59 protein-coding genes (1 of these 59 running past the window's edge) are annotated in these 57,671 nt (G+C 37.6%); 29 read left to right on the top strand and 30 right to left on the bottom strand.

Annotated features, from left to right (window positions below; all coding sequences use genetic code 11):
- From JK139_RS12730 to JK139_RS12685, 10 genes are all read left to right on the top strand, one after another.
- Nucleotides 1–200, top strand: the end of a protein-coding gene (locus JK139_RS12730; RefSeq protein WP_074420315.1) for a hypothetical protein. It extends 388 nt beyond the left edge of the window; the window shows 200 of its 588 coding nt (coding positions 389–588); its start codon lies beyond the left edge, outside the window; it ends in the stop codon at nt 198–200.
- A 16-nt stretch (nt 201–216) separates the two neighbouring features.
- Nucleotides 217–807: a helix-turn-helix domain-containing protein gene (locus JK139_RS12725; RefSeq protein ID WP_074420314.1), complete on the top strand. Its 591-nt coding sequence runs from the start codon at nt 217–219 to the stop codon at nt 805–807.
- A gap of 87 nt (nt 808–894) precedes the next feature.
- Nucleotides 895–1,857: a 4Fe-4S dicluster domain-containing protein gene (locus JK139_RS12720; protein ID WP_074420313.1), complete on the top strand. Its 963-nt coding sequence runs from the start codon at nt 895–897 to the stop codon at nt 1,855–1,857.
- A gap of 10 nt (nt 1,858–1,867) precedes the next feature.
- Entirely contained in the window at nt 1,868–3,271 is a 1,404-nt protein-coding gene (nrfD, locus tag JK139_RS12715; RefSeq protein WP_074417408.1) for an NrfD/PsrC family molybdoenzyme membrane anchor subunit, read from the top strand.
- A gap of 22 nt (nt 3,272–3,293) precedes the next feature.
- Nucleotides 3,294–4,190 carry a hypothetical protein gene (locus JK139_RS12710; RefSeq protein WP_074417407.1) on the top strand — a complete coding sequence of 299 codons (897 nt, stop codon included), beginning with the start codon at nt 3,294–3,296 and terminating at the stop codon, nt 4,188–4,190.
- 53 nt (nt 4,191–4,243) lie between these two features.
- Nucleotides 4,244–4,675: a c-type cytochrome gene (locus JK139_RS12705; RefSeq protein ID WP_074417406.1), complete on the top strand. Its 432-nt coding sequence runs from the start codon at nt 4,244–4,246 to the stop codon at nt 4,673–4,675.
- Between the two features lie 27 nt (nt 4,676–4,702).
- Nucleotides 4,703–5,872 carry a hypothetical protein gene (locus tag JK139_RS12700; RefSeq protein WP_074417405.1) on the top strand — a complete coding sequence of 390 codons (1,170 nt, stop codon included), beginning with the start codon at nt 4,703–4,705 and terminating at the stop codon, nt 5,870–5,872.
- A gap of 399 nt (nt 5,873–6,271) precedes the next feature.
- On the top strand, nt 6,272–7,147 hold the full coding sequence (locus JK139_RS12695; protein WP_074417403.1) for a hypothetical protein: 876 nt from the start codon (nt 6,272–6,274) through the stop codon (nt 7,145–7,147).
- Nucleotides 7,148–7,212: 65 nt separating this feature from the next.
- Complete coding sequence (locus JK139_RS12690) at nt 7,213–7,665, top strand: heavy metal-binding domain-containing protein (protein ID WP_143439548.1); 453 nt, start codon at nt 7,213–7,215, stop codon at nt 7,663–7,665.
- 76 nt (nt 7,666–7,741) lie between these two features.
- Nucleotides 7,742–8,173, top strand: a complete 432-nt coding sequence (locus tag JK139_RS12685) for a DUF6799 domain-containing protein (protein ID WP_074420310.1) — start codon at nt 7,742–7,744, stop codon at nt 8,171–8,173.
- A gap of 165 nt (nt 8,174–8,338) precedes the next feature.
- Here the strand turns inward: JK139_RS12685 and JK139_RS12680 are convergent, their stop codons facing one another.
- The 10 genes from JK139_RS12680 to JK139_RS12635 form a co-directional block, all read right to left on the bottom strand.
- A complete protein-coding gene (locus JK139_RS12680) occupies nt 8,339–8,821 on the bottom strand; it encodes a transposase (protein WP_074417400.1) in 483 nt (160 codons plus the stop codon).
- Nucleotides 8,822–9,343: 522 nt separating this feature from the next.
- Nucleotides 9,344–10,564, bottom strand: a complete 1,221-nt coding sequence (locus JK139_RS12675; protein WP_074420319.1) for an efflux RND transporter periplasmic adaptor subunit — start codon at nt 10,562–10,564, stop codon at nt 9,344–9,346.
- 21 nt (nt 10,565–10,585) lie between these two features.
- Entirely contained in the window at nt 10,586–11,917 is a 1,332-nt protein-coding gene (locus JK139_RS12670) for an efflux RND transporter periplasmic adaptor subunit (protein ID WP_218331433.1), read from the bottom strand.
- A 13-nt stretch (nt 11,918–11,930) separates the two neighbouring features.
- Nucleotides 11,931–13,187: a TolC family protein gene (locus JK139_RS12665; protein WP_218331432.1), complete on the bottom strand. Its 1,257-nt coding sequence runs from the start codon at nt 13,185–13,187 to the stop codon at nt 11,931–11,933.
- A gap of 50 nt (nt 13,188–13,237) precedes the next feature.
- Complete coding sequence (locus JK139_RS15675) at nt 13,238–15,190, bottom strand: efflux RND transporter permease subunit (RefSeq protein WP_218331431.1); 1,953 nt, start codon at nt 15,188–15,190, stop codon at nt 13,238–13,240.
- Nucleotides 15,191–15,194: 4 nt separating this feature from the next.
- Nucleotides 15,195–16,478: an efflux RND transporter permease subunit gene (locus JK139_RS15670; protein WP_218331430.1), complete on the bottom strand. Its 1,284-nt coding sequence runs from the start codon at nt 16,476–16,478 to the stop codon at nt 15,195–15,197.
- A 111-nt stretch (nt 16,479–16,589) separates the two neighbouring features.
- Nucleotides 16,590–16,994 carry an HYC_CC_PP family protein gene (locus JK139_RS12650; protein WP_143439550.1) on the bottom strand — a complete coding sequence of 135 codons (405 nt, stop codon included), beginning with the start codon at nt 16,992–16,994 and terminating at the stop codon, nt 16,590–16,592.
- Between the two features lie 209 nt (nt 16,995–17,203).
- The gene (locus tag JK139_RS12645; RefSeq protein WP_074417395.1) at nt 17,204–17,416 is read right to left on the bottom strand and encodes a heavy-metal-associated domain-containing protein; all 213 of its coding nucleotides are present in this window, start codon (nt 17,414–17,416) and stop codon (nt 17,204–17,206) included.
- Nucleotides 17,417–17,530: 114 nt separating this feature from the next.
- Nucleotides 17,531–19,750, bottom strand: a complete 2,220-nt coding sequence (locus JK139_RS12640) for a heavy metal translocating P-type ATPase (RefSeq protein WP_218331429.1) — start codon at nt 19,748–19,750, stop codon at nt 17,531–17,533.
- Between the two features lie 127 nt (nt 19,751–19,877).
- A complete protein-coding gene (locus JK139_RS12635; protein ID WP_218331428.1) occupies nt 19,878–20,441 on the bottom strand; it encodes a helix-turn-helix domain-containing protein in 564 nt (187 codons plus the stop codon).
- A gap of 477 nt (nt 20,442–20,918) precedes the next feature.
- On the opposite strand from JK139_RS12635, the gene mgtA reads away from it, so the two are divergent.
- The 4 genes from mgtA (at nt 20,919) to JK139_RS12615 (ending at nt 27,934) form a co-directional block, all read left to right on the top strand.
- Nucleotides 20,919–23,630 (top strand): magnesium-translocating P-type ATPase, encoded by a 2,712-nt coding sequence (gene mgtA, locus JK139_RS12630; protein ID WP_218331427.1) that lies wholly within the window; start codon nt 20,919–20,921, stop codon nt 23,628–23,630.
- 131 nt (nt 23,631–23,761) lie between these two features.
- The gene (locus JK139_RS12625; protein ID WP_218331426.1) at nt 23,762–25,102 is read left to right on the top strand and encodes a carbohydrate porin; all 1,341 of its coding nucleotides are present in this window, start codon (nt 23,762–23,764) and stop codon (nt 25,100–25,102) included.
- Between the two features lie 86 nt (nt 25,103–25,188).
- On the top strand, nt 25,189–25,695 hold the full coding sequence (locus JK139_RS12620; protein ID WP_218331425.1) for an SRPBCC family protein: 507 nt from the start codon (nt 25,189–25,191) through the stop codon (nt 25,693–25,695).
- 253 nt (nt 25,696–25,948) lie between these two features.
- Nucleotides 25,949–27,934, top strand: coding sequence for a KUP/HAK/KT family potassium transporter (locus tag JK139_RS12615; RefSeq protein WP_218331424.1), 1,986 nt, complete (start codon nt 25,949–25,951; stop codon nt 27,932–27,934).
- A gap of 23 nt (nt 27,935–27,957) precedes the next feature.
- Here the strand turns inward: JK139_RS12615 and JK139_RS12610 are convergent, their stop codons facing one another.
- The 3 genes from JK139_RS12610 to JK139_RS12600 form a co-directional block, all read right to left on the bottom strand.
- Nucleotides 27,958–29,448 (bottom strand): glycoside hydrolase family 10 protein, encoded by a 1,491-nt coding sequence (locus JK139_RS12610; protein WP_218331423.1) that lies wholly within the window; start codon nt 29,446–29,448, stop codon nt 27,958–27,960.
- A 186-nt stretch (nt 29,449–29,634) separates the two neighbouring features.
- Nucleotides 29,635–30,078, bottom strand: coding sequence for a MarR family winged helix-turn-helix transcriptional regulator (locus JK139_RS12605; RefSeq protein WP_074417388.1), 444 nt, complete (start codon nt 30,076–30,078; stop codon nt 29,635–29,637).
- A 25-nt stretch (nt 30,079–30,103) separates the two neighbouring features.
- On the bottom strand, nt 30,104–31,135 hold the full coding sequence (locus JK139_RS12600) for a radical SAM/SPASM domain-containing protein (RefSeq protein WP_218331422.1): 1,032 nt from the start codon (nt 31,133–31,135) through the stop codon (nt 30,104–30,106).
- A 130-nt stretch (nt 31,136–31,265) separates the two neighbouring features.
- Between JK139_RS12600 and JK139_RS12595 the strand changes: the two genes are divergently transcribed.
- The 10 genes from JK139_RS12595 (at nt 31,266) to JK139_RS12550 (ending at nt 41,698) form a co-directional block, all read left to right on the top strand.
- The gene (locus JK139_RS12595) at nt 31,266–32,045 is read left to right on the top strand and encodes a glycoside hydrolase family 25 protein (RefSeq protein WP_218331421.1); all 780 of its coding nucleotides are present in this window, start codon (nt 31,266–31,268) and stop codon (nt 32,043–32,045) included.
- Nucleotides 32,046–32,147: 102 nt separating this feature from the next.
- Entirely contained in the window at nt 32,148–32,696 is a 549-nt protein-coding gene (locus tag JK139_RS12590) for a hypothetical protein (RefSeq protein WP_141676712.1), read from the top strand.
- A complete protein-coding gene (locus tag JK139_RS12585; protein ID WP_218331420.1) occupies nt 32,689–35,088 on the top strand; it encodes a heavy metal translocating P-type ATPase in 2,400 nt (799 codons plus the stop codon). Before JK139_RS12590 ends, JK139_RS12585 begins: the two co-directional genes overlap by 8 nt.
- Nucleotides 35,089–35,294: 206 nt before the next feature.
- Complete coding sequence (ccoS, locus tag JK139_RS12580; protein ID WP_218331419.1) at nt 35,295–35,510, top strand: cbb3-type cytochrome oxidase assembly protein CcoS; 216 nt, start codon at nt 35,295–35,297, stop codon at nt 35,508–35,510.
- Nucleotides 35,511–35,543: 33 nt separating this feature from the next.
- On the top strand, nt 35,544–37,694 hold the full coding sequence (ccoN, locus tag JK139_RS12575; RefSeq protein ID WP_074417383.1) for a cytochrome-c oxidase, cbb3-type subunit I: 2,151 nt from the start codon (nt 35,544–35,546) through the stop codon (nt 37,692–37,694).
- A gap of 17 nt (nt 37,695–37,711) precedes the next feature.
- Nucleotides 37,712–37,885: a CcoQ/FixQ family Cbb3-type cytochrome c oxidase assembly chaperone gene (locus JK139_RS12570; RefSeq protein ID WP_074417382.1), complete on the top strand. Its 174-nt coding sequence runs from the start codon at nt 37,712–37,714 to the stop codon at nt 37,883–37,885.
- A gap of 38 nt (nt 37,886–37,923) precedes the next feature.
- Nucleotides 37,924–39,105 (top strand): cbb3-type cytochrome c oxidase N-terminal domain-containing protein, encoded by a 1,182-nt coding sequence (locus JK139_RS12565; protein ID WP_074417381.1) that lies wholly within the window; start codon nt 37,924–37,926, stop codon nt 39,103–39,105.
- 114 nt (nt 39,106–39,219) lie between these two features.
- Nucleotides 39,220–40,545, top strand: a complete 1,326-nt coding sequence (ccoG, locus tag JK139_RS12560; RefSeq protein ID WP_394369758.1) for a cytochrome c oxidase accessory protein CcoG — start codon at nt 39,220–39,222, stop codon at nt 40,543–40,545.
- Between the two features lie 11 nt (nt 40,546–40,556).
- Nucleotides 40,557–40,991, top strand: a complete 435-nt coding sequence (locus tag JK139_RS12555; protein WP_074417379.1) for a FixH family protein — start codon at nt 40,557–40,559, stop codon at nt 40,989–40,991.
- Nucleotides 40,991–41,698 (top strand): sulfite exporter TauE/SafE family protein, encoded by a 708-nt coding sequence (locus JK139_RS12550; protein WP_218331418.1) that lies wholly within the window; start codon nt 40,991–40,993, stop codon nt 41,696–41,698. Before JK139_RS12555 ends, JK139_RS12550 begins: the two co-directional genes overlap by 1 nt.
- A gap of 201 nt (nt 41,699–41,899) precedes the next feature.
- Here the strand turns inward: JK139_RS12550 and JK139_RS12545 are convergent, their stop codons facing one another.
- From JK139_RS12545 to JK139_RS12520, 6 genes are all read right to left on the bottom strand, one after another.
- Nucleotides 41,900–42,313 carry a VanZ family protein gene (locus tag JK139_RS12545; RefSeq protein ID WP_074419073.1) on the bottom strand — a complete coding sequence of 138 codons (414 nt, stop codon included), beginning with the start codon at nt 42,311–42,313 and terminating at the stop codon, nt 41,900–41,902.
- Nucleotides 42,314–42,484: 171 nt separating this feature from the next.
- On the bottom strand, nt 42,485–43,303 hold the full coding sequence (locus JK139_RS12540; RefSeq protein WP_074419072.1) for an anti-sigma factor: 819 nt from the start codon (nt 43,301–43,303) through the stop codon (nt 42,485–42,487).
- 2 nt (nt 43,304–43,305) lie between these two features.
- A complete protein-coding gene (locus tag JK139_RS12535) occupies nt 43,306–43,812 on the bottom strand; it encodes an RNA polymerase sigma factor (protein ID WP_074419087.1) in 507 nt (168 codons plus the stop codon).
- Between the two features lie 100 nt (nt 43,813–43,912).
- On the bottom strand, nt 43,913–44,287 hold the full coding sequence (gcvH, locus tag JK139_RS12530; RefSeq protein WP_074419071.1) for a glycine cleavage system protein GcvH: 375 nt from the start codon (nt 44,285–44,287) through the stop codon (nt 43,913–43,915).
- Between the two features lie 46 nt (nt 44,288–44,333).
- The gene (locus JK139_RS12525) at nt 44,334–45,014 is read right to left on the bottom strand and encodes a peptidylprolyl isomerase (RefSeq protein ID WP_074419070.1); all 681 of its coding nucleotides are present in this window, start codon (nt 45,012–45,014) and stop codon (nt 44,334–44,336) included.
- Between the two features lie 18 nt (nt 45,015–45,032).
- On the bottom strand, nt 45,033–45,386 hold the full coding sequence (locus tag JK139_RS12520) for a hypothetical protein (RefSeq protein ID WP_218331417.1): 354 nt from the start codon (nt 45,384–45,386) through the stop codon (nt 45,033–45,035).
- An 80-nt stretch (nt 45,387–45,466) separates the two neighbouring features.
- On the opposite strand from JK139_RS12520, the gene serS reads away from it, so the two are divergent.
- Entirely contained in the window at nt 45,467–46,738 is a 1,272-nt protein-coding gene (gene serS, locus JK139_RS12515) for a serine--tRNA ligase (protein WP_218331416.1), read from the top strand.
- A 40-nt stretch (nt 46,739–46,778) separates the two neighbouring features.
- Nucleotides 46,779–47,726 (top strand): alpha/beta hydrolase, encoded by a 948-nt coding sequence (locus tag JK139_RS12510; RefSeq protein ID WP_218331415.1) that lies wholly within the window; start codon nt 46,779–46,781, stop codon nt 47,724–47,726.
- Here the strand turns inward: JK139_RS12510 and JK139_RS12505 are convergent.
- The 7 genes from JK139_RS12505 to JK139_RS12475 form a co-directional block, all read right to left on the bottom strand.
- A complete protein-coding gene (locus JK139_RS12505) occupies nt 47,723–48,256 on the bottom strand; it encodes a L,D-transpeptidase family protein (RefSeq protein WP_074418060.1) in 534 nt (177 codons plus the stop codon). The genes JK139_RS12510 and JK139_RS12505 overlap by 4 nt on opposite strands.
- 140 nt (nt 48,257–48,396) lie before the next feature.
- Nucleotides 48,397–49,299: an outer membrane beta-barrel protein gene (locus JK139_RS12500; protein WP_218331414.1), complete on the bottom strand. Its 903-nt coding sequence runs from the start codon at nt 49,297–49,299 to the stop codon at nt 48,397–48,399.
- A 19-nt stretch (nt 49,300–49,318) separates the two neighbouring features.
- Nucleotides 49,319–50,401: an anti-sigma factor family protein gene (locus tag JK139_RS12495; protein WP_218331413.1), complete on the bottom strand. Its 1,083-nt coding sequence runs from the start codon at nt 50,399–50,401 to the stop codon at nt 49,319–49,321.
- 1 nt (nt 50,402) lies between these two features.
- The gene (locus tag JK139_RS12490) at nt 50,403–50,891 is read right to left on the bottom strand and encodes an RNA polymerase sigma factor (RefSeq protein ID WP_218331412.1); all 489 of its coding nucleotides are present in this window, start codon (nt 50,889–50,891) and stop codon (nt 50,403–50,405) included.
- A 100-nt stretch (nt 50,892–50,991) separates the two neighbouring features.
- Complete coding sequence (locus tag JK139_RS12485; RefSeq protein ID WP_074418064.1) at nt 50,992–51,186, bottom strand: hypothetical protein; 195 nt, start codon at nt 51,184–51,186, stop codon at nt 50,992–50,994.
- 611 nt (nt 51,187–51,797) lie between these two features.
- Complete coding sequence (locus JK139_RS12480; RefSeq protein ID WP_074419066.1) at nt 51,798–52,046, bottom strand: hypothetical protein; 249 nt, start codon at nt 52,044–52,046, stop codon at nt 51,798–51,800.
- 4 nt (nt 52,047–52,050) lie between these two features.
- Entirely contained in the window at nt 52,051–52,401 is a 351-nt protein-coding gene (locus JK139_RS12475; RefSeq protein WP_218331411.1) for a type II toxin-antitoxin system HicB family antitoxin, read from the bottom strand.
- Between the two features lie 395 nt (nt 52,402–52,796).
- Here JK139_RS12475 and JK139_RS12470 point away from each other — a divergent pair, with 395 nt between their 5' ends.
- On the top strand, nt 52,797–53,960 hold the full coding sequence (locus JK139_RS12470; protein WP_218331410.1) for an ATP-binding protein: 1,164 nt from the start codon (nt 52,797–52,799) through the stop codon (nt 53,958–53,960).
- A gap of 70 nt (nt 53,961–54,030) precedes the next feature.
- Here JK139_RS12470 and JK139_RS15905 read toward each other — a convergent pair whose 3' ends face one another.
- The 3 genes from JK139_RS15905 to JK139_RS12455 all read right to left on the bottom strand — a co-directional run bounded on the left by JK139_RS15905 (nt 54,031) and on the right by JK139_RS12455 (nt 54,705).
- Nucleotides 54,031–54,159 (bottom strand): DUF3368 domain-containing protein, encoded by a 129-nt coding sequence (locus tag JK139_RS15905; RefSeq protein ID WP_394369757.1) that lies wholly within the window; start codon nt 54,157–54,159, stop codon nt 54,031–54,033.
- 19 nt (nt 54,160–54,178) lie between these two features.
- On the bottom strand, nt 54,179–54,364 hold the full coding sequence (locus JK139_RS12460; protein WP_218331409.1) for a hypothetical protein: 186 nt from the start codon (nt 54,362–54,364) through the stop codon (nt 54,179–54,181).
- A gap of 113 nt (nt 54,365–54,477) precedes the next feature.
- The gene (locus JK139_RS12455) at nt 54,478–54,705 is read right to left on the bottom strand and encodes a UPF0175 family protein (RefSeq protein WP_074418067.1); all 228 of its coding nucleotides are present in this window, start codon (nt 54,703–54,705) and stop codon (nt 54,478–54,480) included.
- A 608-nt stretch (nt 54,706–55,313) separates the two neighbouring features.
- Here JK139_RS12455 and JK139_RS12450 point away from each other — a divergent pair.
- Entirely contained in the window at nt 55,314–56,117 is an 804-nt protein-coding gene (locus tag JK139_RS12450; RefSeq protein ID WP_218331408.1) for a type II toxin-antitoxin system antitoxin SocA domain-containing protein, read from the top strand.
- Nucleotides 56,114–56,458: a hypothetical protein gene (locus JK139_RS12445; protein ID WP_074418069.1), complete on the top strand. Its 345-nt coding sequence runs from the start codon at nt 56,114–56,116 to the stop codon at nt 56,456–56,458. The genes JK139_RS12450 and JK139_RS12445 overlap by 4 nt, the downstream gene beginning before the upstream one ends.
- A gap of 247 nt (nt 56,459–56,705) precedes the next feature.
- Here the strand turns inward: JK139_RS12445 and JK139_RS12440 are convergent, their stop codons facing one another.
- Nucleotides 56,706–57,416 (bottom strand): sugar transferase, encoded by a 711-nt coding sequence (locus tag JK139_RS12440; RefSeq protein ID WP_218331407.1) that lies wholly within the window; start codon nt 57,414–57,416, stop codon nt 56,706–56,708.
- Between the last annotated feature and the right edge of the window lie 255 nt (nt 57,417–57,671).

The raw sequence follows: 57,671 nt of genomic DNA, 5'->3' as shown, positions 1-57,671 counted from the left end.
CGACGTATTTTTTTAGTGTAGGGGCATTTTCTCTTCCGCAACCTTTAACTATTATAAATCTAAAAAAAACATTTCCAAACAATCATGCTTTTCACGATATGCTGGATGAAAACTTCAAATCAGATCCAGATCTCATACGCTATGATGATTTTCACAAAATGTACAAGCTAAACCGGATATATAAAAGTATCATGGAGTAATTAGTAGAAAGAGATTATGGAAACCATTCATTCTTATATTAAATATATGTGTTGTAACCGATGCATTGATACAGTTAGGAACCTTTTAAAAAAGGTGGGGTATAAAACGCTTTCAGTGACTTTAGGTGAGGCGGTAATTGCTAAGCATTTAAGTCAGGATGATTTATCTGCAATCAGGGTAGCGTTTAATCAATATGGATTTGATATTGCTGATAAAGAGGAAGATAAACTTGTAGTGAAAATACATTCGCATTTATGCAAATGTCTCAATATGGCTGTTGCAAAAGAAAGAAAGCACCCCAGGCTTCCTGCTTACCTGCCTGAATTGATGCACTGCAATTATAATTATTTAAGCAAAATTTTTTCTGATGTTACAGGGGTAACTATTGAAAAATATTATACCCGCTTAAAAACAGAGAAGGCCAAAGAACTCATTGTACAAAGAGAGCTATGCCTTGCAGATATTGCTTTGCATTTGGGTTACCGTGTTCGCAGCAAACATTCAGAACCCTGTTTAGAAAAGAAACAGGGATATCCCCGGATGAATATAAACTGCAACCCGTTTCGAAAAAAATACAGGGAAAAAAGCTGCTGCGCAATATTTTGAACAAACCGGATTTGATAACAAACAAAAGCGAAGAAGCGCTAAAACCAATTTTGATAATCTTACTATAAATTCTTAAATCATTGATTTATGCAAAAAAATACACCTGACAATGAGCGTAGAAAGTTTTTAAAGTCTTCAGTGGCAACTATAACAGCCGGTGTTATTGGGAGTTCGGTAATCAACTCTTTTGTTTCCTGTAATGACAAAGGAGAGACACAAGGAGAAAAAGTGAAAGTGCTTACGCCGGATGGAAAGTTAGTAGAGGTAAACAGCACACATTTACAACATGAACACAATGCCCCTCCTGTGAGCAATACTGAAGCGAGAAAAGGAATTCCCGGAAAGAAATTTGTGATGGTGATTGACCTGGCTAAATGCGATGGCTGTGGTGAATGTACCAAAGCCTGTCAGAAAATGCACTTTACCCCACCTGACCGGGAATGGATAAAAGTGTTCACGATGCAGGATAATGAAAAATTAGCGCCTTATTATTTCCCAAAACCATGCTTTCATTGTGATAATCCTCCCTGTACCAAGGTTTGTCCGGTTGATGCAACATTTAAGCGCCAGGATGGCATTGTGCTCATTGATAATGAAAGATGTATCGGGTGCCGGTTTTGCATGGTGGCCTGCCCTTATTCTACCCGCTTTTTTAATTGGGACAGACCCGAAGAATCGGCAGCTGAAAAAATGATACCATACTCTCCTGAACAAAGTTTTCCACGTAAAGTTGGTACTGTAGAGAAATGTGATTTTTGCCCTCATGTAATGAGAGAAGGCAAATTGCCCGCTTGTGTAACAGGCTGCCCTATGGGCGCTATTTACATGGGGGATGAAAACGAAAATGCTGTTACAAATAGTGTAGGTGTAACTGTACAGTTAAGCAAATTACTGGAAGATAATGCTGCATACAGGTATTTAGAAGAATTAGGAACAAAACCCAGGGTCTATTATCTGCCCCCAAAAAACAGGAAGTACCCGAAACCAGACATGAATAATGAAAAAGAAGGCGAAAAGAAAAATCACAATCATGAGTCAATGAACATGTAAAAAAAATTATATGGAAAAGAAAAATGAACATACTACTGTTACAAATAATAATAATGTAGAGAGTATTGAAAATGACTTTTTAAAACCAATAGGAAAGTACAGCCCACTCAATCGTTTGTGGATTGGATTTCTGCTTATCATCGTAGTATGGGGAGCAGCAATTTACATCCGGCAAATATATTTTGGTTTGGGAACCACTGCCATGCGAAATTATGTATCGTGGGGCCTCTACATTTCCACTTTTGTATTCTTCATTGGAATAAGCCACTCCGGTACATTAGTATCTGCTATACTCAGGATCACCAATAAAGAATGGAGAAGACCCATAACCCGTTCGGCAGAGCTGCTTACATGGGTGTCGTTACTTTTTGGCGGCATCATGCCTATTATTGATATGGGACGTCCTGACCGGATACCCAATTTAGTAATTTTTGGCAGATTGCAATCCCCTCTCTTATGGGATATTATTTGTATCGGAACTTACTTTGTTGGCAGCTCATTGTTTTTGTATTTACCTATGATACCGGATATTGCTCTTTGCCGCGACCGCTTGTCTGGTAATGCTACCCGCTTAAGAAAATGGATTTACAGAAAACTATCCTTAGGATGGCAAGACACACCCGGCAATTGGAAACGGCTGGAAAAAGGAATGCATGTAATGACCATCATTATTATTCCCATTGCTGTTTCCGTGCATACGGTAGTTGGATACATATTTGCCATGACGCTTCGCCCCGGATGGAACAGCACCGTTTTCGGACCTTACTTTGTAGCAGGAGCCCTTTATTCCGGTTCAGCAGCTGTAGTGCTTATTATGGCGGCCTTCCGCAGGATGTATCATTTGGAAAAATATATCACCAAAAAGCAGTTTAACTACATGGGGCAAATAGTGCTGGCCCTAACCCTTATCTATGCCTACTTTAATTTGAACGAGTATGCAGTACCCGCTTATAAGATGGCAAGCTCAGAAGGATTTTTATTGCACGACCTATTTAGTGGTAGTTATTCTTCCGTTTTCTGGATACTCCAATTGGGTACCGTATTAGTACCCGCCATAATCCTTGCCTTCCCTAAAGGGCGAACACCCGTTATGGCAAGCATTGTCTGTATCATTATCGTGATTGGAGCCTGGGTAAAAAGATACATCATCGTCATACCAACCCTTTTACATCCTTACTTACCCATCCAGAAAGTGCCGATAGAATGGTCACAATATTTTCCTAACTGGGTTGAATGGTCTATCACCTTTGGGGCATTAGCAGGTATATTCCTGGTGATAACACTGTTTGCTAAAATTTTCCCCATCGTTTCCATTTGGGAAGTGAAAGAAGGGAGAGAGATTGAAGAAAAGTATGAACAGGTTGATAACGCTATTAAAAATGAGAAAGAAAACGTACAGGTAGCTACATCATAACCGACTAAAAAAATAAAGAAAAATGAAACTTACTTTAAAAAATCAAATTGTATTTAAATCTGCCACGTTCATTTTAGCTGCTGTTTTGATTTGGAATACTTCATATACCAGAGACCAGCAGCAACTTGATAAAAAAAAGACAGCCACGGTTGAGCTATCTTTTTATAAAAATGCCGATGGAGACAGGACAATTGTTGCCAATGTATCTACGAAAAATGATAGTGGGAAGCTGGTTTTTGTGCGGGGTGTCAAAATCAATTTTTATACATCCGCATTAGCCGGAAAATCATTTTTAGGGGAAGCTTTAACCAGTGAAGGAGGTAAAGCAAGCATCAATTTTCCAAAAGAAATTTCCACAGATACTTCAGGTGTTACTATTATCGCACGCATTGAAAATGATAAAGGATATGAAGATGCCGAAGCGCAGGCTTCTGTGAAAGATGCCAGGCTGGTTCTTAGTTTATCTGAAGAGGATTCATCCAAATTGATATCCGTTCTTGCAACAGAGATACTGGCTAACGGGAAAGAAAAACCGATACCAAATGTAGAAGTAAACTTTGGCATTCAACGGTTGTTCGGCATAATGCCATTAAGTGATGAAGCAAACGTAACAACAGATGACAGGGGTATGGCAACTTTTAATTTTCCCAAAGAAATAAAAGGAGATGAAAAAGGAAATGTAGTTCTGGTGGCAAGAATAATAGACAATGAAGTATATGGAAATGTGGAAGCCACTTCTATTTCAAAATGGGGGGAACCATTGGTTGTTGAAAAAAATCCCTTTCCCCGTGCACTATGGGAACCAAGAGCTCCTATCATTTTAATTATCTCTTTCAGCATCATTTTCGGTGGCATTTGGTTTACCTACGGATTTGTAATTTATCAGATAACTAAAATTGAAAAGAAAGCATCAGCATAAGAGCAACCAAAGAATAGTACAACTTAATTATTTAACAAATTAAAACAAGAAACATGAAAAACATTTTAAAATACAAGCCACTAACAAAATCTGCTTTTATAAGTATAAGCGTCATCTTTTTTGCTGTCTGCCTAGTTTTAGCTTCTTTCATCCCACAACAAAGTGAATGGAAGGCGCCGGAATCTGCAAAAAATATAAAGAACCCCATTCCGGCAAATGACGCATCTATTGCTGCCGGAAAGGCTATTTACATAAAAGAATGCTTAGAATGCCATGGCAAAAAGGGATTGGGTAATGGACCGAACAGCGCTACACTTGATAAATCTCCCGAAAGTTTCAATACTCTGAAAGTAAAGAATCAGACAGATGGGGAGCTTTTCTGGAAAATTAAAGAAGGGAGAAAGCCAATGCCATCAACCAAAAAATCCCTTACGGATGAACAACGCTGGCAAGTATTGAATTATATCCGAACATTCAGTAAATAATCAGTTTAATAACAAAAAAATAGCGATATGAAACCTAAATTAATAATCATCCTGTTTGCAATTGGCGGATTGATAAACAGTCCCCAAATTTATGCACAACAGTATAACCAGGAGTTAATTGACAGCCTGATAAAAAATAGTACACAGACACAAGTTGCAAAAGCCAGTAAGTTTTTAATATCAGGATTTACAACTTTTACCGGTAAGTTTTCAAATAATCAGTCAACGTTTTCAGATGTTGGGTTTACCCCAATATTATTATGGAAACCGCATGAAAGGATTTTAGTGGAGGTTGAAATGGAAACAGCCATTATGGGTAATGCCACAAATATAGAGTTGGGCTATGCAGATGCTTCTTTCTTTGTGAATAAATATTTAACCATCAGGGCCGGAAAGTTTTTAGCGCCTTTTGGTATTTTTCAGGACAGGCTGCATCCTTCCTGGATTAATAAACTACCAACGGTACCATTAGCCAACGGTGAAGATGAACTGGCTTTTGGCCCTGTATCTGAAGTTGGTTTTGATTTTCGGGGAGGGGCTCAAATAGGAGCATCGAAAATTAATTATAGTTTTTTTGTAAGTAATAATGCTGCATTAATAACTGATCCCGCAATACCCTCTAAACAAGGCACACTTAGTTATGGCAATGTAGATGTACAAAGTAAAAAATTGTCGTATGGCGGTCGTGTGGGTCTATTGCCCATAGAAAATTCTTCCCTTGAAATCGGGTTTTCTTACCGATATGGAAATGTAGGGGATACCAGTTACAATTATAAGTCTGTTAAAGCTGCTATGTATGCGGCAGACTTTTCTTATATCAATCCGATAGACATCATTAAAGGTACACTCGATATTAAAGCGCAATGGAATAAGGCAAATATTGATAATGCCAGTTATGTAGATCCAGGCGACCCTACAGGATCAACCTGGTACACATTTGATAATAAGCGTACCTCTTTTTTTTCGCAGGCGGCTTACCGGCCTACTATGTCTCAAAGCAAATTTTTGAAAAAAACGGAGTTAGTATTCCGGTATGCCGGTTTCAATCCTCCTGCAGGTGCTAAAGACCTTCAGGAAATCAGGCAATATACCTATGGAATTAATTATTGGTTTAACTGGCGTACTGCATTCAAAGCAGCTTTCCAGTCGGAGAAAAATAACAATGCAATTTTCATCCAGATTGCAGTTGGATTTTAATTCATTTTATAAAAATAAAAATTATGAAACGTAATATATTAATAATTGTATTTGCAATTATCATCACTATGGGTTTAGTGTTTGCCAGCTGTATATCATCTAAAGTAACTGACAAAAGCGGCAGTCAGCTTTGGGCACAAAATTGCATGAGGTGCCACAACTCGCCACCCAGCTCGGCTTTTACCAATACTCAATGGAACATAATTAGCAGCCACATGCGGCAGCGGGCAATGCTAACTGAAACTGAATCAAAAAAAATCCTGGAATTTCTACAGACAGGCGATTAGGATATTTAATATATTTTTTCCGTTGAAAAAACAATGGAGGCAAAAAACAAAATAGATTTAAGCAGAATAAAGACATGATCGAAATATATCGGGATGTATGAATAAAAATAAAATGAAAAATATACTACTTTTTGCCTCCTTTTTATTGGTACTTTTTATTACACCAATAAAATCGATTGCGCAGGAAAAATTCAACGCAGATTCTACCGAAAAGGAAAGTTCAGATGAGAAAAAGTCTTATGGCTTGGTCAGTACCAATTATAACAATAATATTGTTTTTTTAGGGCGCAAGAGTTTTTTAGCGGCTCCTTACTTATCTGCATTTGCAGGGTATTATCATAAATCAGGTTTATTCATTAATGGCGGAGCTTCTTACCTGGCAGCTACCGGGGAAAACAGGTTTGATTTATTTACACTGACAACCGGCTATGATTTCTATTTAAAAAATTTCAATGCTGGTATCTCCGGAAGCAAATATTTTTTTAACAACAAAAGTTATACTGTAAAGTCGGAATTGTCTGGCTATGTGAGCGCTTATGCCGACTATGATTTTGATATAGTGGATGTATATATTGATGGCAGTGCCTATTTTAGTAACACTACTGATTTCATTTTGGGCGCTGCTGTAAGCCATACCTTTTACGCAGCCAACGATAACCTCGCAATTACTCCTACCGTTTACCTGAATGCCGGTACACAAAACTATTATAGTAATTATAACAATAACCTCCGCTTTGGGCGGCACATGATTGGCGGCGGAGGCTCTTCTCCAATGGGAGGAGGTATGGGCGAAGCAGTTTCTTTTTACATGCTAGATTATGAACTGAGTGTACTGATTAGTTATACACTTAATAAATTCCGTTTTTCCTTTTACCCTGTTTATGCTATACCAGTTAATGCTGCAACAATTGCCAATGGTCCAAATATTTATAAAGAGGATCTTTCCAATAATTTTTTCTGGTCTCTGGGGGTAAGTTATAAATTTTAATAAACCCCCAAATATATGTTCATCGTATTTAACAAATGGTATAATAACAATTAAACTTTATGGCAATGAAAACAAAAAAAATGATTTTAATGATGCTGGCATTAACGGTTTTTATATTTGCGGGCGTACCTGTAATAGGGCAAAATAAAAGTGTGGTCGATACCACCCAACCAGGTACTGTTATTTACACCTGCACCATGCATCCCGAAATACAATCCAAGCAACCCGGCACCTGCCCGAAATGCGGAATGGAATTAGTAAAAAAATCTGAAGCATCAGAAAAAAAACATAAAAAGCACAAGATGAAAATGATGTGCCCGATGATGAAGGGCATGAGTAATGTGAGTAATATGAGTCCCGACAAGTCGGGAGAAAATATGGAGAATAATAAAATAACCAATGATTCTGCCCAATTTTCTAAACTCACTTTAAAAGAAAAGAAGCACAAAATGTCTTCAATGGGAATAGGAATGGGAATAATGATGGCAGGGATGTTGGTTTTTTTGATAAGCCGTTAAACAATTATATATTTTGAAATAACAGTAAATAAAATAATAACAGGATAAATATTTTTTAACATTAAAACACACAATCATGAAAAAAATGCTTTTAGTATCAATGTCGCTAATAATACTAACAGGTACTATTGTTGCGCAAAGCCAACAAGTAGAACAAAAAAAACATCAAAATGCTGTAATGAAGAACGAACATTTAGTAATGAAGGATGGAAAAATATTGCATAACATGGATGGAAAGGAAATGCAGATGCAAAATGATATGACATTGAAAAACGGCACGATCATTAAGCCCGATGGCTCTTACCATTTAAAGAACGGCAAACAGTTACATCTGCGTGATGGGCAATGTATGGATATGAATGGAAGGAAATACAGATCCCAAGGAATGATGCAAAGACAAATGCAGGGGAATCATGGAATGAACATGCAGGGGCAAAAAATGCAGTCAGGCGGTCATCGTCAAAATATGAATGGAGGTAGCGGCAGCCATCATCAAAATATGAAGTGAACAGGTGTAGCTGTTAAACCAACGTATTGTGCTCGACTATCGGTAGCAAGAACTCCTCTGCAGGCTCTGTTCTATCAAAATTGGTAATGTACTGGAAAATAGTTGGTGATTTTTTAGATTAAAATCCTTTATTAATCGTTTAGTTATTTAAGTCTTATAAAATGGCTACGCCGCATACCTGACATGGCTTACATGAAAGTACTTTTGCACCTGCCTTTTGTCTTTTTTCCTGTTGTACATAAAATCTTCCACGTTGGTTCGCATTTGAGCCCTATTGATTGGCCTTTTCTTACCTATCATATTTGTTTTTACATCCTGATTGGCATACTCCTGCGGATTCAATTCCGGATTGTATGGTGGAAGAAAAAATACTTCAATCTTGTTTCTATTTGCCTGGAGCCATTCATTTAGTTTTTTTGTTTTGTACGCTGGGTGCCCTTCTGTTACAAAATATAGTTTCTGCCTGCTATACTTTATCATTTGCCGCAAAAATGTTTCAAACGCTCCGCTGTTAAACCTGCCGTCTATAATCATAAATTGTAAATGACCCTGGTTGCTTAAATCTTCTTTAATCTCTTCATATCGCTCTGCATCAGAGAAGCGAAATAACTGGGTATAACTCAATAAATCATCTTGATAACACACCACACAAAAGCGTTTAAAATAAGTAGCATTTACCCCTAAATATACATTGTCGTGGTGAATTATTGGGGTTAAAGGAGCTTAAGCTAAAAAGTGATAAAAGGTGCGTTGCAAAGTATCTTTTGATAAGCCGCTTTCCCTTTGCAATGTTTTGTATGTTTGCCTTTCTAATATCCATTTTTTGAACCATATAAAACGGTTTTCAACAGTTTGTAACTTGTCATTATTGCTAAATAGAGTGCCGCAGTTTTTGCACTTAAATCGTTGTTTATTCTGTTGTTTACCCCACCCTATCTATTACCGACAAAGATTGACAACTCCAGTAACGTTTTTTTTAGCTTTTTCATAAACAAAAAAAGTTTGGTGAAAGTGTTTTCACCAAACTTCCTCATAATTCAACTCTGTATTGAATTACAGACGATTTTACCAACTATTTTTCAGTATTATACCTCAAAATTATTAACTGATATAGTTTATTTTACACTCCCATTGAAACGAACGGACAAATCTATTTCCTTATTTACAGTTTTACATCTTCATCCCGGCCATGGGGTTAGCGCCTTTCTTAAAAATATACTCGCTGTTTAATAAATAAGCGCCGCTGATAACGATAACATCCCCCGGTTGAAGGCCCGATTTTATCTGAACCCTATCTCCATCTTCCATGCCAATTTCAACCATTCTGGTTTTGAATGAGCGATTGCCGGTTTGCACCCATACAGATGCACCGGTGCCGGTACGAAGTACTGCATCGGAGGGTAATGTTAAGGCATTTACCTGTTTCCCCTTTATAATTACATATGCCGGCATGCCGGGCTTAAGCAGATTATCACTATTAGCCACATTTACCCGCAGTAAAGTAATACGTGTTTGCGGATTAGCTTCCGGATTGGTGAATTCAATTTTTCCTGTCATTTCCCTGTCGGGTAAATCAGGAAATTGAACATGAGCAGTTGCATTAACATCAATCTGTGACAGTTGGGAAATATAAACCTGTGCTTCTGCCCAAAGTGATGATAGATTAGTAATCCTGACAATAGTACCGCCTTCATTTATATATTCCCCTTCGCGTATATCTAAGGTGGTAATATAACCGCTAACGGGACTATAAAAAGTTGTGACCGGGTTTATGACTTTTGTACTTGCTAAATCCTTTATTTGCGATTCAGATAACCCCCATAGCGCTAATTTGTTTTTGGCGCTTTGCACTAATCCGTTAAAATCTATTGTTGAATTATCAAGATTTTCTTTTTTTTCTAAAGAAAGTATGTATTCCTGTTTGGCATTATTCAGTTCTTCACTGTATAAATCATATAACTTATCTCCCTTATGAACATAATCGCCCAAATTTTTAAAGTATAACCGTTCAACTCTTCCCATCACTCTTGCACTAACGGCGTTAATTTTTTGCTGATCGGCATTTAGTGTTGCAGTCAAAACCATTTGGTCGCCAATCATCATTCTATTGTGTATGGTATCTGTTAAAATATTGCCCAATTGAATTTGCTGCTCATTCAATTTTACCTCGTTGTCATCCTGCGTTATACTTTTCTTTACTTCTATCAGTTTCATGCCGCATATAGGGCAGTTGCCGGGTTTATCCAGCATTACCTGCGGGTGCATAGAGCAGGTATAATACACGCCGGCTGTATCTTTTGTATGTTCTGAATGGACAGTATTTTTTGCATTTTTATTTTTACAGGCAAGAGATAAAAGTATTAATCCTGCCATTATCAATATTTTTTTCATTTTTTCATTTTTTTTCATTAGTTAATCCTTACCCTGAACTTTTATAAAACTTTCACTATCCATTAAAAACTGCGCATTGGCTGCTACTGAATCGACAGGAGTAATACCACCTGTTACCTGGATCAGATTTTTATAAGTTACGCCTGTTTCTATTTTTTGCGCCTTGTATCCGTTTCCACTTTTTACAAAAACCACTTTTTCAAGGCCAAGTGATAATACCGCTTCACGGGGTAACCATTCTGCATTTACCGGGTTACTAAAAATAGTTGCCCTTACCTGGCTGCCTATGGGCAATTGTAAAACATTATTATCAACATTTACTCTTGCTGTTACCGTTTTACTTCCCGGGCGGAAGAAGGGTTCAATGAAGTAAATGAAGCTGCGAAAATCTTTGTCGGGCCTTGCTTCCGGTACTATTCTTACTTTATTACCCACTTTAATAAAAGGCTGATCTAATGGGTAAATATTAAGCAACACCCATACTTTATCCATGTTATACACTTCAAAAATTGTTTGCCCTTTTTGCAGATACATCCCTTCTTTAAGGGCAAGCCCCTGCGTAGTTATTGAGGTAGCTTCATTCATAGCCGGGGCTTCCGGAACTGCATTATTATTCATCCCACTATTTAAAGCATCATGAATGTGACCGCTGTAATTGCTGTAAACAGAAACTGTAAACAGTGGTTGTTGTGTGGTTATTACCTGCTGTAATTGTTCACCTGGAAAACCCAGTAATAATAGTTTTTCTTTAGCGGCATTAATTAATAAAGTATTTGATGGATCGTTCTTTAGCAGGAATAAAAGATTCTGCTGTGCAGTCAGTAACTCAGGGCTATAAATGTCCATTATCTTTTGGCCTTTGCTGATTTTCTGATAGCGGTACCGAATATATAATTTTTCAATTCTGCCGCTTATCCTGGCTGATATAGCCCCTACTTCTTTAGTATTGTAGGCTGTATATCCGAGTGCATTTATTTCTATTGGTTCTTTACTCTTGAGTAAGGTAGTGGCAGGTATGCTAGAAACAGCGTAACTATTGGTTGGTAGTAACAAGGTATGCAAAGACATATCGTGTATCTTTTTACTTTCGTTTTCTTTTTTTACCAACCGCATGCCGCAAATAGGGCAATTGCCCGGCTGCTCACGAATAATTTGCGGGTGCATGGAACAAGTGTACAAAACCTTTTCTTCTTTTGCAGGCATATTCATGTTTCCCATATCAGCCATCCCGCTATGCTGGGTATGAATAGCATTTTTAGGATGCAGGAATTTAAAATAGAGTAAGGCAACAGCAGCTAATAGTGCTATTACAGCCATGATAATAATTAGTATTTTATTTTTCTTTCCACTCATAAATGTTTTTAATTTATCGTATTTGAAGAATTCTTTCCAGCTCAACCTGCATAGCCAGTAATTGTTGCAACTGCCCGAGGTATTCGAACTGTGTCATGTTTAATGTTTCCCAGGCATCAAATAATTCAAACAGTTCTTCTGTATTTTGTTCATATCCCAATTCATAGGTTTTAAAGTTTTTGTATAAGGCCGGCAAAATTTTTTCTTCGTACAATTTTATTTGTTTGTTTTTGTTGAGGATATCTGTCCTCATTCCATAAGCTGTGCCTACAGATTCATTTAAAATCATTTGCTTTTGCTGCTGCAACGATTCGTTTTTCCATTTCAGGCTTTCAATATTGGCTTTATTCATTTTAGAAGACCATCTTGCCATTGGCAACCTTACCATACCCATTGCCGAGAATTGCAATGGCTGCTGTGCCCATCCATAAGAGTTTTCGAACCGTACCCCAAATTCAGGCAACAACCTTGTCCTTTCGGTTTCCTGTTTTAACCGGTTAACATACATTTCCTTTTCAAGGGCTTTTACATCGCTCCTGTTGGTTACAAATAAGGTAGTATCAAATACTATGTTTTGATAATCTTTTAAAGTATAGGCAGTATCAATGTCAAAGTCAATTGTTTTATCGCGATACATTAATGTATTAAGGATGTATTTTTTTTGTTTTATTTGGTTCTCCAGCATAATCCTGCTATTCTGTACATTGGCCAATGCTGCTTTGGCTTTGTAATACGCATTAATTTTTCCCAGCCCGTTTTTATAACGTATTTCAGCGCTTTGAATCATGTAGTTCAGGCGCTTTTCATTATCATCCAAAATCAGCAGTTGCTTTTTAATCACTATCCATTCGTAATAATTTTTCTTTGCTTCTGCGTATAGCTGATTGAGTGTATACCCTTTTTTTTCTTTTTCAACAGAGGACATGGATGACATATAGTTAGCGTCTGCTTTTAACCGTTTGGGATTAGGAATGATTTGCTGGGCACCAATTACATATTGCCCCATACCTGGCACCCCGTTTGCCGCCTTCCAATATCTTGGCGCATAAGGCGTCATAAAAAAACCGGAAGTTAATTCAGGCGCCATCCAGCTTTTAGCACCTTTGGCGGCTTCATCCAATGAACGTATTTCTGCATCGTACATTTTCATGGATGGATTACTAGACTGAATAGAATCGAGGATTGAATTAATGTTTAATATTTTTTGAGACCGGGCTGAGAAAGTTATGAAAATCGATAACCCTGTTATAAAAAAAAATTTTCTTTTCATGAAAACATGTTTTAAATTAAATATGTCATTTTTCATTACCACTTTTACATTTAATGTTTTGTTTCCAATACTTCTATTTTCCCGTGCTTTTTTAGCTCATATTCCTTTTGCATTAAAAATATTAATGGTGTTACCAAAAGTATATGTGTTGATGAAGTAATTACTCCACCAATCATAGGTAGTACAATAGGAATCATTACATCACTTCCCACACCTGTACTCCAAAGAATGGGGACCAAACCAAATAGGGATACACTTACGGTCATCAGCTTTGGCCTTAATCTTTTAGCTGCACCGGCAATTACATATTCCCTTAAATCATCTCTGGTAATTGTTTTACTTGAGTTTCCTTTTTTTACTATTAATTGGTCCATAGCATCATTGAGATAAATAACCATTACAATCCCTGTTTCTACTGCTAAACCAAACAATGCAATAAAGCCAACAGCTACAGCAACAGATAAATTGACATGCCAGAAATAAATCATCAAGGCACCCCCAATCAATGCAAAAGGAATAGAAATCAGACTGAAGAAAGCTTCCCGTGCGGAATGAAAAGCAAAATACATACACATAAAAATGATAACCAGCACAACCGGCAAAATCATTTTTAATGTTTTTTCGCCGTGGATTAAATTTTCGTATTGTCCGCTCCAATCAAGAAAATATCCTTTGGGCATTTTAGCAATCATTGCGCTTACCCTTTTTTGTGCTTCATCAACAGTACTGCCTAAGTCTCTTTCCCTCACATTAAAAAGTACGGTTCCCCTGAGCATGGCATTTTCTGAGTTAATCATAGGGGGGCCTTCTGTAATTTTTACATCTGCTACTGCTTCCAGCGGAATGGGGCCATAACCGGGTGTTTGAATCTGCAGCCTTTTTAATGCCTGAATATTATTTCGGAAGTTTTGGCCAAAACGTGCATTGACAGAAAAACGTTGCCGCCCTTCAATGGTTGTGGTAAGCCTGACACCACCCAATGCACTTTCCACTACTGTGTTTACATCATCAATACTTAATCCATATCTTCCGATTTCATCACGTTTTACAGTTATGTCAATATATTTTCCCCCGGTAATTGGTTCTACATATAAATCTTTTACACCAGGGGTTCCGTCTAACACTTTTTTAATTTGTTGTGCAAAAGCATAAATCGTGTCTAAGTCCTGACCATATACTTTAATCCCCACATCTGTTCTGATGCCTGTGGAAAGCATATTGATGCGGTTGATGATAGGCTGTGTCCATCCGTTGGTTACACCGGGTATCTGAAGCTTTGCATTCAGTTCATTGATAATACTGTCTTTGGTAAACCCCTTTCTCCATTCGTTTCTTGGTTTCAGCATAATAATGGTTTCTACCATGCTGATAGGAGAATTATCTGTAGCTGTATTGGCCCTGCCGGCTTTGCCCAGTACATGGGCTACTTCCGGAACACTTTTAATAATTTTATCCTGTACCTGCAATAAACGTTTGGCCTCCGAGTTAGAAACATCCGGCATCATTACGGGCATAAATAAAAGTGAACCTTCATCTAAGGGGGGCATAAACTCCCGACCAAGGCCCATCACCAAAGGGATACTGATTACCAGCGCTACTATATTCGCACCAAGGGTTATCCACCTTCTTTTGATACAGGCCCTGATAATAGGTTCATAAATTCTTTCAAGTACCCGGTTTACAGGGTTAGCATTGTCCGGTAAAAACCTCCCCTTCATAAAAAAAGAAATGAGTACCGGCGCCAGTGCTATCGCCAATATCGCATCTACTGCAAGGATAAATGTTTTTGTATAAGCCAGGGGATGAAACAATTTACCTTCCTGCCCTGTTAAAAGAAATACCGGCAGAAAAGAAGTAATAATAATAATGGTAGAAAAAAATATCCCTCTCGATACCTGTTTGCAGGCACGCTCTATGATTGACATTCTTATATCTTCAGGAACTTTCCGGTAAGAAGATTTTTTTTTGTTGGAACGCTCTTTTAATTTTTTTAAAAAATTCATACTATTACTTATTTTCAGGGTGATTGCTGTTTTGCCATTCGGAAAGCTGGCGATAACTATTTTCAGACATTATGATTCCATTATCCACTATAACGCCAATGGCTAATGCAATGCCCGTTAAAGACATTAAATTGGATGACATACCAAATGCATTCAACAGGATAAAACTCGTGGCAATTGTTATGGGAATTTGAATAATGATACTAAGTGCACTGCGCCAGTGAAAAAGAAAAACCAGCACTACCAGGGAAACCACGATTATTTCTTCTATCAGTTTTCCTTTTACCGTTTCAATGGCGGCTTCTATCAATCCACTTCTGTCATAAGAAGTTTTAAATGTAACCCCTTCGGGTAAACCTTTTTCTACATCTTTTATTTTTGCTTTTATTGCCTTTATTACTTTATCTGCATTTTCACCATATCGCATCACTACTATACCACCCACCACTTCTCCCTCGCCATTCTCGTCAAAAATACCCAGACGCAAATCCCCACCCAACTGCACGCTTCCTATATCTTTAATGCGAACAGGGATACCATTGTACTGAGCTAAAGATATATTCTCAACATCTTCTTTATTTTTTATATAACCCAATCCCCGTATGATATACGCCATATCGCTCATCTCAAATTTCCGCCCCCCCACATCATTGTTATTAGCTTTTACTTTATTCATTACATCCATCATAGACACATTGTAGAATTGCATCTTTACAGGGTCCAATATAATTTGATATTGTTTTTCAAAGCCTCCGAAAGACGCTACTTCGGCAACGCCCGGTACGGTTTGCAAAGCAAATTTAATGTACCAATCCTGTAGTGCCCGCTGTTCACCCAAATCCATTTTTGGTGCATTAAGATGATACCAGAAAATATGGCCAACACCCGTTCCATCAGGGCCAAGTGAAGGGGTTACACCCTGGGGTAACAAACGTTGGGCATAGTTTAATCGTTCCAGTACACGGGTACGTGCCCAATAAATATCAACGTCATCATCAAATATTACATACACAAAACTCATCCCAAACATGGAAGTGCCCCTGATGTTTTTGATACGGGGGATGCCCTGCAGATTAGATACTAATGGATAAGTTATCTGGTCTTCTATCAATTGCGGGTTTCGGCCCATCCATTCCGTAAAAACAATTACCTGGTTTTCACTTAAATCAGGAATAGCATCCACCGGATTTTTTTGAATGTTGAGGATGCCCAAAATGACTAAGCCAATGGTAATCAATAATACCACAAACCGATTCCGCAGCGACCAACTGATGATCTTTGCAATCATGCTACAATATTTTTAAATATAAAAATGAGTGGAAAATACAATGCACTATACACAAAGGCATACAAAATAGCCCTAAGGCAAGGAGCCCGGGCTACAAGTAAGGAAATAATACTATATCAGAAAAATACGATTCCGTATGAAAAGCTGCACACTGCACAAATCAGGTGGTACATGTGTTGCTGGAATCTGAATGAATAGTGATGGAAAGTAAAGCGCTAAGTTTTCCATTGCCGATTTTGCTGGCAATACAAATACGGGTTGTGCAGCTTGAAAAACAAATGAATGGGCAGTAGACTGGTCTTGACTAACTTGTATTTTTTGTTGCACATCTTTACAGCAATTACCTTTTCTGCTCTTTTTGAGCAGCATGCCACAATTACTGCAGTTGGTATTATCGGAACTTTTCACCAGCTCAATTCCTGCCCATTTACCCATGCAATAATGTACTTGAATGGTGGCACCCTGAACACTCAGGCCATACAGTAACAATAGTAATATGGTGAAAAACTTTTTCAAATCAATGTTTATGTGTAACAAAAAATTTTTACAATCTTAAAAAACAAAAATAACACAATTTTAAATATACTGTTACTTACAACAATCCTTCTTATGAACAAAAAGAGTAGTGACAATTTTTATAAAAAAACGACCGATTTTATTTAAGAAGGTTTGATTCACGTTGAATGTCATAAGTAAAGATACTATAGAATTATAATTTGCCAAAGTTAAGATAGTGGCTCAGCTGTATATCCGGCATTCTTAACCAATTGAACAATCTCCTTTTCTTCCATCGAACCGGTTTGTACTGTAAGAACTTTATTTTTGTTCGTTGTATCTACTTCCCAATGTTCAATACTTTTTTCGTTATTCAGCACAGGAGATACTTTGGCAACACAACTGCTGCACTGGATATTTGTTTTAAACTTTAATGATTTCATAAAATTATTTTTATTTTTTAACAAAATTAGAGAACATAAATGTTCTAACTATTACAAAATTTTTAAACGACTTTACAATATTTTTAGAAACAACAGCAATGTGAATGGGGTACATTACAAGCGAATTGTTTTTAAACGTAAACTATTCAACACTACTGAAACAGAACTAAATGCCATAGCTGCACCGGCTATCATAGGATTTAACAAAAAACCATTAACCGGATATAAAATACCGGCAGCAATAGGAATGCCTATTATGTTGTAAATGAATGCCCAAAAAAGATTTTCACGGATTATACGTACCGTTTTTGCTGATAGTACTAAAGCTTTTGGCAACGCAGTTAGATCTTTCGTGATAAGGGTAATTTTGGCTACATCCATTGCAATATCGGTTCCGCTACCCATGGCTATACTAACATTGGCCAATGCTAAGGCCTGACTATCATTTATCCCATCACCCACCATTGCTACTATCTTCCCCTGTTGCTGAAGATCCTGAATGAATTTTGCTTTTTGTGCAGGCAATGCATCACTTGTATAATGTGTTATACCAACCGATTTTGCTACTGCTGCGGCAGTGGATTGATTATCGCCGGTAAGCATATACACTGCAATACCCATTTCATGAAGCGTATGTATAGCTGCTAATGCAGTTGGCTTAATTTCATCCGTTATTCCAATAATAGCCAGCACCTGTAAATGGTTTGCAAAATAAACCACAGTTTTAGCAGATTGTTGCCAGGAATCAGCCAATGAAAGTAGTTCATTATTGAGTGAAAGCTTATGTTCCTCTATCATTCGTTTGTTTCCAACCAGCCACAATTTATTTGCAAAAAGTGCTCTGATACCCCTGCCTGTAATACTTTGAAAATCGGTTAAATGAATATCATTATCAGTTTGTTCTTTTTTTATATAATTAAGCACAGCCTCTGCCAGCGGATGCTCGGATTTAGCTTCAAGTGCATATAAAATGTTAGCAGGCAAATGACGATCAGCAATGGTTTTATTCCAAACAATTTCTGTTACAGTTGGCTTTCCTTCTGTGAGTGTGCCTGTTTTATCTAAAACAACGGCATTTACTTTGTAGCCTGCTTCAAGGCTTTCAGCATCTTTAATCAGGATATTATTTTCAGCTCCTTTACCTATACCTGCCATCATTGCGGTTGGTGTTGCTAAACCCAATGCACATGGACAGGCAATAATTAATACCGTAACAAAAGCAAGTAAAGCATGTGAAAAGGCATCATTTCCGCCTAACAGCAACCAAACAGCAAAAGCAAGCAAAGCAATACCCATTACAACCGGAACGAAAATACCGGCTACTTTATCTGCCAATCGTTGCACAGGTGCTTTGCTGCCCTGTGCCTCCTGCACCAATTGTATAATATGCCCCAATACTGTGTCACCACCCACTTTTTCGGCCCTAAATATAAAATGGCCTTTTTGATTGATTGTTCCGGCATACACACTGCTACCTTCATATTTTTCAATCGGTGTATACTCTCCGCTAATCATACTCTCATCAACAAAAGAAGTTCCCTTTGTAACAATGCCATCTACAGGCACTTTTTCACCTGGTTTCATAACAACCATATTACCTATTGCAACTTCAGCTGTCAGTATTTGCTTTTCAGCACCATTTTCAAAAATAGTTACTGTATCAGGTTGCAATTGCATTAATTTTTTCAGTGCGGAAGAAGTATTTGACTTTGCTTTTTCTTCCAACAACTTCCCTAATAAAATAAACGTAATAATTACAACAGATGCCTCAAAATAAACATGTGCTGGTAATCCGCGGCTAATCCAAAAAGACGGAAAAACTGTTGTAAAAGTGCTAAATAAAAAAGCAGTGAAAGTACTAAGTGCAACTAACGTATCCATATTTGCTTTTCCATGCCTGGCCTGCTTCAATGCATTGATAAAAAACTGACGTCCAAAATAAAAAACAACAGGAATGGATAAAAACATCATCATCCAATTGCCATAAGGTACATGCATAAAAACCATACTGATTAATACCACAGGGATGGAAAAGAGAAAAGCAAAAAAGGTTTTTTGTTGTAGCATACGAAACTGTAAATCCTCGCGCTGTTTACTTTTATGTATATCCCCTTTCTCATCAATCATTAAATCATATCCAATTGATTGAACAACAGACTTTAATTTTTGTGGTGTTACAACCGATTCATCATACTCAACCATTACCTGTTGTGCTGCATAATTCACATTGGCATGTACCACACCATTAACAGGCTGCAACATTGATTCTACGCTAATTGCGCAAGATGCGCAACTCATACCAATTACCGGAAATATTTTCTTAACTGTTTGCATACATAAATGTTTGATACCACAAAGCTCCTTACAAAGCAAAGCCTGAGTATTACAACATTTATAGTTTAGTTTACAAAATAATTACATTAAGAAAGTATTGATTATTATGGTTGATGATAATTCCGAATCAAATAATATTATCGAGCGGCTTTCTTTGTCCTCCAATTTTTTTAAATTCAGTAGGCGTAAATCCGGTCATTTTTTTAAATTGAGCAGATAAATGTGCAACACTGCTATACCCCATTGCAAAAGCAATATCGCTTAAATTCATTTCATCATAGGTTAATAGCTCTTTCACTTTTTCTATTCGCTGTAAAATGGTATATCTTTCAATGGTTACGCCTTCTACAGAAGAAAATAATGTACTTAAAAAATGATAGTCATATCCTGTGGCATCTTCTAATATTGATGATAGTTTATGGGTAAAGAACTCTTCACTATTCTTCTGAATGAGTTGAATAATGATGTTTTTAAGAGATTCAACCAGTGCAGAGCGCTTGTCATCCAATATTTCAAAACCATTTTCGGAAAGTAATTTTTTAAAGGCTGACAATTGTGTTTCAGATGGTACATACATAGTTTCTACTTCACCCAACTTTATATTTTTATAGGAAATATCGGTATCATCCAATAATTGTCCTACAACTTTAATACATCTGTCGCAAACCATATTTTTGATCAATAATTTCATTTTACAATTTTTAAGATTCAACCAAGTTTACAAAATTTATTAAAAAGTACTGCATTCAAGTACTGTACTTAAATATTTATTACCACAAGCAATATAAAGCCTGTTTAAAGTAACTACTTTTTAATATTTATTTAATAAAATAAAAACAGCTTGAATTGACTTTTGAAATAAGATATACCCTTACTTTTGCACGCAATTTAATTATGAAGCAAATGGAAACCGGTTCGGACCATAGTAATTTAAGATTCTCTTCCTAAGCTGCACAAACGTTTTTAACTGTGGCTATGGAAGCAAATAGTCGTTAACAGTTAAAAACAATACTCATGCATATTGTATTTTCACTTTTTTGTCATACGCTACTTTTTAGCCGAAGTTGTGGTGCATTGCTATAACCTATTGTAAAGCTTTGCTATTACAGTGGGTTGTTTACTACCGGCATGAAACACAATTAATTTTAACGGGAAAAATCCGGGCGTTATGTTAAAAACAACAGCAGCTAAATTAGTGAAGCATATTTCCTTTTCAGGAGAAAATACAGCTCAGGCCGTTCAATCTGCCTCTGTAACCAAATTAAAACAGGTAGCTACTGCTTCAAAACCCGAAGTAATTACTTTATTAAAAACAAAAGAAACCGGCCTTTCAACAGAAGAGAAAGAAGAAAGAGAACAGGAATTTGGGCTCAATGAGGTTTCACACGAAAAAGCACCATCCTGGTACCTTCAACTACTCGAGGCATTTCTGAATCCATTTATTGGAGTATTAATTATAATAGCTGCCATCTCTATTATAACAGATATTATTACTGCTGCACCCGGTGAAAGAGATTATAAAACAGTAACTGTTGTGGGCGTAATGGTATTACTCAGCTCTTTTTTAAGATTTTGGCAGGAATTTAGAAGCAATAAAGCTGCAGAGCAGCTGAAAAGCATGGTTAAAACAACGGCAACGGTTTTGCGTAATGGTGAAGGAAAAAAAGAAGTGGATATTAAGGATTTAACTGTTGGAGATGTGGTATTACTTTCTGCAGGAGATATGATTCCTGCCGATTGCCGTGTTTGGGCATCTAAAGACTTATTTGTAAGTCAGGCTATGTTAACCGGCGAATCGCTACCTGTTGAAAAAAGAGACATCAGCATTACAGATGCCGAACAAAAATCGCCTTTGGAATTAGAGAACATTTGTTTTATGGGCACCAATGTGGTAAGTGGTGCTGCAACTGTTATTGTAGTGAACATAGGCAACCAAACTTATTTTGGCTCTATCAGTAAATCGCTAACCGGCAAAAGGGCAGAAACCAGTTTCGATAAAGGTGTAAACAGTGTAAGCTGGCTATTAATTCGGTTTATGCTGTTTATGGTTCCGCTCATTTTTATTTTAAATGGTGTAGTAAAGCATAACTGGCTCGAAGCCTTACTGTTTGCCATTGCTGTAGCGGTAGGTTTAACCCCCGAAATGCTACCCATGATTGTTACCGCCAATTTAGCAAAAGGTGCGTTAAACATGAGTAAGAGGAAAGTAATTGTAAAACGCCTGAATGCCATTCAAAACATTGGCGCCATGGATATTTTATGCACCGATAAAACGGGCACATTAACCATGGACAAAATTGTGTTGGAACGCCACTTGAACGTATTTGGAGATGATGATGATGAGGTATTAAAATGGGCCTACCTGAACAGCTTCCACCAAACCGGATTAAAAAACCTGTTAGATGTTGCTGTACTGGAACATGCCGAATTACATGATTATCTGAAAGCTGAAGAACAATATACAAAAGTGGATGAAATTCCATTTGATTTTCAACGCAGAAGAATGTCTGTTATTCTAAAACAGAAAAACGGCAAACACCTGCTCATCTGCAAAGGTGCAGTGGAAGAAATTTTAGACCTTTGCACACATGCTTTTGATCCCGGAGAAGACAAAGAATTACATATTGAAAACGATAAAGTAATTCCGATTGATGAAGTTATGCGTAAAACCATTTTAAACACTTCAAAAAAATTAAACAAAGAAGGGTTAAGGGTTTTATTGGTAGCCATCAAGGAATTTGATAACAGAGCACTTACCTATTCTGTTGCTGATGAAAAAGACATGACCATTACGGGTTTTATTGGTTTTCTGGATCCGGCAAAACCCTCTGCACAACCTTCCATTGAGGCATTACAGAAATTAGGTATTACTTTAAAAGTATTAACCGGCGACAACGAAACTGTTACTAAGAAAATTTGTAAAGATGTAGGCATTACTGTACAACATATTTTACTGGGTAATGAGTTAGAGAAAATTTCTGACGATGAACTGATGGCAAGAATTGACGACATTAACATTTTTGCCAAATTAAGTCCACTACAAAAAAGCAGGGTAGTAAAAGTATTGCAAGCCAAAGGGCATACCGTTGGCTTCATGGGCGATGGCATTAATGATGCCGGTGCACTTCGTGATGCCGATGTGGGTATTTCTGTTGATACGGCTACGGATATTGCCAAAGAAAGTGCAGATATTATTCTGTTGGAAAAAGATTTGATGGTACTTAGAAAAGGGGTGATTTATGGAAGAAGAACATTTGGCAATATCATTAAATACATTAAAATGACTGCCAGCAGCAATTTTGGTAATATGTTCAGTATGCTGGGCGCCAGTGCATTTCTGCCTTTTCTACCCATGTTACCCATTCAGTTATTGGTGCAAAATTTATTGTATGATATTTCGCAAATATCCATTCCATGGGATAAAATGGATGCTGAATATTTGGAAAAACCCAAAAAATGGGATGCAAGTGGAATAGCCAGGTTTATGTTCTTTATTGGACCTATCAGTTCAATTTTTGATTATGCAACATTTGCTTTATTGTTCTTTTTCTTTAAAGCAAATAGTCCAGCACATCAATCATTTTTCCAAAGTGGCTGGTTTATAGAAGGTTTATTATCACAAACATTGATTGTTCATATGATTAGAACAACCAAAATACCATTTATACAAAGTTGGGCAACGGTACCGGTTATTACATTAACATTGGCCATTATGATACTTGGAATTTATATTCCCTTCTCGCCATTGGCAGATGCACTAAAAATGCAACCCCTGCCCTGGATATATTTCCCATTTCTTATTGTAATATTAATCGCTTACTGTATATTAACCCAATTAATCAAGGTCTGGTTTATCAGGAAATTTGGCCAATGGCTTTAAATCAATTATTGTAGTTTAAAAAATATTTTTCCTATTAGTTTATGAATGGATTATTTTCCTGATAGGTTAACTATTTTACTAACACAAATAAACATGAATCGAATACAATCATTTTTCAATTTTTTTACCTCATGAAATGGATATTTACTTCTACCCTATTATTTGCCTGCGTTAAAATACATGCACAACCTGTATTTCAGATGGATAGCTCCGGCAATTGGAGCCATCATTTTCAGCTAACGGTAATTTCACAGAGCCATTCAGGTTTTTCAGCTGCATATAGTGGTAAAAACAGTTTAGACAATGCTGTAGAAACCGGTGCCACCAGTTTAACTACAACTTTATTTCTTGGAAGAAAATTATGGAAAGGAGCAGCAGCATATTTTAATCCTGAAATGTCGGGAGGTAATGGGCTGAGTTATTCACAAGGTGTTGCAGGCGCATTAAACGGTGAAACCTATCGGGTGGGTAATGTTGCACCACAATTATTTATAGCAAGAGCCTATTTGCAGCAAAATATTGCACTGGGTAATAGCAAATACACCAACGTTGCCGATGATGAAAATCAGGTGACCGATAAAGTACCTAATAATCGTATCACCATTACTGCCGGAAAATTTGCTATCAGCGATTTTTATGATGACAATACTTATAGTCACGACCCCAGAACACAATTTTTTAACTGGTCGTTAATGGGTAACGGTGCATGGGATTATCCTGCCAACGCACGTGGCTATACTTATGGCATTGTAGCAGAATGGTATCAAAACAACTGGTCATTTCGTTTATCCAGTGTAGCTGTTCCAACTATAGCCAATTCCCATAAAATGGAATACCACTTATCTAAAGCGCATTCTGAAACACTTGAAATTGAGAAAAAATATAACATCAATCGTCAACCCGGTGCCGTTCGTTTTATCATTACCAATTCCTATACCCGTGCACCTGCTTATCAACAAGGAATCAATGCATTGAATAACAACAATAATTATTTATTAAGTGTAATTAGTGGGGAAGCCGAAAATAATACTTATGGAGGTAAAAAATTTGGATTAGGCCTGAGTGCAGAACAGGCATTGAATGATGATATTGGTATTTTTTCCAGATTAGGTTGGAATGATGGCAAATATGCCACCTGGGCATTCACAGAAATTGATCAGTCGGCCAGTATTGGGCTGGCTGTGAAAGGAACCCGCTGGCATAGGCCGGCGGATGTGGCAGGTATTGCAGGTGTACTGAATGGCATTTCGAAAGAACATCGCGATTTTTTGGCTGCCGGAGGTTATGGTTTTATTATTGGTGATGGCGCATTGAATTATGGACACGAAGGTATTATTGAAGCTTATTACAATACTTACTTGTTCAACAACTTTTGGTTAACCTTCGATTATCAGTTTGTGAACAATCCGGGGTATAATAAAGACAGGGGTCCGGTGCATGTATTTGGCATTCGCGGACACTTTGCGCTGTAACTTAAGAAATACGCATAACAGTAAGGTTTTTCATCGTCACCGAGAACCTTACTGTTTTTATTTTGTTATAACGGTAAAATAAAAGGATGTCAAAAGTTTATTCTATCAAAACCATTCAATATATTCCTACAGATATTGCTACAGCATGGGATTTTTTTAGCAAACCCGATAATTTAAAAACCATTACACCCGCCAATTTAGGATTTGAAATCATCAGCAAACACCACGGTACTGAAATGTATGCCGGACAAATTATTGAATATACGTTAAAACCAATATTGGGTATTCCATTATACTGGATGACCGAAATTACACATGTAGTGCCGCAACAATATTTTGTGGATGAACAACGCTTTGGACCTTATACACTCTGGCATCACCAACACCATTTTAAATCAGTTAACGGTGGCGTTGAGATGACGGATATTGTTCACTACAAAATTCCATTTAGTTTTTTGGGAGATATTGCCAACAGCCTTATGGTAAAAAAACAATTGCAACAAATTTTCAATTACCGATTCAACGCAGTAGAAACCCTGTTTGGAAAATGGCATCAATCATCTACATCAGTGGCTAATGTTGTTTTGACATAAAAATATACCCCTAACGTATTAAATTTTGCTTAATACGGTTACCTGTTATCCATAGTGGGTATTAATGTGTTATAACTTTGCACATTCTTATCAATATGGCAACCCAACCTTTACACTTTCTATCCGTAATATTTTTACGTGGCTATTACCATCATTCACCTTTCTCCTGTTTTCTTAAAATATAACTGCCACATTTCGCATGCAACAGTAGCAATGCTGTTACACCTCCAAATGATAACAATTAAAGCAAATCATGAAAACTGAATCAAACAGTTCAAAGCATTTACACCAATTATCTGCTGCCGGATTATTGGTTACATTAGGTATTATATATGGAGATATTGGCACTTCGCCTCTATATGTTTTCAGATCAATTATTGGTGATAGGCCCATTTCAGAAGAATTAGTTTATGGGGGTATTTCCTGCATTATATGGACATTAACCCTGCAAACAACTTTCAAATATGTATTATTAACCCTTCAGGCCGATAACAAAGGTGAAGGTGGCATTTTTTCATTATTTGCTTTGGTAAGGCGTTATGCAAAATGGTTGTACATACCAGCTATAATTGGTGCAGCCACTTTATTGGCAGATGGCATTATTACCCCACCCATTTCTGTAGCTTCAGCTGTAGAGGGCTTAAATGGCATTCATTCTTTACAAAATACCATCATTCCCGGAAATGCAATTACCATTGGCATTGTAGTAGGTATTATTTCGCTTTTATTTTTCTTTCAACGCTTTGGAACCAAAGTGGTAGGATTTGCATTTGGCCCTATTATGCTGGTATGGTTTAGCATGATTTTTTTATTGGGTTTTTTACAAGTATGGCATCATCCCGGAATCATCAACGCCATCAACCCCTATTATGGTATTAAATTATTAATAAATTATCCGCATGGATTCTGGCTGTTGGGTGCGGTATTCTTATGTACAACAGGTGCTGAGGCATTGTATAGCGACTTAGGGCATTGCGGTAAAAAAAATATACAGGTGAGTTGGATATTTGTAAAAATTGCATTAATTTTTAATTATATGGGGCAGGGAGCCTGGTTATTAACTCAAAAAGAAACATATTTAGGTAACACCAATCCATTTTATGCATTAATGCCCCATTGGTTTTTGTTGGTAGGAATTATAGTGGCCACTTTTGCTACCATTATTGCCAGTCAGGCTTTAATTAGCGGCTCATTTACATTAATTAGTGAAGCCATAAGTATGAACTTTTGGCCAAGAGTTACCGTGAAATATCCTACCAACGTAAAAGGCCAAATTTATATACCCAGCCTTAACTGGATATTATGGATTGGTTGTGTAGGCATGATGTTGTATTTTAAAGATAGCTCTGCTATGGAAGCTGCCTATGGCTTTTCTATTGTGATAGCTATGTTAATGACCACCAGCCTCATGTTTGTGTTTATGTACCGTGTAAAAAAATGGAACCATTGGCTGATTGCCGTTATTATGACCATTTTTTTAATTGTAGAATTTTCTTTCTTTATTACCAATGTTGCCAAAATAAAACAACGCTGGATGTTTTTATTTTTTGAATTTGGCCTGATGTTTATCATGTTTGTTTGGTTTAAAGCCCGAAAAATTACCAACAGTTATTTGCAATTCTTAAAAGTAAAAGACTACACAACCCCTTTGCAATTGCTGAGTGCAGATAAAGAAGTACCCAAATATGCCACTCATTTGGTTTACTTAACCAAGGCCGATAGTGATGGAGATATAGAAAAAAGAATTATTGATTCCATTTTAAACCGAAAACCAAAACGTGCTGATGTGTATTGGTTTGTGCACATTGACAGGGCCGATAACCCTTATGAAATGGCATATAGTGTTACAGAGTTACTGCAGGATAAAGTAATTAAAATAAACTTCAAACTTGGTTTCCGTATTCAGCCCCGAATTAATTTACTGGTTAAAATGGTAATGCAGGAAATGAGAAAAAATAATGAGCTGTGTTGTATTAATAAATATGAGGACTTAGATGCAAGCAACTTTCATACAGATATTACTTATGTTATTCTGGAAACCTTCCTGTCGGTAGAGAATGAACTTTCGGTTAAAGAAGGTTTTATTATGGATGCTTACTTTGCCATTAAACACCTGGCTCAATCTGACCAAAAAGCATTTGGTTTAGACAATGCCACTACCGTTGTTGAAAGGGTGCCGCTGTTAATTACCCCCAAAACATATCTTCCTTTAAAACGAATTAGTTTTGCGCAACAGTAATAGCACTTCTTTATTGCATGTAATTATTTCAACTCAATCCAATTACTGAGCACATTATGTTCACTCACTACTGCAGCAAATAAACGGTTATTGGCAGGTATTAGTGAAGCTAACCTTTCATAAGTTACTGCTTTATCGGCAATCAATAATTTAATCAGTGTGGCATAGGCTATATTTTCAGTAACATTTTCGGGCAGGGCAAATATCGCAAATGCTTTAACGGGTTGTTTACCGGAATAATGTAACGTAAACAGATTGCCATTACTTTTTGCAAATATGGGTGTTGGTGGTTTTGTGCTGTCAATCCACGGCATGGGCGGCACTATAGCAGGCAATGCATAATAATTATAGCGAAGACTGTCAGACCAGCCATTGGGATTACTTTCAAAATTTTTACTGCTAAAAAAAATACTGCCTTGTGTGGTAGAATAGCTTCTAATAGCTTTTAACTGATTGGGTAATTCATTAGGGTTACGCCAGGCAGCATTGGTTCCGGCACGGTAAATAGCCTGGCCAATATATAAATCTCTGCCATAAGTATGTGCATTCCACCAGGCCAGCAGGGTATCAAAATCGGCTAACTTATGCTCTTGCTCCCAGTATAACTGTGGTGCTACATAATCAATCCAGCCTTTTTTCAACCATAATAAAATATCTGCATATAAATCATCATAATTAGTTTGTCCGGCTTTGGTATTACTTCCATCAGGATCCTGACTTTTATTTCGCCAAACACCAAACGGGCTGATTCCAAATTTCACAAAAGGATTCACGGCACGAATGGTTTGATACAATGCATGAATAATGCTGTCGCAGTTACTTCTTCGCCAATCATCCTTACTCAATCCATTCCCGTATTGTCGGTATGCTTTTTCATCAGGAAATTCCTTACCGGCAATTCTATATGGATAAAAATAATCATCCATGTGTATTCCATCTACTTTATAACGGGTAACAATATCTTTAACTACCCGGGTAACAAATTGCCGCACTTCCGGCAGGCCGGGGTTGAAATATTTTGTATTACCATACGTTACAAACCATTCAGGATGAATTTTAGTAATGTGAGATGGTGATACAGAGGATGTGTGAATGTTAAAAACAGCCCGATATGGATTTAACCAGGCATGAAATTCCATACCGCGTTGATGGGTTTCTTCAATCATAAACTCCAGCGGATCATAATACGGCGTAGGCGGCAAACCCTGCTTCCCATTTAAAAATTCGCTCCAAGGCTCGTATGAGGAAGGATAAAAAGCATCGGCAGCAGGCCGTATCTGTACAAAAACAGCATTCATTCCATTGCGTTGTTGCATATCTAACAAACGAATAAAATCGGCTTTTTGTGCTTCAACCGACATGCCTTTTTCTGCAGGCCAGTCAATATTTACCACTGTTGCTACCCAAACACCACGCATTTCAAATACCGGCGCTTTTTGCGACCAAAGTGAAAGTGCACTTCCTGTTAAACAAAACAAAAGCAAACAAAATGACTTTAACAGCTTTACATACATAAGGCGATTCATTTTTGGGAGATTACAAATTCACAAGCCATTCAAAACTGGCTTATTCTATTCATTGTAAAAACCGAAGATAATGTTAGTTGGTACATTTTGTTTTAAAGTAGATGAAATATAAATATGTACCGGTTAGATAATATTAATATAGAAAAAATTAATATCTGAAAAATGCAGGTAACCTTATCGGATAGCATTTAATAAACCATTGAGCAATTGAGCATCTTCCACCGATAAAGCAGCAACCATTGCATCCAACTCATGAATTCTTGCTTCAATTCTGTGCAAAACACCCACACCTTCAGCAGTTAAATAAATGGCTACTTTTCGTTTATCATTCGTTGCCATCCGTTTTTCTAATAATTTTTTAGCCGCCAGGCGGTCAACCATTCTGCTGGTGTCACTCATTTTATCCAACATCTGCGCTCTTATCTGCAAGGTAGAAAGGGGTACGGCACTGGCATGCACAATACGTAAAATATTGTATTGCTGAGCGGTAATATCTTCAGGCGTTAGAAACTGCCTGATTTTTTCCTGCAACCAATTTGCTGTAAAAATAATATTTACAATGGCTTTATGATGTTCGTTACGAAAATGTAACTGCGGTATTTCCTGCTCAATTTCCATAAATAAAATTTATTTTTAACCTTTATCAATCTTCCCAAACCTTTAATCCTTCACTGCAATTGGCACAAATATCAATATTTTTCCTGCTTTGCATAATAGCACTTCTAAATTGCTTATAATTTTCGTTTTGCCAGGTTTCCTTAAAGCTTTGCGTTGCCAAATTACCCAACTGGTGCTGCGCATCTTTATCAAAACAACAAGGCACCACCAATCCATCCCAAGTAATTACATTGGCATGCCATAATTTCCAGCAATGGTTACCTAATCCACTTTTCACCACACGTTTACCCGATTTATCTTTTTTATAACGGCTGTATTTATCAATAGATGGAATTAACTGATTAGGATCATTTTCAAAATCATACACCTGTGCGGTTTTAAACCGAACCTGATCTACCCCAACTTCTTTTCCCAATTGTTTAATGGCTTCTATCTGATGTTCATTCGGCTTCACCACTAAAAACTGAAAAAATACAAAAGGTGTTTTACTGTTCAGCGCTTTTTTCCATTTTACAATATTACGGGCTCCTTCAATTACTTTTTCTAATTTACCTCCTACCCTGTATTGCTGATACACATCCTGAGTAGTTCCATCAATAGAAATGATAAGCCTGTCTAATCCGCTTTCAACAGTTTTTCTGGCTTTTTCATCGGTTAAATAGTGGGCATTGGTAGAGGTAGCAGTATAAATACCCTTACCATGTGCATATTGCACCATCTCTAAAAAAGCAGGATTCAAATAAGGTTCTCCCTGAAAATAAAAAATCAGGTACAATAGTTCCTTGTGAATTTCATCAATTGTTTTTTTAAAGAAACTGCTTTCCAGCATGCCGGTAGGCCGGGTAAATTCCCGCATACCACTCGGACATTCAGGGCAACGCAGGTTACAGGAAGTAGTAGGTTCAAACGAAACAGAAATGGGTAAACCCCATTGAACAGGCTTTCCGAGCATTCGGCTAATCCGATAACTACTCCATACTTTGCCGGCATTCCACAGTCGGGCGAAGGTGAACTTACTGATTAAATTCAGACTATCATTTAAATTAAAATACGGCATAATGAATGTAAAAATAAGTTCATTCCTGGTAAAATGCCGTTTATCTTCAACATCTTCCTCTATTCGAAAAATGATTTTGATTTTTATTCCATGAATATGTCATTTTTGTAACTCAATTTCGCTGCGCAGGATGGCTAAGAAAAAAAAGAAAAAAACATCGCCGGTTATATGGATGCTTACAGGCTTTTTCCTGGTACTGCTGCTGCTGTTGGTATATTTGTTTCAACAGGAAAAAGACACCCCCACCCCCATTGAATTTACGTATGATGCTGATTTTGGCATACCACTGCCCGACAACTACAGTATACATGGCATTGATGTGAGTGTACATCAAAGCAATATTAGCTGGGGCATGGTCAAAAATACCAGATCAGACCATATTGCCATTGGTTTTGTGTTTATTAAGGCAACCGAAGGACTATCGGATGCCGATAAACAATTTAAAATAAACTGGCAGCACTTACTGCAATTTGGCTTTACACGTGGTGCCTATCATTTTTTTATTGCCACTAAAAACGGAGCACAACAGGCACAAAATTTTATTCGCACCGTACAACTAAAAACCGGCGATTTACCGCCGGCGGTTGATGTAGAAGAATTGTATGGTGTAAACCCTACCCAACTCAAAAAAAGATTGAAAGATTACCTACAAACCATAGAAAATTTTTATAAAGTAAAGCCTATCATTTACACCTATGCCAGTTTTTATGAAAGTTACTTAGGTAAAGAATTTGATGATTACCCACTATGGGTGGCTCATTATAAAGAACCCCAACAACCGCGTATTCAAAGACCCTGGCAGTTTTGGCAACACAGCAATGAAGGGCATATCAATGGCATTAAAACAAAAGTTGATTTTGATGTATTTAATGGCGACTCAGCCGCCTTTCAACAAATGGTGTTGCATTAATCTTCTACTATATCAGCAGGCAACGGAAATAAAAACTGATAACTATCATATTTCCGGTTGAGGAACGTCATATTCCCGCTCAGCATTGCACAATAATTTGCAATGAAAAGGGGGAAGAAGATGCGATTGAATTTTTTAAATAAATGGTTAGATGGGCCACTTACGCTCGAAGGGTCGTGCAATTTAATTATGGTAGAACATCATCCGGTTATATTGGAAATGCTGGAACAATCAAAACATCAACTGGAAATATTACTTCATTCCGGGAAATACCATTCTACCCTTTTACCGCAACTAAGCCGAAGATTGTTTCAAATTAACAAAGAAATTGGCCAATACATCAGGGCCGAACAGGAATATTTTTTTCCATATTTAAAAAAACAATCCAATCAGGAATCTGCATGCGATGAGTATATTTTAAATACACATTTATTAGAAACCATGCAGGAAAAGCATGATCTGTTCACCAAAGCATTACATCAGCAACGTAAAATAGTGAACAACTACATGATAAAAAAAGATTGGGATACCGATTTAAAAAACTACATCAATCATCTGTTTCTGTTAGAGAAAAAAATTCAATCATGGATGGAATTAGAGCGAAAGAAATTATATCCCTATCTCATTAAAACTACCAGAAAGCATGAGTAAATCATTTACCGGCGTTGCTACAGCCTGCTATCATTGTGGAGAAGATTGTGGCAATGAACCCATTCAGGCTTACGATAAAAACTTTTGTTGCGAAGGCTGCAAATCGGTTTATGAAATATTGAACAAAACCGGCATGTGCGATTATTATGCCATTAGCAACAATCCGGGCAGCAGTCAAAAAATTAAAGTTCGACACAACCAGTTTGCTTTTTTAGACGATGATTCCGTACAAGAAGCCCTTACCGTATTTAAAGATGATACCCATACACATGTAACATTTTATTTGCCGCACATGCACTGCAGCAGTTGCCTTTGGCTGATAGAAAACCTGCACCGGCTCAATGAACATATCATTAGCAGCAAAGTAAACTTCACCAGAAAAGAAGCCGATATTGTGTTCAACCACTCAAAAACTTCTATACGCAAAGTGGCTGAGTTACTTACCTCTATTGGTTATGAGCCTTATATTAGCCTGCAAAATTTACAGCAGGGAAAACCACGTATCAATCAATCAAAAATTTACAAATTAGGGGTGGCCGGTTTCTGCTTTGCCAACATTATGCTATTAAGCTTTCCCGAATATTTGGGAATTGATGATAAAGAAAAAAATTTAGCAGGCCTGTTTCATTACATAAGTGTTTTACTCAGTTTGCCGGTAATATTGTATGCAGCAACAGAATTTTACAACAGCGCTTTTAAAAGTTTGCGCCACAAATACCTGAATATTGATACGCCTATTGTGCTGGCTATTTGGGTAACTTTTATACGAAGCATGATAGAAATTTTTACACACACAGGCAGTGGGTATTTAGACAGCATGAGTGGCATTGTTTTTTTTATGCTGGTAGGCCGTATTTTACAGGATAAAACCTACGAACAGCTCAATTTTGATCGGGATTATACGGCGTATTTCCCCATTGCAGTATCACGCATCAAAAACAACAACGAAGAAATTGTTACCCTGCCCAATATTCAGTTAGATGATACGTTGCTCATTCATCACCAGGAACTAATACCGGCAGATGGCATTTTAACCAAGGGTAAAGCGTTGATTGATTACAGTTTTGTTACCGGTGAAAGCATACCCGTTGAAAAACAAATGGGCGAAATGATATATGCCGGCGGTAAACAATTGGGTAACAATATAGAACTGTTGGTTATAAAAGAAGTAGCACAAAGTTATTTAACAAAATTATGGAACCGTAGCACTTTTAAAGAAGCTGAACAAAAATCAAAACATTCTTTTGTTGATGCACTCAGTCGTTATTTCACCTGGATTGTATTTACCATTGCAGCCATTGCCGGTTTGTATTGGTACATGCACGATGTTTCAAAACTTTGGCAGGCAGTAACTGCTGTTTTAATTGTTGCATGCCCATGTGCGTTATTACTGAGCAATACCTTTACCAATGGTACCATATTACGCCGCTTGGGCCGCAATAATTTTTACCTGCGTAATGCAGCTACTATTGAAACCATTGCAAAAGTAGATTATATTGTATTTGACAAAACAGGAACACTTACTACCGGCCGTTATGAAAATATTACATACAACGGTATGCCACTTGCGGAATTCTTAAAAAGAAAAATTGCCACATTAGCGGCACAATCAACCCACCCGTTAAGCAAGGCAATTGTACAATGGTTAAAAGTAAGCGGTGGTGCTAAAATAACCGGCTACCGCGAAATACCCGGCAAAGGAATTGAAGGGATGATAGATGATGAATGGATAGCCATTGGTGCAAAATCGTTCGTTTCACAGCAGGAAGAAAATGCCGATGATGCCTCATCGGTATACATTGCCATAGAAGGAACGGTAATTGGAAAATTTATTTTCAAAAACAGCTACCGGCCCGGAATACAAGCTTTAAGTAAACAATTACAAAATAAATACGCACTGGCCATATTAAGTGGCGATAATGCCGGCGAAAAAAATTATCTGCAATCATTACTCGGCTTTAATGCCATTACGCTGTTTCACCAAAAACCGAATGATAAATTATTGTTTATTGAACAACTGCAAAGTCAGGGACATACCGTTATGATGGTGGGTGATGGACTTAATGATGCCGGCGCATTACAGCAAGCCAACGTAGGCATTGCTGTTTCAGAAAACAGCAACAATTTTACGCCTGCCAGCGATGTAATTTTGGATGCAGCTCAATTACACCGGTTACCGGCCTTTATTCAATTAGCCAAAGCCAATCAGTGGATTATCATTACCGCATTTGCAGTTTCAATTATATACAATATTATTGGAATATATTTTGCAGTGCAGGGCATACTATCGCCCATGATAGCAGCCATTTTAATGCCTGCAAGTACCATCAGCATTGTATTCATTACCTATGGTTTAAGTAACCTGTATGCAAAAAAATTAAGATTAAAATGAGGAGAGGAATAAATGATACCGGCTTCTGTATTTCATGGCATCGTCTGTTGCGTCGCAATCACTTCATCTGTAATGCATAAGGCAGCAAAAACCGTAAAAATGAACATTCCAACTAAAACATGACAAAAATCATCTGGCCACTTGATGAAAGTCATATTCTCTTGAACCGGCACAAAATACTTTTGAAACAAATTAAAATAAGCCTTGTGAGTGTAATAGTTGTGTTATTAGTCGCGAGTATTTCTGTTGCAGCCCTTTTTCTTGCAGCCTTCTTATGGAGCGTAAAAAGTGGGCAGTATAACGATGAGGCCAGTCCGCCCATTCGCATCCTTTTTAATGATGCCCCAATTACCGAAACCACCTCAACAAATAAGGACGAAACAAAAATCAACAACGAACAAAAAATTGAAACCATCCCATAAAACCATTTACTCAAACACAAACACCAGCCGTTTATGCAATTAGAGAAGTTTTACTACGATAACAAAATTGTAAAAATGTTTGCCTATGCCACCATATTCTGGGGCATTATTGGCATGCTTGCAGGATTATGGGCCGCCATCGACCTGTATTTTCCTGCCGCCAACTTAGGCTTACCCTACACCACATTCGGAAGAGTGCGCCCCGTACACACCAATGCAGTAATATTTGCATTTGTGGGCAACGGAATTTTTATGGGGGTATATTATTCATTGCAGCGTTTATGTAAAGCCAGAATGTTTAGTGATGCACTCAGTAAATTTCACTTCTGGGGATGGCAACTTATTATTGCATTTGGCGCTTTAACATTGTTAATGGGTTATACTTCCGGTAAAGAGTATGCCGAATTAGAGTGGCCATTAGATATTGCCATAACCATAGTGTGGGTAATTTTTGGCATCAACATGTTCGGCACCATTATTAAACGCCGCGAAAGCCATTTGTACGTAGCCATCTGGTTTTTTATTGCTACCTGGGTTACCGTTGCCATGCTGCATATTGTAAATTCATTTGAATTACCATTTTCATTCATGAAAAGTTACAGTTGGTATGCCGGTGTGCAAGATGCTTTGGTACAATGGTGGTATGGGCACAATGCGGTTGCCTTCTTTTTAACCACCCCATATTTGGGTATAATGTATTATTTTCTGCCAAAAGCAGCCAACCGGCCAATTTATAGCTACCGCCTTTCTATCATTCACTTTTGGGCTTTAATATTTTTGTATATCTGGGCTGGCCCGCACCATTTATTGTACACCGCACTTCCTGATTGGGCACAAAGTCTCGGCACTGTATTTAGTATCATGCTGCTATTACCCAGTTGGGGTGGTATGCTGAATGGTTTGTTCACCCTGCGTGGCGCCTGGGATAAAGTTCGGGAAGATCCTGTTTTAAAATTCATGGTGGTGGCTGTTACCTGCTATGGTATGGCAACTTTTGAAGGCCCGATGCTGAGTTTAAAAAGTGTAAATGCAATTTCACATTTTACCGACTGGACCATTGCACACGTGCATATTGGTGCATTAGGTTGGAACGGATTTTTAACTTTTGGTGTACTGTATTGGTTAATTCCCCGCATTTTCAATACACCATTGTATTCTAAAAAATTAGCCACTACACATTTTTGGATTGGCACCATTGGTATTGTATTATATGCGGTACCGTTGTATTGGGCCGGCTTTACCCAGGCTTTAATGTGGAAACAATTTACGCCCGATGGTCATTTAAAATATCAGTTCTTAGAAACCGTAACACATATACTACCGATGTATATTACTCGTAGTATTGGTGGTACATTGTACTTAACCGGTGCCTTCATAATGGTGTATAATTTATGGAAAACCATTGCGGCCGGCAAATTAGTAGCCAATGAAGCGGCTGAAGCACCTGCTTTACCAAAAATAATTGAACCACATGGCAAACAATACTGGCACAGATGGATTGAAGCCCGTCCCATTCAAATGTTGATTTTCAGTTTAATAGCAGTTGCCATTGGTGGTATTATTGAAATGGTTCCAACTTTTTTAATCAAAAGCAATATTCCAACCATTGCTTCAGTAAAACCTTATACACCACTTGAATTGCAGGGAAGAGATATTTATGTTCGGGAAGGTTGTTATCTCTGCCACTCACAAATGATTAGGCCTTTTAGAGATGAAGTAGCCCGCTATGGCGAATATAGTAAAGCCGGTGAATTTGTGTACGACCATCCTTTTCAGTGGGGCAGTAAACGCACCGGACCCGATTTAGCACGTATTGGTGGCAAATACCCCGATAGCTGGCATTTTAACCACATGTTAGATCCCCGTTCTATGAGCCCCGGTTCAATTATGCCTTCTTATGGATGGTTGTTCGATAATAAAATTGATACAGCTATTACACCTGCTAAAATAAGAGCCATGCAAACATTAGGTGTTCCCTATCCGGCCGGCTATGATAAAATTGCCAATAAAGATTTGGAAGCACAGGCAAAAAGCATCAAAGAAATTTTGAAGAAAGATAAAATTGACATCAGCAGCAATGCTGAAATTATAGCGCTGATTGCTTATTTGCAAAGAATGGGTACTGATATTAAAGCACAATCTGCTACCAATAACAGCGAATCTACCAATATGAATGCGCAATAACCTTAAAAAACTGTAAGATGAAATTTATCAATTATCTGGAAAAAATTATCGGCGTAGATGTTTACGCATTATCCTCGTTTATCATCTTCTTCCTGTTTTTTATTGGAGTGGTATTGTGGGTATGGAAAGCAGACAAAAAAACCATGCAGCAAATTAGCAATATTCCGCTGGAGGAAGATCACAACTATTAATAACGCCAAAATTGTTCATAACAACAAAACAAACAACAATGAACGCATATTTCAACAAAATCAGAAGCAATAAATGGCTGTTAAGCATATTGGCTTTATTGCCGGTTGGTGCATTTGCAGCCGGCCCTCCACAGCCTTCTTCACTTTCATTCCCTGTTACACAACTGATGGTAGTGATTATTATCTTTCTTTTAATTGCAATTGTACTATTGGCTAATGTACTGGTAGGAGCTGCTAAAATAAAATTACAGGAAGAAAAAGAAGCCATAGAAAAAAAGAAAAATAATAATACCTCCGTTTTAATGATGATTGGGGTAATGAGCCTGCTAAGTCTGCATGCTTTTGGAGCTGATAACCCAACAACAACAACCGTTGCACCCGCTAATTACGGCGGACTAACACCGATTGGATATTTTACCCTGGTGGGTGTGGTATTATTAGAATTGCTGATTTTATTATTGCTGATTTACAATATAAAATTTCTGTTACGCAAACAACGCACAGCCATTGCCGAAAGTGAAGTTGCCACACAGTTGGTTCATAAACCCAATGCCTTTAAAACCTGGTGGGCTAATATTAACCGCTTTAAACCCATAAAAGAAGAAGCAGAAATTGATTTAGGACACGATTACGATGGTATTCGGGAATTAGATAACAGACTTCCACCCTGGTGGTTGTATGGATTTTATGCCAGTATTATTTTTGCCGGTATTTATTTAGTTCGGTACCATGTGTTACACAGTGCCCCGTTAAGTAAAGAAGAATTACAAATTTCGTTGGCAAAAGCCGAAGCTGAGAAACAAGCTTATTTAAAAGCATCAAAAGCAAATGTAGATGAAAATACGGTTAAATATTTAACCGATGCCAGCGATTTAGAAGCAGGTAAACAAATTTTTACCACCACCTGTGCAGCTTGCCATTTAGCCGATGGCGGCGGCTTAGTAGGCCCTAATCTTACAGATGATTATTGGTTACACGGATGCAGTATTAAAGATATTTTTAAAAGCATTACCTATGGTTGGCCCGAAAAAGGTATGAAGAGTTGGAAAGATGATTACTCACCCTTACAAATTGAACAAATTGCCAGTTATGTAAAAAGTTTACACGGCACTAAACCAAAAACACCGAAAGAACCACAAGGTACCCTCTGCACCGATCAGGGTGCTGCGCCTGCATCGGGTACCGATTCAACCCAAAAATCGGCAGCAGCCATTCAATAAGCATTCAAAACACCCATTTGTATGAGTAAAGATGTAGAACATATCAATGAACCCCTTTCAGAAAGTTTTCGCGACAGAATTGCAACAGTAGATGAGGAAGGGAAACGCAAATGGGTGTATGCTTATAAACCCAAAGGAAAATTTTATTCCATCAGAACCTGGTTAAGTGTTTTTTATTTTATTGTATTCTTTGGTACGCCTTTTATTCAGATAGATGGCAGGCCGCTATTCATGTTCAATATACCCGAAGGAAAATTTATTCTGTTTACCAAAATTTTCTGGCCTCAGGATTTTTTCATCTTCGGGTTAACCATGATTACTTTCGTATTTTTTGTGGTATTATTTACGGCTGCATTCGGCCGCCTTTTCTGCGGTTGGGCATGCCCACAAACCAATTTTATGGAAATGATGTTCCGTAAAATTGAATTCCTGATACTGGGTGATGCGCCTGCACAAAGGCAACTCAGTAATGCACCATGGACCGGTAAAAAAATATTTAAAGTTGGTTTAAAGCATGTTGTATTTTATTTGCTTTCATTTATCATTGCCAATTTTTTTCTGGCTTATATTATTGGTATGCCGGCACTCATTAAAATTATTACAGAACCGGTATCTGAACATCTGGTAGGCTTTGCCTCCATTCTGGTTTTTAGTGCTGTATTTTATGGCGTATATGCGTTTTTCAGAGAACAGGCCTGCACAGTGGTTTGTCCTTATGGCCGCCTGCAAAGCGTATTGCTCGATAAAAATTCTATGATTGTGGCATACGATTATAAAAGAGGTGAACCCAGGGGTAATGCTAAAAAATTACATACTGATCAGTTAGGCGATTGTATCGATTGCTTTCAATGTGTAAAAGTTTGTCCTACAGGTATTGATATCCGCAACGGCGTTCAAATGGAATGTGTAGGTTGCACCGCCTGTATAGATGCCTGCGACAATGTAATGGATAAAATTGGCAAGCCAAAAGGATTGATAAGATATGCTTCAGAAAACTCTATTGCTAACGGTATACCCTTAACGTATACCTCGAGAATGAAGTTTTATACGGCACTTTGCGCTATTGTATTACTCATATTAGGTAGTATTTTGGCAACCAGAAAGGATGTAGATGCCACCATCATTCGCACACCCGGCATTTTATACCAGGAAAGAGGAACGGATAGTATCTCTAATTTATACAACATTAAAGTAGTGAATAAAACAACCAAAAACGTACAATTACAATTGCAACTGCATCAGGGTAATGGCAAAATTGACATCATTGGGAAACCCTATGTAATGGTACACAAAGAAGGTCAGGGCTCCGGTGAATTTTTTATTACGTTACCTAAAAATGCCATCAAAGAAAGATCATCACATATCACAATTGATTTAATGGCTGATCACAAAAAAATTGCAACATTGAAAACAAACTTTTTAGGACCCGTAAACAATTAAAATAATTATTTATGAATTGGGGATTTAAAATTACCGCAGTATTTGTAAGCTTTACGCTTTTAATTGGTTTTTTGGTGTACAAATCAGTGCACACCAAAATTGATTTGGTAAGCACAGATTATTACAAAGAAGAATTGCGCTTTCAACAACAAATTGATGGAACCCACAATGCCAATTTACTTTCAGCAGTAAAAGTGATACAAACAGACAGTACCATTGTGATTGTTTTTCCGGCAGAATTAAAAGGTGCAGCCATTGAGGGAGAAGCCTGGTTTTATTGTAAAACCAATGCAGATTTTGATAAAAAATTCCCAATTAAGATAGATGAAAATGATATAATGACACTTTCCAAAAAACCATTATTGAAAACAAATTATGCTTTGAAATTAAAATGGATTTCAAATAACAAAGATTATTATTCTGAACAGCCGGTAAATATTCAATAATGCAATGGGCGTTTATCATATCCGGATTAACTTTAGGTTTACTTAGCAGTTTTCATTGTGTAGGCATGTGCGGGCCTATTGCTTTTGCTTTACCACTTCCGCAGCAAAACCTGTATAAAAAAATAGCCGGTATTTTGCTGTACAATACTGGCCGCATTATTACCTATAGCAGTATGGGTATTGTTTTTGGTTTTATAGGCAGAATAATTTCCATTGCAGGATTTCAACAATATTTTTCTATCAGTATGGGGGTAATCATACTATTATATGTAAGCATTCCCTACTTCAGCAAACATATTTTTCACTTGGCATGGATGGATGGTTTTACCTATTGGATACAACAATATTTGGGCAAATTGTTACAAAAAAGAAAACTAAAAAATTTATTATTCATAGGCATTTTAAATGGCCTGTTACCTTGTGGTATGGTGTATTTTGCCATTGCGGGTTCATTGGCAGCGGGATCTGTAATAAACGGTTGGGGCTTTATGATTGCTTTTGGCTTGGGCACCCTTCCTTTCATGGCTTTACTTTCTTTTTTTGGGTTTATCATCAATATCCATACGCGTAATTATCTCAAAAAAATCATCCCGTATGCATTAGGGGTAATGGCTATCTTATTGATTATCAGAGGAATGAATCTGGGAATTCCATACCTAAGCCCTTATTTTAGCAGCACTTCAGGTAATGCGATATCGTGTCACTAAAATCATTAACATTTTATTGTTAAACCATTGACATTTCTTTCAGTCTTTATTACTGACATTTGTGTTGTGAATGTGATGAATAAATATTAATTTAGTGCAATAGAAGAAAAAACGATTTTAACGATGCAATGAAAACTTTTTTAACTCGTTAAACGTAAATAAGATAACAATTAGGCAAGTAGTCAATTTTCTCATAAGCAGTTAGTTTTGGTTGCGGCCTCGATTTCCATCGGGGCCAATCTTTTTAACCCCATACCATTTTTTTCTTTGCCACAACCATGCCAGCAAACAACCTGCTGCATCTGCTATCATATCATCCACATCAAATGAACGATGCGGTATAAAATATTTCTGTACAAACTCCATGGCAATTCCATACACCACACCCGCAATAACAATCCACACAATCCATACACGCCTTTTCCTGTAATCAGCAATTGTATTTGCAAATAAAAATACCATTCCAAAAAATAAAGTAATGTGGATCAGTTTATCTACATGCCATTGTTCTATCCAGCTAATATCGGGTAAATCATTGCCGGGCAAACATAAAAGAAATGTGGTAGTAAGCAACCAAATAATGGCAGCAATGATGTAGTAAGAAGTTCGTTTCAAACTATTTTTTTACAAAAATAAGGGAGCCATAAAAATAGCTCCCCTTCCATCTGAAAAACCCCTGCTAAGCAATCAGCAGGAATCATTATCCTCATGCATTTACATACGAAAAAAGCGCACCAACGGATGCGCTTTTATACATGAATCTTGTAAAAAATATAAGTAATCTATTTAACCTGAGATTTTTCCAAAAACATAGAGCTGATCTAAATGCGGTGTAGGACTACCACCCTTATTTTCCAGCGTAATGGCAAATGCCTGGGCATTTTGCACATTTTTTAATTTACACAACCCATTGCAATCGGCACCGAGTAATCCGGCATCAACAGGTTTACCATTTACCAAAGCCCACAACTGATATTGTTTATTTTCGGGTGCCTGTGGCAAACGATTGGGTAAGAGATATACTTCTTTAGATTGTTTATCCCAAAACACAGTTGCCAAATTGTTTTCTTTCCCTTTAATACCGGGCATAGATACTTTCAACATATTCGGATCGCTCATTAACTGCATGCTGTTGTAAATATCTAAAGCTTTTGTTTTATAAATATTCAACCCGGCTTCCAATGAATTTCTTTCATTAACCAATGCCAGATATTTGTTTTGTAGTTGTTCTACTTTGTTGAAGAAATAAATATTTAAACCGGCACTGGCCACTATGAGTATTACAGTTGCTGCCGCCGCATATTTATTCCAAAACAATGAAACAACTTTACCTGATGTTGTTGCCTGCTGATGGGTTGCAGTAATAGCCACATCATCAAATTCCTCATGCAATGTTTTAAACAACTGTTGTTTAATATGTGCAGGAGGCTGCTTGGCATTGGCCAGTGCCTGGGCTTCCAGCGAAGCCTCAAATGCAGCCAGTGCCTGATTAATTTCGGGATATTGTTTACGCAACTGCTCCAGTTCGGCAACTTCCTGTTCGGTGGCCAAACCTAATACGTAACTTTCAATTACCCCACTTTCTATGTAAGCCTGTATATCCAATTTCAATGGTGTTTTAACATTTGCCTTAACTGTATTAATGCAGTTCTCAATCTGGTTTTAACAGTACCCAAAGGTATATTCAGCATTTTCGATATTTCATCCTGTGTATAGCCTTCAAAATAAGCCAGTTCTACCAACTGCTTTTGTTCGGGTTTAAGCTGATGTACCACTTTTCGTAAACCAATTTGCTCTACTGCAATACTGGTGATACCCGCTTGTTCATATACGCTTTCCTGCAGTTCCCGGTTTTGCTGACTGTTTTGAAACCCTTTGCTTCTAATCATATCAATAGAAGCATTCCGGGCTATATTCAGCATCCAGGTAAACAGGCGCCCTTTCACCTCATCATACAGTGCTATTTGTTTCCAAATTTTTACAAACACTTCCTGTAACACATCGTTTGCCAGCTCACTGTCGGTAACAATATTTTGAATAATGCTATACAATGCACCTGAATAGTTATCATACAAATAACTAAAAGCAGCTTCTTGTCGTTGTTTCAACAACATAACCAGTTCAGGTTCACTGTATTTTTTTTCTTCTTGCAATGCTATTTTGGGTGTTTAATGCAGATGGTAACTGATATACGGCAAAATAACCGGTTTGGTTTTAGTGTACCAATTGTTGGTAGGCAGCAGCATCTAATAATTCGGCCACATCTGCAGGATTGTTTACTTTCATTTTAATCATCCATCCCGCTCCATAGGGGTCAGTATTCACTAATTCAGGTTGTTTTTCCAAAGCAGCGTTCACTTCTATAATGGTTCCTGCAACGGGTAAAAACAAATCGCTCACTGTTTTAACCGCTTCAACAGTACCAAAAACTGCCTCAGCATCCAAAGTTTGGTTATTGGCTATATCCACATAAACAATATCACCTAATTCACTTTGTGCAAAATCAGTAATACCTACGGTGGCCACATCACCTTCTAATTGTATCCATTCATGGTCTTTTGTGTAACGAAGATTAGCAGGAAAATTCATAGTGTATTTTTTTACAAATATTGTTAGAAAAATTGGTTTTATTGCATTAATTCAACAAAGTAATGGTTATTCTGATGTTCTTTAATGGTCTGTTTGCCTTATTGGTTGACTGAGCAGCAATTTTATCAATTACTTCTAAGCCACTAATTACCTGCCCAAAAACCGTGTATTGCTGGTCTAAGTATGGTGTGCCACCTATTCGTGCATAGCGTTCGGCCTGTTCTTTTGTATAGTGAAAATTAGGATTGGCAGGCTTCACCCGCTGCTGGTAATGCGTTTCCAAAGCTGTACTATCAAAAGTTTTACCCTGAACAATATAAAACTGGTAAGCGTGACTGGCTTTTCGGGGGTTTCCATCCCTTGCAGCAGCCAAAGCTCCACGTTCATGTATGATATCATTCCGAAACTCCGGTAATATTTGCTGATCGGGTGGCGTAGATGTGTATTGCATCGCCGATGTATCGGCTAATGTTTTGGTAGCCGGGTCACCTCCCTGTATCATGAATCCGGCAATTACCCTGTGAAAAATGGTACTATCGTATGCCCCTGCTGCTACATTTTTAATAAAATTATCACGATGATTGGGTGTATTGTTGTACAATTTAGCCACCATATTGCCGTATGGTGTGGTAAACAATACATATTGTTCTTTTACTTTTACCGGTTTTTGAGCATAGGTCATGGATACAAAACGCATCAAAACTATCATCATCAATACATACTTCATGTAATTTGTTTTTTGAAGCTATTCCTTATCCCAGTATGGTTGTTCAAAATACAAGAGGATATAATCTTTTAAAAAATTTTCCTGTTCGGGCAAAGCCATCACCGGTATTTCTTTCAACTGTTTAAAATGCGGCCATCCATCTTCGTCTTTTCCTTCCAAAATAAAATAGCCTCCCTGCGCCAATACTCTACAAACAGCTACATGCATTAAATCCTGCTTCTGTTCTTTCGATATTTTATCACGAATAAATCCCGTTTCCTGCATACCAATTAAAAACAAAACTGCTTCCAAATCAGGTTTTTTTCCAAACTGCTCCATTAACCGAGCCTCTAAAGCCCACCAGCGTTGTTGTAAATCATCTTGTACAAACATGCCGCAAAGGTAAATACTGTTTCTCTTTCCATATAAATTATCTCTTTATCTACGCCTATATTTGCTGCAAATTGCTATTTATGTTACAGGTACAGGTGCTGCGCAACAATCCGGAATGGGTAAAAGAAAGATTAGCGCTGAAACAGTTTAAACAACCGGAATTAGTAGATGAAATCATTGCTTTAGATGATCTGCGCCGTAAAACACAAGCTCAGTTTGATGCGGTACAGGCACAAGCGAATGCTGCCGCAAAAGAAATTGGCAAACTGATGGCACAGGGGCAAAAAGAAGCCGCTGAGACCATGAAAGCCAATGTTAGCAACCTGAAACAAGAAGCGGGCGCACTTAGCAATGCTTTAACCGAAACCGAAAAAAAATTACAGGAAAAAATTATTCAGTTACCCAACCTGCCTGCAGCCATCGTACCACCCGGCCGCTCTGCCGATGACAATGAAATTGTTAAGACCGGAGGTTCCATGCCTCAACTGCCTGAAAATGCACTACCACATTGGGAACTGATTAAACAATACGATTTAATTGATTTTGAAACCGGTGCCAAAATAACGGGTAGCGGCTTTCCGCTGTATAAAGGTAAAGGCGCCAAACTACAAAGAGCCCTGGTTCAGTATTTTTTGGATGAAAATACCGCAGCCGGTTATACTGAATACATACCGCCATTTATGGTGAATGAAGCCAGTGCCTATGGTACAGGCCAATTACCCGATAAAGAAGGGCAGATGTATCATGCTACGGAAGATAATTTTTACTTAATACCTACCGCAGAAGTTCCTGTAACCAATATTTACCGCGATACCATTTTGAGAGAAGAAGAACTGCCCATTAAAATGACAGCCTATTCACCCTGCTTTAGAAGAGAAGCCGGTAGTTTTGGAAAAGATGTACGCGGATTAAACCGACTGCACCAGTTTGAAAAAGTAGAAATTATTCAAATTGTACACCCCGATAACAGCTATGCAACACTTGATGCAATGGTAAACCATGTTGAACGATTATTGCAATTATTAGAATTGCCTTATCGCATTCTACGTTTGTGTGGTGGCGATATGGGCTTTACCTCTGCACTTACTTACGACTTTGAGGTATTTAGCGCTGCACAACAACGTTGGTTAGAGGTAAGCAGTGTGAGCAATTTTGAAAGCTTTCAAACCAATCGCTTAAAATGCAGGTTTAAAGATGCTACCGGCAAAACACAGTTGGCACACTCTTTAAACGGTAGCGCATTGGCGTTGCCCAGAATTGTTGCCGCTTTATTGGAAAATAATCAAAATTATAACGGCATTGCATTGCCGAAAGTATTGCATCGCTATTTTGGTGCAGAAGCCTTGGTTTAACAGCAGGCCGCACTTGAATAAATTTTTAAAACACCTACCCATGCCTAAATGGTTAAAGCGCACCGGCTATGTTTTACTGGCATTTTTTATTCTGCTTAATGTAATGATGGCCTCGCAGGCTTACTACTTTACACATTTTTTTCCGCTAACAGAAAAACCGGCTACTACTGCCCAAATGAGTGGCATGGCCAAATGGAAAGCATTGCTATTAGGAATGCCTTTTTATAAAAGCCGGGTAGTTGATTCTTTAAATCTTCCACACCAAAACATTACCATTGCTACCGCTGACGGACAGGAACTGGCTGCCTGGTTAATACCCAAAGACAGTGCACTCGGCACCATTATTCTGTTTCACGGGCACGGCAGTAATAAAAGTGCTTTAATTCCCGAAGAAAAGGCTTTTTACACTATGGGTTACCGTGTATTGGCGGTTGATTTCCAGGCACATGGCAACAGTACGGGAACTGCCTGTACCATTGGTTATCGCGAGGTGGCCGATGTAAAAGCTGCATACGATTATGTAAAAGCCCATACACAACAGCCCATTATTTTATATGGCATTTCATTGGGTGCTGCTACTATTTTACAGGCCATGCAACAATATGCATTAATACCCGATAAAATAATTTTGGAAATGCCTTTTGGTACTTTACAAAAAGCTGCCGAAGGCAAATTGCGTACCATGCATTTACCCGCAGAACCCCTGGCTGCCGCACTCACATTTTGGGGTGGTATTGAACAGGGTTTCTGGGCATTTAATTTAAAACCGGAAGATGCTGCTGCTGCTATTCATTGCCCGGTATTATTGCAATGGGGATTACAGGATCAAAGGGTTACACAAAATGAAACCAATACCATTTTTAAAAACCTTGCATCACATCATAAAGAAATGATGATATATGCCCTCAGCCACCACCAAAGCCTGTTACAAAATGAACCGGCTAAATGGGGGAAAACAGTCAGTGATTTTTTATACAAACAATACTAAGGTTCTATTATCACTTTTGTACCAATCGGTAACAGGTTGTATAATTCAATAATGTATTCATTTTTGGTACTGATACAACCTTCCGTCCATGCCTGATAACCATCTACCGAAAAATCTTCATGCGGCCAGGTACCATGTATACCAATACCACCCCCTATTGCTGCATGTGGCAATATAACGCCATTGGCTTTGCGTTGATTAAACTTTTCATAACTCTCCGCATTCGGATAATCTAATGCTAAAAACCGGCACCATTTAGGGTGTAGTTTTTTGCTCACAATATGAAAAATACCTTCGGGTGTTTTCCGATCACCGGCCATCATTTTATCCCCCAAATCTTTACTGCCAAATACCACCGGATATTTAGCTACCCATACTTGATTGCGGTTATACAGCGTTAAAGTGTAATCCGATTTTTTAATCACCACATAATAGTCATCTTTATCCACTCCCGAACGGGTAAAAGAAACACTGCTGAAAGCAAGTGCAGCAAGCAATACAAAGGGATGCAGGTTTTGCCGAAATTTCATAACGGAATATATTTCTAAAATTATGCCGATATACCGCTTTTTAATATTTTAGAAAAACATTCACGTTTGCCTAACTCCAAAATAAAAACACCTCTTAGAAAAGAAGTGTTTGTTCAACTACATATAACATGAGAAAAAAACTAAAATCTGCTGAACCTTATACCCACTGCATAGGGTATTTGATCTAACCCCGTACTTTCTTTATACAAGTTATTCAGGCTGTAGCTGCCATACAAACGTATGGGGCCTAATCCCAATTCTCCAATGGCTGCTACACGCCAGGGTTGTAAATTAAAATCTCCTTTATATTTTTGTTTTCCACGTTCACCACTAATTTGTTTATTACGGCTATTGATTAAATAACCGGCACTAACGCCTGCACTAAAACTCAATCCATTGTCTTTAGAGGGTGTTAAATTAAAGTTTACCATAAAGGGTACGGTTAAATAGCCTACATATAATTTATTTTTTGTAAAAGGAATACTATCATTTAATACCATGGGTTGTGGTGTATTTCTAAAACTGATATTATTATCGAATCGCAGGTTATACATTTCCAATCCTAATCCATATTTTAAGTTAACCACATGCTTAGTAACATTGAGTTTTTGCATAAAAAACCAAATGTTGACATTAGATGATTTGCGGGCATTGAGGTTAAAACTGTTTTTGGTAACAGGATTACCATTTACGGTGGTTAAATAACCTGCACTTTGGGCGGTGGTGTAATTGGTATTATCGTTCAGGTTGGCAAAACCCAAATCTAATATGCCCCAATTGGTTGTTACATTATCATTACGCTTTTTATTAGTTGGCCGATCGGTATCAAAATTGATGCTTACCACTTTGTTATGGCGTGCAGTAGCCTGCTTCTGCGGGGTACGATTATTTTTGTTTTTTTGAATAATGACAAAATTACCTACCTGTATGGTATCTGATTTTATCAGAATACTATCTACCTGAACCACTACACTATCCCTGTTTTGGGCAGAAATACTGCCGGCTGCGCAAAGCATACCTGCTACAATTATCCATTGCTTCATATCATTTCAATTTTAATTATTAACGTAATTTTGCTGTTGCGGTTAATTTTTCCTGAACGCCTGTTTCCTGCGAACGTAGGGTATGTAATAAACCGCCTGCTTTTTGTAAAATACCGTTTACTTTATTTTTGTTAATAAGTATGTTATTAATGTAAACCGAACCATTGTTATCATTATCTGTCTCCAATAACCTGTATACCACTGGTTGTGCCACTACTGTTGTATTTTTTTCCATCACATTTTCAGGCGCTTTTGCAGCTATTGCATTTGCAGGTACCGCCTGATCGGTAATCTTGGTAGCCGATATGGCAATGGTGTTAGCCGGTGCGGTTATGGTACCGCCATTTATGGGTTGCAAAGAATGCTGATCTACTGCTAATGTGGTAACTTTTTCAGTAGCAGGGTTATGGGTTATGGTTTGCAGTGCCTTTGTTTTGGGAGTTACTGCTTTTTCTTTTACAGCGGCCAATTTCGCTGTATTTTGCTGTAATGCTTTTGCATTTGAATTAGCAGCTTCCAATGGTAAAGTTTCTGTTTTAACCCGTGCCGCATCATTCGGTATATTGTTTTGCAAAGCCACGGTTTCTTTAACCTGCTCCAACTTTTTTTGTTGTACCGGCGGTGCTATTTGCCAAAGCAATATTCCTACTGCCAAAAGTACGGCGGCGGCCATCATGCGTTGCCAAAGTACCACTACCGGTTTTTTCTCGTGGCGGTATAAAGCAGCTTTATCAGCAAACACTATTTTTTCATCGGGTAATTTTGCTGCTTGTAATACCACTATCTGTTCAGCTAATGCTGCATCATCCAACATGGCTTCCTGAATGACGGCGGCTGTATGGCTGTCTGATTCCCCATCTATAAAATTCAATAGTTCTGCTTCCTCAAAATGGGTTTTCAGGCGTTTCAGTAAAGCAGTTTTATAAGGATATAATACTGCCTCCGGTGGTAATTTAGCCTGTTGTAAAGCTTTGAGCTCTGCTGCTAAATCCGAATTCAATACCAGATAGTTTTCTACCGCCAGTCTTTCTATGGCCGATAATTCGCCATCTACATAGCGCATCAGCCAGGATTCAATATTATTGCGGTTGATTTTCATCATATCACATCACATTTTCAGGGCTTACTAAATAATTCCGCAGGGTTATACGGGCTCTGTGCAGGTACACTTTCACCTGACTTTCATTTAATCCGGTTATCTCACCTATTTCCTGATAACTATACCCTTCATAATCTTTCAGCATCACCAAACTTTTTTGCAATTCATTCAATTGTTCCAATGCCTTCATTAAATTTTGATGCCCCATGGCATTGGGTTGTTTTATGTTGCCTATGGCTTCTTCTCCAAAATCTTCCTGTAAATCTATGCGCTTGTTTTTGCGGATATGGTCAATCATCTGGTGGTAAGCAATGGTAAACAAATACGATTTTTCTTTTCCTTCCTGCACCTGCGCCCTGTTGACCCATAGTTTCTCGAAGGCAGACTGAACAATGTCCTTTGCATCTGCTTCATGACGCAAATTCTTCCATATAAACCGATATACATTGTCTGCATATTCGTTTACACATTGGTTATACATTTTTTCAGTCATAAACAGTAATAGGCTGCTTTTAAGTGAAACGTGCTGGTGGTAAAAAAGTTACAGGTAAATAAAAAAATTTTGCGTTTTATCTATCCTACTATTGGCAATATTAAAAATAGGCGGCAATATTAAATTTATTGGCAGGCTCCCGAAAATAATGGTCAGGTGTAGGTTGACCGGCAGGTTGTTGCACAGGAATATTGCATTGTGGGCACTGCTTACCGGTTTCCCATTGTTTCATAACCCATAAACAGGCTATGCCTATCACCATTAATACCAATAATTGCAGCAACGACTTGGCCATTGTTTGATTGATTTTGTATTAAAACGTGCTTAATGAAAAGAAGTTACAGCCTAAGCAAAAATGGTTCTTTTGGGTGAGTTTCTACCTGTAAGCTTATAAGTAACCATGGATACACGAATTTTGTATTTTGAAATGAATAACCCAACATCTGTTTACCCTATTCCTTTGCACCCTTGGCGAGCAACCTTTGCTGGCTTTGCGTGCCACCCAACACTTTTATTAGTTGCCACGAATGCACGAATAGGGTCTGAACTATGATTTATAGGATTTATAGGATTTAATGATTACCCTGATAGGTGCCTAACGGATATCCATTTGCGGAAGCAACAAGCTGCATTACGCCCCATGTATTGTTCTTACTCGGGCACCCGAAGTTTCTCCACAAACACCTTTATTTCAGAAAACTATATCCCACCCATCTTCCTATGTATGCTCCCCTTTGCGCCCTTGGCGAGCAACCTTTGCTGGCTTTGCGTGCCACCCAACACTTTTATTAGTTGCCACGAATGCACGAAGGATTTTAGATGCTTGGCTATTTGGCTAAAAATGGAGTGGCTTAGCTCGTACCACTTTATCAATTCCTGATGTGCTAAGTAAATTATTATTTTGGATTAGAAATTTTGGATTTCTTTCTCAAACTGTTCTTTAGAAATACCTAAGGTTTTGAGATTTGTATGAATATGCAAAATGGGAATCTCCTTATATTTTGTTCTTATGGTAATGGTTCTTATTAACCTCTTAGGATGGCCTTTGGGATAATTATAATGGTCATGAGATGCTTTGGTTCGTTCATATTTCAAACCCAAACTTTCTAACCATGCAATGAATTTATGAGTAGCGATGATTTGTTTTACACCCATGTCTCTAACAAACTGGAACGCTCCAGTTTTCATTGAATTGTTGTCTTAATACTCCGGCTGGAATATTTAGCTCAACCATGGCAGGAGGTTCGGCTTTTTTGTGGTTGTGAATATTAAAAGTCCATCCATTTTTAACTAAATCATCATGTAGTGTATCATTTTCTTTACATTCTTCAAGGTATGCTTCCATTACTTCATCAAAACCAACTTTAGCATCATCAATAGTATCGCCGTAAGAAGAAAGATTTAAAGAAGGGCAGTATGCAACATAGTAATCACCCTGTTGAAGTACTAACACATTCAACTGAAGCTCAATTACGTTGTCAAACCCATCTGTTTTAATGTAATTTTTCATGTTTTATCAGAATACCAATTTTTATGTCCAGAAAGTATGCCGATAGATTGCGTTTACATTCTAAAAATTTCAGGAAATAAAATTAGGCATTTATTTGACATGACAAACTATCTTTAAAAATGAGTAGCATTCAACTATTGGCTACCACGAATGCACGAAGGGTTATTGTGGCTAACAATGGATGAACACAGCAACCCAACCACCCAATGACTAATACCCAAAAACCAGCACCCAAAAACCACAAAATACCTGTGCCACAAATACCCGAAGGTTTTTCATACGTGTTCATTTGTACTATTCGTGGTTAACAATTAGTGATCCAATTCCAAATTTGCATTTTTTTGCAAAAATGGAATCCAATTCTAAATTTACATATTTTTGCAAAAATGGAATCCATGATACCAAGGGCTATTTTACCGCAGGCGCAATTGTATTTATCACAATTTAGAGCAGTTTGCATTACAGGGCCCCGGCAAAGCGGTAAAACAACATTAAGCAAAATGCTTTTTAAAAAGCAGCCTTATGTAAATTTTGAAAATCCCGATACACAGGCAAAAGCCGAAGAAAATCCGGCTGCATTTTTACAAAATTATACCAACGGTGCAATTTTTGATGAAGTGCAACGATTGCCTGTGCTATTCAGGTATTTACAGGAAATTTTAGACAATAACCAGTCTCGCGGCCAGTTTATACTAACAGGTTCTAATCATTTTTTATTACAGGAACAGATGTCTCAATCGCTGGCAGGAAGAACAGGCTATTTAACTTTACTGCCATTAAGCTATGCTGAGTTATCACAAACCCATGCATTCAAACAAAAAAAACATACCCTACAACAACTTATTTTAACCGGTGGTTATCCTGAAATATGGCATGAACAATTGCAGCCCCATATTTGGCTGGCTTCTTATTTGCAAACCTATGTACAAAGAGATGTGCGATTATTAAAAAACATTGGCAACTTAGCCGCATTTACTAAACTAATATATTTATGTGCAGCGCATGCCGGACAATTATTAAACCGCGAAACCTTTGCATCGGCTATTGGGGTAGATACCAAAACCATACAATCCTGGCTGGGCTTATTGGAAAACAGTTATATAGTGTATCTATTACCGCCCTGGTATAATAACACCGGTAAACGTTTGATTAAAAGCCCAAAACTTTATTTTTATGATACAGGGCTTTTGTGCTTTTTATTACAAATAAGAACCGCTACACAGTTACAGCAACATCCTGCCTATGGCGCTATTATGGAGAATTGGGTGATATCTGAAATTAAAAAAAACCGACTCAATGAAGGATTCCCCGATAACCTACACTTTTATAGAGATAGTACAGGCAATGAAATAGATATAGTATTCGAAAAAAATGGCATTGATATGGCCATTGAAATAAAAGGAAGTAAAAAATGGGATACCGGCATGCTGCGTGGTTTACATTACTGGGATAAACATCATCCCCATGCGCAAAAGATGTTAATCTATGCAGGAGAAGAAAGTACAATGATCACCGATCAGTTACAAGTTGCCTCCTGGAGAACCATTGGCGACATATAAAATTGAAAGCTTACCAACCACCGAAGAACAACCACTCGTTACACAACCACCCAAAGACCACCCATTGTAACTATTCATTAGCCAGTAGCAATGCCTGCAACTCAATTTCCGCAGATAATCGAAAATCTGTTTGCCTTATTTTAGCCATAATGGGTTTTATACTTGGAATGATTCCCTTCAGCTTTGCTTTCACAACAATACCAATTGTACCGTATAGTTCAAGCCAAGTTTATCTGCAATTTTCGGGCTTTAATATCATCCAAAACAATGGTACTATCGGGTATTTCCAACGCTAAGGCTATAGCACTGGATTCCCCTTTGTCTATTTGTAATTCTAAAATTTGTTGTTTTGATTTATCTTTCACTTCCACTATTTCTACCCATTCCGGAAGCAATGCCCCCATATTCCATCGCAATATCAACAGTAGTGGTTATTTGCCCATAAACTTTGTGCAAAAGTTCAAGTTCATCAATTTTGGAAAATATAATGAAACAACTTGTGTCAGCAATAATTGTTCTATGCATTGGCAACATCTCTTGGAAGGTGGTTGGCAGGATAATTGAAAATTGAAACATTATACCTGCCTAATAGTTCTGCAAAAGTGCTTTTTGTAAGGCCTGCAAGTTCAGCGGCTTGCCCAAGCGATAATTTTCCCTGTTCATAAAGTTGGCCGGCAACCAGCATAGCCATTTGCGTATTATCCAAATCCACATTGTCTGGTATTTGTAGCGTCATAACTTTCATACATCAAATTTACCTTTTTTAATGGAACTGTCAAATTATAAGGCGTACCCTCCATGTACCTGCCTGCAACACAATGAAATAGGCACGTAGATTTTTTTATTCGTGTTCATTCGTGTCATCCGTTCCTAAAAATGAGTGAACCTCAAGCGCAGCAGATACATACATCCCAAAACTTTGAAATAACAATCCGGCCTAATCTATTGCCATGTTTTTTTAGTTGATAGTCATTATTTATTTTTACTCTATGGGAAATAAAACATTAGAGGGCTTTCATGGTACTGATATAAAAAGTTCGAAAGAAATTATCAAGTCTGGCTTTAAAGTGTCTAAGGGCGACCAACATTGGTTATAGGGGATGGGAGGCTTACTTTTTTGGAGGGTTGGGGAATTTTTTAAAACCAATTTTTCGTTGGGTTGACTTTGCAAGCTCTTGACAAAGCTTTGGTCTGCGTGTTGGCTTGTGGGGCTTTGGCAATGTGTTTGCAAATGCGTTGGGTTTTCATTTTGTCAATTTAAACAAATGTTTTTATTTAGAACAAATATTTGTTTTGTAATGAAACAATTTTTATCTTTGTTCCGTTAAACAACGAAACGCATACATAATTGATATGAACATAAAATTGTTACAAAAGCAAATTGGTCAGAGGATAGCCGAACTCCGTAAAATGAAGGGCTTGTCTCAGGAAGATTTGGCTAAAAATGTCAAGATTTCCCGTCCGTCATTGGCTCAGATTGAGTTAGGAAACAGAAGTATTGATGTTCTGGAACTGCAAAAACTATCGCAAGTTTTAGGGTTCTCATTGGATGATTTTATGTCTAAAGATTTCTCTGCAAGCCAGGAGGTTTTTGTCAAAGAAGAAAAAAAGGCAAAGAAAGAAGAAGAACGTATTTCGGTGCCAACGCTACAAGTCAATAAGTTTAAAAACGTTTTGTTGTATATACTTGAGCGTTGTGCAGGTAAACCCAATGTTGGCGAAACTGTTCTTTACAAACTGCTTTATTTCGCCGACTTTAACTATTATGAATTGTATGAGGAACATTTAACAGGTGCTAAATATCGAAAGTTGCCCTTTGGTCCTGTGCCACAAAAGTTAGATACAATCATCAACCAAATGATTGAAAATGGAGAAATTGAACGAATTAAGGTTCCGTATTTTGATAAAATTCAAACACGATATATCCCTTTGGTTTCAGCTGATTTGAAAACCATAAATGGAGCAGAAAAAGAAGTGATTGATAAAGTTATCGAACAGTTTAGTGATTGGTCTGCTGCTGCTATCAGCAACTATTCTCATAAGGATATGCCTTGGCTGGCTTCAAAAGAAGGAGAAGAAATAAATTATGAATTAGCTTTTTATAGAGATGCCCCTTTCTCTGTAAGAAACTACGGAGATGAAATTGAAGAACAATGACCTTTGATGAATTAACTGAATTTAAAAAGGACTTGAAAAACCTTTTGAAAAAATATAGAACGCTAAATGAAGATTTAGGCGTGGTTAAAAAAGTGTTGGAGATTACACCCGATGAAAGACCACCGTTTAGTTTTCGTATTGATAATTTGGGTTTAGAAACGTGTATCATAAAGGTTAAAAAAATTGCTTGTAAAGCATTAAAAGGTAGAGGAGTAAATTCAGGTTTGAGATTGATTTATGCTCACTTTTCTGACGAACAAAAAATCACTTTCATTGAATTGTATCATAAAAACGATAAGGAAAATGAAGATAGAAACAGAATTACGGACAATTTTAAATAAGTAAACTATGTCAAGAAAAAACAATACTGATAGAAACGGTAGTTCTTTTAGTGAACAAATTGGCAACCTTTTTAATCCTGACAATCAGGCTATATGCCTAGTATGCTGCCCTTATTGAACTTTGTTGCGATGGCAAAAAAGAAAGGGAACAAAAAATAATTTGATTAATCATACAATTTCCTTCGCCCACAAAAAAACCCGGCAAATGCCGGGTGGTGAAGAATTATTTTTTTATAAAAAGCGTCCTTTATACCGCATTCTTATCTCCCCAAAAAGCGGTTTTAAGGGTTAGGAATATAATTTTAGCATCTAACCACAGGCTCCAATTTTGTATATACCAAATATCATGGTTTACCCTGCCCTGCATGGCATTGGCAGATTGGGTGGGCCCACGATATCCCGAAACCTGCGCCCAACCGGTAACGCCGGGTTTTACCAAATACCGCAATGGATAATTTTCTATTACCCCTTCAGAAACCTCATTGAGCTCAATAGGGTGCGGCCGGGGGCCAATTATGGACATGTTCCCCATTAATACATTCCAAAACTGCGGCAGCTCATCTAAACTGGTTTTGCGCAAAAATTTACCCACCATTGTTACCCGTGGATCTGCTGCTTTGGCCTGTAAATAATTACCCTGCTCATCTACATTGGGGCAATTGGCAAACATGGTTCTAAATTTATAACAGGTAAAAGTAGTATTGTTTACCCCATTACGCTGCTGTTGAAAGAAAACAGGCCCCTTAGATGTACATTTTATTAACAAAATAATAATAGGAAATAGCCAGGAAAAAACGAGTAGAAACAAAATTGAAGTAAATACTACATCAAAAAAACGCTTGGCAAAACTGTTATTTACCATCTCCGCCTTGTAATACAATTCTGAGGCTTCATCCCGAACCTCCCCATCCAATGCAATAGCAGCCGTTTCCCTTCTTTTTAAAAATGTTTGCAGCATAAGTATATTTTTAAACGTTTATATCTGAGAAATAAACATTTTTCAATTGGGGGGGTAAACAAATGTAGGAAAAAGATTAATACAACCAAATCAAACAATAAATTAACAACTCCCTATTCAAATTCATTATTCACCCTAAAACCCTGTTCCTTTAAAAACTGTTCACGTTTAAACAATTCTACATCGGCTGCTACCATTTCAGTTACCATTTCTGCCAATGTATAGGTGGGGGTCCATCCTAATTTTTCTTTTGCT

The organism is Hydrotalea lipotrueae, from assembly GCF_019249625.1.
GTDB classification, from domain to species: Bacteria; Bacteroidota; Bacteroidia; order Chitinophagales; family Chitinophagaceae; genus Hydrotalea; species Hydrotalea flava.
This window is presented reverse-complemented; position numbering and strand designations above follow the sequence as displayed.

What these genes read in the sequence shown, in the direction of transcription:
- JK139_RS12725 (WP_074420314.1), top strand. Translation starts at nt 217, where the DNA reads ATGGAAACCATTCATTCTTATATTAAATATATGTGTTGTAACCGATGC.
- JK139_RS12720 (WP_074420313.1), top strand. Translation starts at nt 895, where the DNA reads ATGCAAAAAAATACACCTGACAATGAGCGTAGAAAGTTTTTAAAGTCT.
- nrfD (WP_074417408.1), top strand. Translation starts at nt 1,868, where the DNA reads ATGGAAAAGAAAAATGAACATACTACTGTTACAAATAATAATAATGTA.
- JK139_RS12710 (WP_074417407.1), top strand. Translation starts at nt 3,294, where the DNA reads ATGAAACTTACTTTAAAAAATCAAATTGTATTTAAATCTGCCACGTTC.
- JK139_RS12705 (WP_074417406.1), top strand. Translation starts at nt 4,244, where the DNA reads ATGAAAAACATTTTAAAATACAAGCCACTAACAAAATCTGCTTTTATA.
- JK139_RS12700 (WP_074417405.1), top strand. Translation starts at nt 4,703, where the DNA reads ATGAAACCTAAATTAATAATCATCCTGTTTGCAATTGGCGGATTGATA.
- JK139_RS12695 (WP_074417403.1), top strand. Translation starts at nt 6,272, where the DNA reads ATGAAAAATATACTACTTTTTGCCTCCTTTTTATTGGTACTTTTTATT.
- JK139_RS12690 (WP_143439548.1), top strand. Translation starts at nt 7,213, where the DNA reads ATGAAAACAAAAAAAATGATTTTAATGATGCTGGCATTAACGGTTTTT.
- JK139_RS12685 (WP_074420310.1), top strand. Translation starts at nt 7,742, where the DNA reads ATGAAAAAAATGCTTTTAGTATCAATGTCGCTAATAATACTAACAGGT.
- JK139_RS12675 (WP_074420319.1), bottom strand. Translation starts at nt 10,564, where the DNA reads ATGAAAAAAATATTGATAATGGCAGGATTAATACTTTTATCTCTTGCC.
- JK139_RS12670 (WP_218331433.1), bottom strand. Translation starts at nt 11,917, where the DNA reads ATGAGTGGAAAGAAAAATAAAATACTAATTATTATCATGGCTGTAATA.
- JK139_RS12665 (WP_218331432.1), bottom strand. Translation starts at nt 13,187, where the DNA reads ATGAAAAGAAAATTTTTTTTTATAACAGGGTTATCGATTTTCATAACT.
- JK139_RS15675 (WP_218331431.1), bottom strand. Translation starts at nt 15,190, where the DNA reads ATGAATTTTTTAAAAAAATTAAAAGAGCGTTCCAACAAAAAAAAATCT.
- JK139_RS15670 (WP_218331430.1), bottom strand. Translation starts at nt 16,478, where the DNA reads ATGATTGCAAAGATCATCAGTTGGTCGCTGCGGAATCGGTTTGTGGTA.
- JK139_RS12645 (WP_074417395.1), bottom strand. Translation starts at nt 17,416, where the DNA reads ATGAAATCATTAAAGTTTAAAACAAATATCCAGTGCAGCAGTTGTGTT.
- JK139_RS12640 (WP_218331429.1), bottom strand. Translation starts at nt 19,750, where the DNA reads ATGCAAACAGTTAAGAAAATATTTCCGGTAATTGGTATGAGTTGCGCA.
- JK139_RS12635 (WP_218331428.1), bottom strand. Translation starts at nt 20,441, where the DNA reads ATGAAATTATTGATCAAAAATATGGTTTGCGACAGATGTATTAAAGTT.
- mgtA (WP_218331427.1), top strand. Translation starts at nt 20,919, where the DNA reads ATGTTAAAAACAACAGCAGCTAAATTAGTGAAGCATATTTCCTTTTCA.
- JK139_RS12625 (WP_218331426.1), top strand. Translation starts at nt 23,762, where the DNA reads ATGAAATGGATATTTACTTCTACCCTATTATTTGCCTGCGTTAAAATA.
- JK139_RS12620 (WP_218331425.1), top strand. Translation starts at nt 25,189, where the DNA reads ATGTCAAAAGTTTATTCTATCAAAACCATTCAATATATTCCTACAGAT.
- JK139_RS12615 (WP_218331424.1), top strand. Translation starts at nt 25,949, where the DNA reads ATGAAAACTGAATCAAACAGTTCAAAGCATTTACACCAATTATCTGCT.
- JK139_RS12610 (WP_218331423.1), bottom strand. Translation starts at nt 29,448, where the DNA reads ATGTATGTAAAGCTGTTAAAGTCATTTTGTTTGCTTTTGTTTTGTTTA.
- JK139_RS12605 (WP_074417388.1), bottom strand. Translation starts at nt 30,078, where the DNA reads ATGGAAATTGAGCAGGAAATACCGCAGTTACATTTTCGTAACGAACAT.
- JK139_RS12600 (WP_218331422.1), bottom strand. Translation starts at nt 31,135, where the DNA reads ATGCCGTATTTTAATTTAAATGATAGTCTGAATTTAATCAGTAAGTTC.
- JK139_RS12595 (WP_218331421.1), top strand. Translation starts at nt 31,266, where the DNA reads ATGGCTAAGAAAAAAAAGAAAAAAACATCGCCGGTTATATGGATGCTT.
- JK139_RS12590 (WP_141676712.1), top strand. Translation starts at nt 32,148, where the DNA reads ATGAAAAGGGGGAAGAAGATGCGATTGAATTTTTTAAATAAATGGTTA.
- JK139_RS12585 (WP_218331420.1), top strand. Translation starts at nt 32,689, where the DNA reads ATGAGTAAATCATTTACCGGCGTTGCTACAGCCTGCTATCATTGTGGA.
- ccoN (WP_074417383.1), top strand. Translation starts at nt 35,544, where the DNA reads ATGCAATTAGAGAAGTTTTACTACGATAACAAAATTGTAAAAATGTTT.
- JK139_RS12570 (WP_074417382.1), top strand. Translation starts at nt 37,712, where the DNA reads ATGAAATTTATCAATTATCTGGAAAAAATTATCGGCGTAGATGTTTAC.
- JK139_RS12565 (WP_074417381.1), top strand. Translation starts at nt 37,924, where the DNA reads ATGAACGCATATTTCAACAAAATCAGAAGCAATAAATGGCTGTTAAGC.
- JK139_RS12555 (WP_074417379.1), top strand. Translation starts at nt 40,557, where the DNA reads ATGAATTGGGGATTTAAAATTACCGCAGTATTTGTAAGCTTTACGCTT.
- JK139_RS12550 (WP_218331418.1), top strand. Translation starts at nt 40,991, where the DNA reads ATGCAATGGGCGTTTATCATATCCGGATTAACTTTAGGTTTACTTAGC.
- JK139_RS12535 (WP_074419087.1), bottom strand. Translation starts at nt 43,812, where the DNA reads ATGTTGTTGAAACAACGACAAGAAGCTGCTTTTAGTTATTTGTATGAT.
- gcvH (WP_074419071.1), bottom strand. Translation starts at nt 44,287, where the DNA reads ATGAATTTTCCTGCTAATCTTCGTTACACAAAAGACCATGAATGGATA.
- JK139_RS12525 (WP_074419070.1), bottom strand. Translation starts at nt 45,014, where the DNA reads ATGAAGTATGTATTGATGATGATAGTTTTGATGCGTTTTGTATCCATG.
- JK139_RS12520 (WP_218331417.1), bottom strand. Translation starts at nt 45,386, where the DNA reads ATGTTTGTACAAGATGATTTACAACAACGCTGGTGGGCTTTAGAGGCT.
- serS (WP_218331416.1), top strand. Translation starts at nt 45,467, where the DNA reads ATGTTACAGGTACAGGTGCTGCGCAACAATCCGGAATGGGTAAAAGAA.
- JK139_RS12510 (WP_218331415.1), top strand. Translation starts at nt 46,779, where the DNA reads ATGCCTAAATGGTTAAAGCGCACCGGCTATGTTTTACTGGCATTTTTT.
- JK139_RS12505 (WP_074418060.1), bottom strand. Translation starts at nt 48,256, where the DNA reads ATGAAATTTCGGCAAAACCTGCATCCCTTTGTATTGCTTGCTGCACTT.
- JK139_RS12500 (WP_218331414.1), bottom strand. Translation starts at nt 49,299, where the DNA reads ATGAAGCAATGGATAATTGTAGCAGGTATGCTTTGCGCAGCCGGCAGT.
- JK139_RS12495 (WP_218331413.1), bottom strand. Translation starts at nt 50,401, where the DNA reads ATGATGAAAATCAACCGCAATAATATTGAATCCTGGCTGATGCGCTAT.
- JK139_RS12490 (WP_218331412.1), bottom strand. Translation starts at nt 50,891, where the DNA reads ATGACTGAAAAAATGTATAACCAATGTGTAAACGAATATGCAGACAAT.
- JK139_RS12485 (WP_074418064.1), bottom strand. Translation starts at nt 51,186, where the DNA reads ATGGCCAAGTCGTTGCTGCAATTATTGGTATTAATGGTGATAGGCATA.
- JK139_RS12480 (WP_074419066.1), bottom strand. Translation starts at nt 52,046, where the DNA reads ATGGGTGTAAAACAAATCATCGCTACTCATAAATTCATTGCATGGTTA.
- JK139_RS12475 (WP_218331411.1), bottom strand. Translation starts at nt 52,401, where the DNA reads ATGAAAAATTACATTAAAACAGATGGGTTTGACAACGTAATTGAGCTT.
- JK139_RS12470 (WP_218331410.1), top strand. Translation starts at nt 52,797, where the DNA reads ATGATACCAAGGGCTATTTTACCGCAGGCGCAATTGTATTTATCACAA.
- JK139_RS12460 (WP_218331409.1), bottom strand. Translation starts at nt 54,364, where the DNA reads ATGGGGGCATTGCTTCCGGAATGGGTAGAAATAGTGGAAGTGAAAGAT.
- JK139_RS12455 (WP_074418067.1), bottom strand. Translation starts at nt 54,705, where the DNA reads ATGAAAGTTATGACGCTACAAATACCAGACAATGTGGATTTGGATAAT.
- JK139_RS12450 (WP_218331408.1), top strand. Translation starts at nt 55,314, where the DNA reads ATGAACATAAAATTGTTACAAAAGCAAATTGGTCAGAGGATAGCCGAA.
- JK139_RS12445 (WP_074418069.1), top strand. Translation starts at nt 56,114, where the DNA reads ATGACCTTTGATGAATTAACTGAATTTAAAAAGGACTTGAAAAACCTT.
- JK139_RS12440 (WP_218331407.1), bottom strand. Translation starts at nt 57,416, where the DNA reads ATGCTGCAAACATTTTTAAAAAGAAGGGAAACGGCTGCTATTGCATTG.